The organism is Sphingomonas sp., from assembly GCF_965248875.1.
In the GTDB taxonomy this organism is placed as follows: domain Bacteria; phylum Pseudomonadota; class Alphaproteobacteria; order Sphingomonadales; family Sphingomonadaceae; genus Sphingomonas.
The window spans coordinates 1,004,526-1,060,100 of sequence record NZ_CBDFKR010000011.1 but is presented as its reverse complement, the minus strand read 5'-3'; the positions used below and the strand labels follow the sequence as shown (position 1 = coordinate 1,060,100).

Here is a 55,575-nt window from a genome sequence, read left to right as displayed (position 1 = left end):
GTGGACCTCTTCGACTGCACGGGCCCACCGCGCCAGCCGGTCCTGCGCGTCGCTCAATTCGACCACCTCGCCCACCACGAGCACCGCCGGGCTGCACACCTTCTCGCGCTCGACCATCGGGCCGAGATCGGCGAGCAGCGTCTTGAGCGCGCGGGCGCCCGGGCACGTCCCGCGTTCCAGGACCGCGACCGGCATATCAGGTGCGACGCCGTCGGCGATCAGCTTGTCGGCGATCTCGGTGGCGGTCGCGACGCCCATGTAGATGACCAGCGTCCGGCCCTGACCGGCAAGGCCAGACCAGTCCTGCTCGCTCAATCCCTTGCACTGGCCCGCGACGAAGCTGACCGCCGAGCTGTGGTCGCGGTGGGTGAGCGGCAGCATCGCCTCCGCGGCGGCGCCGAGCGCGGCGGAGATGCCGGGGATGACCTCGACTGGCAGCCCGGCGGCGCGCACCGCCTCCACCTCCTCGCCGCCGCGACCGAAGATGAACGGGTCGCCGCCCTTCAGCCGTACGACGATCGCGCCCGTCTTCACATGCGCGACGATCAGCGCGTTGATCGCGTCCTGGGGCAGGGTGTGGCGCGCGCGGCGTTTCGCGACGCTGATCCGCGGCGCGGTCGCCGGTGCCAGGTCGAGGACGCGGGGATCGATCAGTCCGTCATGGACGACGATGTCGGCCTGTCCCAGCGCCTTGACCGCGCGCACGGTGAGCAGTTCCGGGTCGCCCGGTCCCGCGCCGACCAGGATGACGCGGCCGCGGGCGGTGGGATCGAGCAGGGTAGCCATGACGACGCGATGCGCCTCGCCCGGGCCATGCACAACATCACCGCTGCTATGCCGGACGGAAGCGCAGCTTCGGGTCATGCGTCCTTCAACCCGATGCCGATGCTCGCGCGCGCCGCATCGGACTCGTTGCTGGTGACGGGGTAAGCGCAATAGTCGGCGGCGTAGAAGGCGGATGGGCGGTGGTTGCCCGACCAGCCGATGCCGCCGAACGGCGCGTTTGAGGGCGCGCCGTTGGTCGGCTTGTTCCAGTTGACCACGCCCGCGCGGACGCCGGACCAGAAACGATCGAACAGCTTGGGCGTCTGACTGATCAGCGATGCCGCCAGGCCATAACGGGTGCGATTTGCTTCGGCGATCGCCTCATCGAAATCACTCATCCGAATAACCTGCAGGATGGGGCCGAACAGCTCCACATCGGGCCGGTCGGCGACGGCGGTGACGTCGATCAGCGCGGGCGACAGGAAGGGCTTGTCCGGGTCCGGGCGTTCGAGATGCCGGATCGGGCGGCCGCCCCGCGTCAGCAGCGTCACGAACGCATTCTGCAGTGTGTCGGCGGCGCTGTTGTCGATCACCGGGCCCATGAAGGGCTGCGGTTCGTCGTGGGGGGCGCCGACGATCAGCCGGCCGGCCAGCGTCGTCAGCTCCGTCATCAACGCTTCATAGACGGTGTCCTGCACGATCAGTCGCCGCGCCGCGGTGCAGCGCTGCCCGGCCGAGGTAAAGGCGGACTGAGCGACGATGGCGGCGGCGGCGCTGAGATCGGGGGTGTCCCACACCACTATCGGGTTGTTACCGCCCATCTCCAGCGCGAGGATCTTCTCGGGCGTGCCTGCAAAGGCGCGGTTGAGCGCCAGACCGGTGCGCGCGGAGCCGGTGAAGAGCAGGCCGTCGATCCCCGGGTGCTCGGCCAGCGCCTTGCCCTCCGCCGGGCCGCCGATCACGAGCCTGACGCACGCCTCCGGAACGCCCGCCGCGTGGTAGCACTCGACCAGCATCGCGCCGCTCGCCGGGGTCTTCTCGCTGGGCTTGAACACCACCGCATTACCCGCGATCAGCGCCGGGACGATGTGACCGTTGGGCAGGTGTGCGGGGAAGTTATAGGGACCGAGCACCGCCAGCACGCCGTGCGGCTTGTGCCGGACAGCGACGCGGGCCCCCATCGGCTGTTCCATACGGCGCTGCGCGGTACGCTCGGCATAGGCGCTGACCGAGATGTCGACCTTGGCGACCACCGAGTCGACCTCGTTCTTCGCTTCCCAGAGTGGCTTGCCGGTCTCGCGTGCGATCGTGCCGGCGAGCGCGTCGGCGCGGCCGCGAACGGTATTGGCGAAGCGGCGCAGCGTCTCGACCCGATAGGTCAGCGGCTGCGCCGCCCAGGCGGCCCAGCCCGCGCGTGCGGCGGCGACCTCCACATCGACATCGCCGACCGCTTCTTCCCACAGCAATGCGCCAGTGGCAGGCTCGAACGACTGCAGGGTTGCTGGCATGCCGGTGCTATCGCCGGTGTGAAGAGCGGGGGCAAGCTTCTCATCCGCGCGGCGAGCGGCGGTTCAGGCCAGCGCCTCCCCCAGCGCGCGGATCTGCGCAATCTTCCCTTCCAGCATCGACCAGTCGTCGTGCTCCGCGATCGCCGCCCAGATCGTCTCCACCTCGTCGATCATCATGGCACAGGGCGCACCCGCCCGAACAACGTGATCGCGGGGCGTGCGACGCTGATAGCCGTCGAGCGCGCCGCGCAGCTCCTCCCAGCCGTCGGCATAGCCGGCGGGCAGGACGCCGCCGAACACGTCGAAGAAGAAGCGGTCGAGTGGCGCTTGCGTGGCCCGAAGCGCGCGTTCGGTGGCGCGGGCGAGGTCGCGGTCGCTGCGGTCGTCGCGCGGGCGGACTCCGAGCCGCCACAGGATCGCCTCGGTCAGTGCGGGCTGGAAGAGCCCGCCGAAGCGGTCGAGCGCCGCGATCAGCGGTTCGCTATCCGCGATCAGCCGCAAGCTCGATGCGAGCTGTGAGACATCCCAGCCGATCGCCTCGGGCTGGCGGCCGAAGGCATAAAGGCCCTGATGGTCGAAATAGGCCGCGGTGAACCCCGGGTCCCAGGTCGGCGCGAACCGCCATGGGCCATAGTCGAAGCTCTCGCCGGTGATGTTGATGTTGTCCGAATTGAGAACGCCGTGGACGAAGCCGGCCGCCATGTAGCGCGCCGCCAGCGTCGCGCTGCGCTCGACGACGAGATTGAGGAGGCGGACGGGATCGTCGCCTTGCACACCGTACAGGTGGCGCAGCACATAGGCGACGAGCCGCCGCATGTCCGCCTCCTCGCGGAAATAGGCGAGACGCTGAAAGGTGCCGATCCGGATATGGCCGTGGCTCAGCCGCACCAGCACTGCCGAGCGCGTGGGCGAGGGTTCGTCGCCACGGTCCAGCGCCTCGCCGGTCTCGATCAATGACAGCGTGCGGCTGGTGGGTACGTTGAGCGCGGCCAGCATCTCGGTTGCGAGGATCTCGCGCACCCCGCCCTTGAGCGTCAGGCGGCCGTCGCCGAAGCGGCTGTACGGGGTCTGCCCCGACCCCTTGGTGCCGAGGTCCATCAGTCGGCCGTCCCGGTCGTAGGCTTGCGCGAAGGTGAAGCCGCGGCCGTCGCCGATGTCGGGATTGTAGCTGCGAAACTGATGCCCGTGATAGCGTAGCGCCAGCGGCTGCGGCAGGGTACCGGGCATGGGCTCAAAGCGGCCGAAATGCTTGATCCACTCGTCATCGCCCAGCGTCTCGAGCCCGATCTCGGCCGCGGCGCGATCGTTGCGGAATCGCAGGCGCGTCTCGGGAAAGGCGGCCGGCGCGACGGCGTCCCAGAAGTTTGGGCCAAGAGCGAGCAGCGGGGCGGCGGGACGGTATGCTTGCGGCGAGACGGGCATCCCGCGATATGGGGCAGGGCAGGCGCATGGCGCAACGGTGGAGTGGCGGGTGGCGGACTATCAGGACCGTTTCGTCACCGCCGCGGACGGCGTGCGCCTTCATGCGCGCGATTATCCGGGCGATCGTGATCGGCCTGCCGTGCTTTGCCTCCCCGGCCTGACCCGCAATGCGCGCGATTATGCGGCGCTGGCGGCGCGGCTCGCGGGCGGGTGGCGGGTGTTATGCGTCGACTTTCGCGGGCGCGGGGAGAGTGGGCGCGCCGAGGATTGGGCAAGCTATACGCCCGCGGCCTATGCCGCGGACGTACAGGCGATGCTGGCCGCGCTGGAGATCGAGCGCTTCGTTGCGGTCGGCACGTCGCTGGGCGGGATCGTCACCATGATGCTGGCGGCGGCAGAGCCCCAACGGCTGGCGGGCGCGGTGCTGGTCGATATCGGCCCGACGATCGAGGCGGCGGGTCTGCAGCGCATCCGCGGCTATGTCGGCCGCGCGTCGTCACATGCGACCTGGCTCCACGCCGCCCGCGCGGTCGCCGCCGCCAATCGCGACGTCTATCCGGACTGGCGCCTCGCCGAGTGGATCGAGATGGCGAAACGGCTATACCGGCTGACCGACAAGGGCAAGATCGTGCTCGACTACGACCTGCGGATCGCCGAGCCGTTCAAGGTGCCGGGTGGCGAGGCGCCGCCTGACCTGTGGGCGGCGCTGGAAGCGCTGGCGGGCAAGCCGGTGCTGATCGTGCGCGGCGAGCGTTCCGATGTGCTGGCGGCGGCGACGGCGGCGGAGATGGCGGCGATGCTTCAAGGCGCCGAAGTGGTGACGGTGCCGCGCGTGGGTCATGCCCCGACGCTGCAGGAGCCGGTTGCGGTCGCGGCCATCGATCGGCTGCTGGCGTGGGTGACGGCTTGACCTTCGTCCTCGACCATCTCGTCTTCACGCCCGCCGACGTCGACCTCGCCCGCTCGCCCCTGGCCGGAAAGATCGACGCAGAGACCTTTGTCCTCGGCGCGTTCAATCCCGGTATGGCGCGGCTTCGGAACGGCAATCTGCTGCTGATGGTTCGTATCGCGGAGGCGCTGCGGCATCCGAAGCGAGACGGCCATATCCACTCGCTCCGGTGGAGCGACGGCGGCTATCGGCTCGACGCCTGGCCGCTGGCGCTGGTCGACACCGCCGATCCGCGTGCCTTCACGATGGCGGGCGGCAGGTGGAAGGCAGCGGCGCTGACCAGCCTGTCGTGGCTGCTGCCGGTCGAACTCGACCCGGAAGGGCGTCGTGTCGAGGCGGTGCATTACGACTGCGCGGTCGCGCCCGCCGCCTCCTATCAATGCTATGGCATCGAGGATGCGCGGATCAGCCGGGTAGGAGAGCGCTGGCTGATGACAACCTGTTCGGTCAGCCCGGAGCGGCAATGCACCACCCTCCATACCAGCGGCGACGCGCGCGACTGGCGGCTGGAGGGGATCGTCCTCGATCACCAGAACAAGGACATGCTGATCTTCGGCGGCCTGATCGATGGCGAATACTGGGCGCAGACGCGGCCGCTGGGCAATGACTGGTTCGCCTATCCGCCCGGCAGCGAATGGCGCGCGGGGCCGTCGATCAACCTTGCCCGCTCGCCGGACGCCCTACACTGGAAGCCGCACGACCAGCCGGGCATCCGCCCGCATGCTGCGACCACCTGGACCGCACGGATGGGAGGCGGCGCACCGCCGGTCCTTACCCCGGACGGCTGGCTGTCGCTGTGGCACGGGGTCGAGCCGTCGGGGGCCGTCGGCATCTACCGGACCTACTGGTCGCTCCTCGACCCGCACGCGCCCGATATCGTGTGCCGCACCGCGCACCAGCCGCTGATCGAGCCCGCGCCGCATCTGACCGAACCGCTCAAGGATCAAATGTACTTGGCTAATGTCGTCTTCACGACGGGGCTGGTCGACGGCGGCGACGTGTGGATCGTCGCCAGCGGCGAGGCAGACCTTGCGTGCCGGATCACGCACGTGCCCAAGTCCGCCATCGCCTGAGCGCCTTCAGCCTGACCTGGGTCAGAAAGTCAGTTTCACGTCTGCCGCGAAGGTGCGCTGCGGGAACGGGTGGAAGAGGAAGTACCGGTCGTTGTTGACGTTGTCGACGCCGAGCCCCAACTCCATCCGCGCTGCAACGCGGATCTGCGCGCGCAGATCGACGACGAAATAGCGGTAGAAGCCCTGATAGGTGTTGCCGACCACATCGCTGTTGTCGAGCGCGCCGTAATTGCGGCTGGCGTAGCGCGCGGCGGCGGTCAATGCGACGGGCGCGGCCGGGCGCCAGGTGACGACCGCCGTTCCCTTCCAGTGCGGGACGCTGGGGAGGAGCTTGCCGGCCGCGGCAGGGAAGGCGGTGTCCTGGCTGGTGATCGCATCGGCATAGGTGACGCTGCCCGACAGATCGACGCGGGGAACCACCGCGGTCCGTTGCACCGCCAGCTCGACACCGCGGGCGCGCGTCCGGTCGACATTCTGCACGAACGTGCCGAGCTGCACGGACGTCACCGGCAGGGGCCCGGTCTGCGAGATCAGCGCGTCGCGGATCACCTCGTCGAATAGCGACAGGCGGATCGTGCCGTGGCCGTCGAACCGCTCGAACGCCAGCTCCGCCGAGCGCGCGCGTTCCGGGCGCAGCGTCGGGTTGGGGACCGACGGCACGGGCGCCGTGACGATCTGATACAGCTCGCCGACGGTCGGGAAGCGCCACGCCTGGCCCAGTGACAGCCGCGCGGTGAGGTGAGGCGTGGCGACGAACGAGACCGCCGCCTTCGGCGAAAACGCCACGCGGGTCAGCGCCGGCTGTGAGACAGGGCCGATCAGTGGTGATTGCGCGTAATTTACCCCGTCATAAGCGCGCCACCATTCGTAACGCCCGCCCAGCGTGAGCGTCACCGGCGGGGTGAGCCGCCAGGCGTCCTGCGCCCAGACGGCATAGGTGCGCGTCCTGCCGCTGCCGGTCAGGTTGAGCGACCCCTCCGCGCCGTTGATCCAGTCGGCGGTGTTGTAGCGGTTGCTCGCCAGCGCGAACCGGTCGCCGTGCACCCCGGCGCTGACCGTATGGGTCGCCGACGCGCGCCAAGCTGCCTTGGCGTCGAAGGTGGTCCAGCCGGTGCCCCTAAGGTCCGTGATGAACCCCGCGCCGCCGGTCTCGCCCGCCGGCAGGGCGGTATTGGCGATCCGCTGCTGGTCCTTGGCGACGACGTACCGGGTGCCAATGACCTGCCAGTCGAACCCGCCGCCGCCGCCGGTCAGCGAGAGGTTGTGCGACCATTGCCGCTGGCTCGTTTGATAGACCTGACCCGCGAAGGCGCTCGCCGCGACCGTGTAGGCGCGGCCGTCATTGTTTAACGCTCCGGCATAGACCGGCAGTCCGCTGGCGACGCCGGTCAGGTAGGTCTCGACCGTCGAATTAGTGTCGTTGAGGAACAGGCTGCCGACATAGGTCAACCGCAATCCAGCACCGAGGTCCAGCGCCGCCTTGAGCTTGACGCGGTCCTGCCGCTGATGCTCGAACCCGGTTGCGCCGAGCACGCGGATTGGCGCGCCGGTGCGGTTCACGTCGTCATAGCCACCGATCGTCGGCGTGCCGGTGGCGCTCGTCGTGGCAGGCCGGGTCGCGGTGGCGAAGCCGAGCGGCTGGCCGCGGCTGTCGACGTGATCGGCGCTGGCGAACAGCGCGAGCGGCCCGAACCGGTCGCCGATCGTGCCGCCCAGCTGATAGGCGGGCAGCGTCGCGTGCGTGTCGTACAGGTCGAACTGCTGGACGCTCGTCCCGGCGTTCACCGTCGCCTCGAACCGGTCGGGCAGCCGCGTCGTGATGTTGACCACCGCGCCGATCGAGTTGCCCGGATAGGCGGCGGAGAAGGGACCGTAGAGGACGTCGACGCGCGCGATCTCCTCCGTACTGACCAGGTTCCAGCGTGGGCTGGCGGTGGTGTTGTTGTTGCCGACCAGCGCGGAGAGCAGCGCGCCGTCGGCGTAGATCAGGCTGCGCGCCGACGCGCCGAACCCGGACGTGCGGGTGGCGAGCGGAGCCTGGCTGTCGCCGATGTGCCGCTTCCGCACGACCAGGCTGGGCAGGTATTTGAGCGTATCCTCGACGTTGCGGGCGTTGATCGTGGCGGAGATCGTGTCGGCATCGACCGACGCCCGCGAGGCGGGGGCGTGCTCGATCGTATCGGTCTGCCGCTGCGCGGTAACGAGGATGTCGTGGTCTGGGGCGGCGGTTTGGGTTTGCGCCGCGGCTGGCGCGGACAGCGGGAGGAGGAGCGGGGCCGCGTACAGCGCGCGCCGCCTGGATAGACGAGACATGGGCAGGCTTCAGTCTGACGCGTGCGCTTGAAGCTGCGCACGCCGGGCAGGGGTCCGCCGGACGGCGGACGCGGGCGATCAGAGACGGAAGGGTGGTGGCGCGTGCGAGGGCGGTGGCGGCGCGGCCAGCCCGCGACCGGGCAGGAGCGGCAACGCGGCGATCGCCGTATGACGCATTGCTGCCAGCACCGGCGCGAGCGCCGGGGCTTCAAACGGTGCGGTCAGCGACGCCGCGCCGAGCCCGGCGAACGCGCAGGGATGCTCCGCTTTGTCGTGCGACGCCTTGCCGGGCCGGTCCTGGCCGTCCTGCGCCATCGTCATGCCCGGCATGTCGCCCTGACCCGAACAGAGCAGGATCGGCGCGGCTAGGCTGGCGCCGGGCATGTAGCCTGCCGGCACCATCATCTTCAGCGCGAGCGCAAGCGCCGCCAGCACGACGACCGCCCGCCGCACCGTCCCACGATGATCCGCAAAGCCCGTCACGCCAGCCGTCTAGGCGGGCGAGGCGGCGGTGTCACCAACCACGATCAGCGGTCATCCCAGGAAGTTGCTGAGCACATCGGGATGGAAGCCCCAGCCGGCGAAGCCGCATACGCCCATGAACACGCCGAACGCGCCGAACGCCCAGGCGAGCCACAGCACGCCCGCGCTCTCGACCAGCGCGGCGACCGCGGCAAGCGAAATGGCGGTGGAGATCAGCGCCTCGCTGGCGTCGAATTGATCGTCATGGATGTTGAGCGCGTCATATTGGGCAGCGAAGCCCTTCGCCTCGTGCGCGAGGCCAGGCGCTTCGGCGACGTAATGCGCCGATTCGGCGCGCATCGCAGCCAGCGCGGCGGTAATGGCGGGTGAGGGCGCGCGGCCCGCCGTGGCGGCGAGCTGTTGCGCGGCGGTGTCAACAATATGCCGCTTGGTGCGGCTCGCCTGATATTCGTTCCAGCGATCGACCGAATTCGACTGCGCCTGCGCCATCGCCTGAACGATGTTGCCGTCCTTGATGTTGCCCAGCCCCATGAACACCGACAGGAAAACGACCGTGATCGCGACGAGCCGGTTGAGGCGTTTGTCCTTGGCTTCAGCGGTGACCTCCACATCCATCGCGCGTATCATGGGCGGCTCGGCGCGCTTCACCAGTGAATTGCGCGTCATGCGCCGGTGAAGCTAAGCCCCGCGCTCATGTCCACGCCCGTCCGGATCCTGCACCTGCATTCGTCCTTCGACTTGGGTGGCAAGGAAGCGCGCGCCGTGCGGCTAATGTCGGCGTGGGGCGACCGGGCGCGGCACACGATCGTCTCAGGCGTTCCCGGCGCGCTGGGCGCGCGCGCCGCCATTGCGCCGGAAATAGCGTATGAGATCGCGCAGGACCCGCCGTCGCTGACCGGCACGCCGGGGCTCGCGCGATTCGAGGCGCTGGCGCGGTACATGCGGCGCTTCGACCTGGTGCTGACCTATAATTGGGGCGCGATCGACGGGGTGATGGCACGCCGCGCCTATCCCAGTGGGATGCCGCCGGTCGTCCACCATGAGGACGGATTCAATGCCGACGAGGCGGAGCGGTTGAAGGTCCAGCGCAACGTCTATCGCCGCATCGCGCTGTCCGCCGCGCATGCGCTGGCGGTGCCGTCATACCTGCTGGAGCGGATTGCGCTGCAGGTCTGGAAGCAGCCGCCGGCGCGGGTGCACCGGATCGCGAACGGCATCGCGACCGCAGCCTATGCGACACCGCCCGCCGCCGACGCTATCCCAGGGCTGGTCAAGCGTGACGGGGAGACGGTGATCGGCGCGCTGGCAGGGCTGCGCGCGGTCAAGAACCTGCCGATGCTCGTCCGCGCGGCTGGCGGCGTCGCCGGCCGCGTGCGCCTCGTGATCGTCGGCGAGGGGCCGGAGCGCGGCGCGATCGAGGCGGCGGCGCTGGCGATGGGACTGGCCGATCAGCTCGTCATGCCCGGCTTCCTGCCCGAGCCGCACCGCTATGTCGGGCTGTTCGATATCCTGGCGCTGTCGTCGCTGTCCGAACAGCAGCCGATCTCGGTGATGGAGGGGATGGCCGCGGGGCTGGCGATCGTCGCGACCGACGTCGGCGACGTCAAGGTGATGGTCGCGCCCGAAAACCGGCCCTACATTGCGCCCGCGGGCAATGAGGTGTTTCTTCGCGACGCGCTGCAACCGCTGGTGTCCCACCCCGATGGGCGGCGGCAGATCGGACAGCTCAACCGCGCCAGAGCGACGGGCGAATATGACGAGGCAGTGATGATCGCACGATATCGTGCCCTGTACGAAGCCGCGCTAGGCCGGCCCGGGGCGCTCGGCGCCTGATCCATGTTTCTCTCGCGCCGCGGCACGCTTGCGATATAGGTGCGTTCTGTTCCGGGAAAGGTAATCGCACACGTGTTCAAAGGCCTGAAGCCGATCAGCTATGCCGGGCGCGAAGTGTGGCCGCTCGTCGAGGGCGGCAAGGGTGTGGCCGCGACCAACCATGCGTCGGCGGGAGCATGGGCCGCGGCGGGCGGGATCGGCACCGTCTCTGCCGTCAACGCCGATAGTTACGATCCCGAGGGCAAGATCGTGCCGCAGGTCTACCGGGCGCTGACGAGGCGCGAGCGGCACGAGGAGCTGATCGAATACGCGATCGAGGGCGCGGTGCAGCAGGTGAAGCGCGCCCGTGAGATCGCCGGCAGTGCGGGGGCGATCAATATTAACGTGCTGTGGGAAATGGGCGGCGCGCAGCGCGTGCTCCACGGCGTGCTGGAGCGGACCAAGGGGCTGGTCTCGGGCGTCACCTGTGGCGCCGGGATGCCGTACAAGCTGTCCGAGATCGCGGCGTCGTACAATGTCAGCTACCTGCCGATCATCAGCTCCGCCCGCGCCTTCTCGGCCTTGTGGAAACGCGCCTATTCCAAAGCCGCGGACTGGCTGGCGGCGGTGGTGTACGAGGACCCGTGGCTGGCGGGCGGCCATAACGGGCTGTCGAACGCCGAGGACCCGCTGCAGCCGCAGGACCCCTATCCGCGCGTCAAGGCGCTGCGGGAGTCGATGCGCGCGGGCGGGATCGCGGACGACACGCCGATCGTGATGGCGGGCGGGGTCTGGTATCTGCGCGACTGGAACGACTGGGTCGACAATCCCGAACTGGGACAGATCGCGTTTCAATACGGCACCCGCCCGCTGCTGACGCGCGAAAGCCCGATTCCGCAGGACTGGAAGGATCATCTGACCCGCATCGACGAGGGCGAGGTGCTGCTTCACCGCTTCTCGCCGACCGGTTTCTATTCCAGCGCCGTCCGCAACCCCTTTCTGCGCGCGCTGGAGGCGCGATCGGAACGGCAGATCGCGTTCTCGACACAGGAGGCCGGCGATCACGTCTTCCAGCTCGACGTCGGGGTCAAGGGCAAGAACTTCTGGGTGACGCGCGGCGACCTTCTGCGCGCGCGCGAATGGTTCGGGCACGGCTTCACCGATGCGCTGAAGACGCCCGATAATACGCTGGTGTTCGTCAGCCCGATCGAGAAGGCGGAGATCAGGAAGGATCAGGCCGACTGCATGGGCTGCCTGTCGCAATGCCTGTTTTCTTCCTGGGCGGATACGGAAACTAACTCGACCGGGCGGCTGGCGGACCCGCGCAGCTTTTGCATCCAGAAGACGCTGCAGGATATCGCGCACGGCGGCGATATCGAGCAGAACCTGATGTTCGCAGGCCACGCCGCCTACAACTTCAAGCGCGACCCGTTCTATTCGAACGGCTTCGTGCCGACGGTGAAGCAGCTGGTCGAACGCATCCTGACGGGGGATTGAGGCTCAACCCGCGCCGATGGTGGGCATGGTGGACTCGGCCGCCCACGCGCCGAAGATCGGGTCCCACTCCTCGACCGTCATGTTGGCGATCAGCCCATGCACGGCAAACGGGTCGGTCGCGACGATCCGATCCAGCGCCGGCCGGTCCGGGGCCACCATGATGAGTTTTGCGGCGCGATCGGCGGCGCCGACGCACGGACCGGACGCGCGCACGCTGCCGTCCGCGACGCGCAGGCGCAGCCAGCTCAGATGCGCCCCCAACTGTGCCTGCCAGCCCTGCGCATCAGGGTGTTCAAACCCGACCACATAGAACGCCATCGCTGCTCCCCAAGAAAATCTTGACGCTGCACTAACCATCTTTGCCCTACGGTGCACGGCCATGAAGCGTGCGCTGGTCATCCGCCATGTCGCCCACGAAGGCATCGCCGGGTATCGGCGGCCGCTGGAGACGGCGGGGTATGCGATCGAGGGGGCAGCGGCGTGCGAGCCCTGCCTTGCCAGGATCGATCCGCTGGCGCCGGACCTGCTGATCGTGATGGGCGGCCCGATGGGCGTGTACGAACAGGTGGAGCATCCCTGGCTGCGGCGCGAGATCGCGCTGATCCGCGAACGGCTGGCGGCGGGGCTGCCGACGCTGGGCGTATGCCTGGGCGCGCAGCTGATTGCGGCCGCGCTGGGTGCAGCGGTGCACAGGGGACCGGCGCGGGAGATCGGCTTTGCGCCGCTGACGCTAACCGCAGCGGGGCGGACAGCGCCGCTCGCCGCACTGGCCGGGGTGCCGATGCTGCATTGGCATGGCGACACCTTCGACCTGCCCGCGGGCGCGCGGCTGCTGGCGCGGACGGCGTTGTATCATCAGGCGTTCGCGGTCGGCGACCATGTCCTGGCGCTCCAGTTCCATGCGGAGATGGGCGAAGACCCGCGCTTCGACCACTGGCTGGCGAACGACGCCGCGCAGATCGTTGAGGCCGGCCTCGACCCGGCGCAGCTGCGGCGCGACCATGACCGGCTCGGGCCGGCGGCGGTGGCGGCGGGGCAGACGATGCTCGGCGGCTGGCTGGCGGGGCTGGCGGCGCGGCGCGCGGCGGCCTAGCCGCCCCATCTCGCACGGAACCGGGCGGCGGCGTCGTGGAGCGGCTGACCGTGGCCGAAACAGGCGATCGTGAAGTCGAGCGCGGCGAGCTTGCGCTGGCTGGCGCGGCCGATGGCGCGGTCCTCGAACCCGATCGGATCGCCGAGGCCGAGGATGTTCATGCAGGTGTCGGCGGCGAAGAGGATGCCGGTCGCGGGCTGACCCAACGCGATCTGGCCGGCGCAATGGCCGGGCACATGGATGACCCGCAGCCCGCCCGCCAGCGGGATCGTCGCTCCCTCCTCGACCAGCTCGTCGATCTTCACGGGCGCGGTGGTGCGGCCAGGCTTGGCGAACAGGCGGAACATCAGGTGGCGGAGCAGGCCGGGCGCGGGTTTCATCGGGCGCGAGCCACGGCCGCTCTCCGCCAGCGGCGCATCGACCGGGTGCATCCAGGTGCGTGCGCCGGTCGCCGCGACCAGCGCCGCGGCGCTGCCGACATGATCATAGTGCGCGTGGGTAAGGATGATGTCGCCGAGGTCCGCGGACGCATGGCCGAGTGCCGCGATCGCGTCGAGCACCACGCCTTCGCTGCCCGGAAAGCCGGTATCGACCAGCACCAGCCGTCCGTCGTCGTCGAGCAGGTACATGTTGGCGCCGCGGTGCGATACCATGTGGACGCCGGGCGCGACGAGGTGGACCGCCACGCTAGCGTCCATCCCACGCCGCGGCAAAGCCGCGCCGTCGACCGGTTTCGCCGCCGGCCGGGCTGGCGCTAGTCCGCCGGGCGTTGTCGGCTCCCGCGCTGCGCCTCATGCCCACCCCTCGAGCACCTGATCGGGCGGGCGGTGGCCGTCGGCCCACATGCGGATGTTCTGGATGACGCGCTCGCCGGTCGCCACGCGGCCCTCATAGGTGGCGGAGCCCATGTGCGGGGTCATGACCACATTGGGCAGCGCGAGCAGGCGCGGGTCGATGACCGGTTCGTGCCGCCAGACGTCGAGCCCGGCCCCCGCCAGCCGCTCCGCCTCCAGCGCCTCGACCAGCGCGTCCTCGTCGAGTATGCCGCCGCGGCTGGTGTTGATGAGATAAACGTGCGGCCGCAACAGCCCCAGGCGGCGCGCGTCGATCAGGTTCTCGCTATCGGCATTGCGCGGCGTGTGAAGCGTCAGGATGTCGACGCTCGCCAGCATGTCGTCGAGGTTCGGGTGCCAGGCCGCGCCCAGCTCCGCCTCCAGCACCTTGGGAAGGCGGTGGCGGTTATGGTAGTGGATCGAGAGCCCAAAGGCGCGAGCGCGGCGCGCCACGGCCTGGCCGATGCGGCCCATGCCGACGATGCCCAGCGCCTTGCCGCCGATGCGGTGGCCCAGCATCCCGCCGGGGCTCCACCCCTTCCATTCGCCCGAGCGCACCAGCTTCTCGCCCTCCGCCAGCCGCCGCGGCACCGCCAGGATCAGCGCGGTCGTGAGGTCGGCGGTGTCCTCGGTCAGCACGCCCGGTGTGTTGGTGACGATGATGCCGCGGGCGCGTGCCGCCTTCAGGTCGATGTGGTTCACGCCCGCGCCAAAATTGGCGATCAGCTTCAGTTGCGGCCCGGCGGCGGCGATCAGCGCGGCGTCGACGCCGTCGGTGACGGTCGGCACCAGCACGTCGCAGTCCGTCACGCACGCCTGCAGCGCGGCCGCGTCGAGCGGGTGGTCGTCACGGTTGAGGTCCGCGTCGAAGAGCGCCGCCATGCGGTCCATGATCGCGTCCGGCAGCTCGCGCGTGACGGCGACCTTGGGATGCGGGCAGCGGCGCGTGTCGGTCATGCCGGGGGTTTGGTCCCCGTGACGGCACAGGTCAATCGCGGCTAAAGTTGTCGAAGTTGCGGCGATAAATTCGCGCGCCCAATGGCGTCAGCTGCCGGTCTGCGACGGTCAGGCGTGGTGAGGAGGCGGCGCATGCCGGCGGCCTTACGTCGGCTGACCGTCTGTAGGACAGGGCAATCCCCGGTATACGCCACCCCCGGTCCGCGATAGGAACACCGCGCCTGAGGAGAGATGTGATGCGCCTGCTCGCCGCCCTGCTGACGCTCGCGGTCCCTGCCACTGCTTCCGTGGCCGTGCTGGCGGCCGATACCGCGCCGCATCCGCCCTATTGGAACTCGATCCGCGCGGGCGAGGCCCGGATGCGGACAGGGCCGGGGCGGCAGTATCCGGCGAGCTGGGTCTATCGCCGCGCCGACCTGCCGGTCCGGGTGGTTGCCGAACATCGGGAGTGGCGCAAGGTCGAGGATCCCGACGGCACGCAGGGCTGGATGCAGACCAACCTGTTGAGCGGGGCGCGCACCGCGCTGATCCGCGGTGCCGAACCGGTGACGATGCTGGAGCGGCCGGTCACCGGCGCGCGGCTGCTGTTCCGCGCGGCACCGGGTGTGGTCGGGCGGATTAGCGCTTGTGGCAACGGCTGGTGCCGGCTCGACGTGAAGGGCAGGGCCGGATTCGTGCAGGTCGGGTCCCTGTGGGGCGTGGAGGCGGCGGAAACGCTGCCCTGAGGCGCGAGCCGACGGCGCAGCGTGACGCCGCCGCCAGGGCGTCACCGCCGGCCGCGTCGTTCAGCGCCGCGTAAAGGTGTAGGTCAGCGCCAGCCCGCCCGAGAACTGGTTGCGGGCGCCGTAGCGCTGGGTCAGCGGCGACCGCCCGGCGTCATCGACCAGCCGATCATATTTGCCGAAACCGTACAGCCCCCAGTGCGGGCTGAGTTGGCGGATCACGCTGGTGGTGGCGCCGACTGCTTCCAGCCCGCCGCGTGCGGTGAAACGCGGCAGTCCGGTCGCCGTCGCGGTCGCGGGCGTGATGCCGAAATAGGCGCCCGCGAACCGGTCGTCGATCAGCGTCACGCGCGGGCCGATCGAGAACAGCCAGCGGTCGCCGTCGCGCGCCACATAGTCAGCGCCGATCTCGCCGATCAGCCCCTTGTGCCCGCCGATTCCCTTGCGCAGCTCGCCCCGAAGGCGAAAGCCCGGCGCGACGCGATACTGGACGAAGCCGCCCGCCTCGACGGTGGTGCCGACCTTCGGCACCGCGATGCCGACATCGCTCGCACGGCGGCTGGCCTGGATGTTGAGCGCGGGTCCGGCGGAGAAGCCGTGCAGGTCGAAGAGCGGGATCGAGAAGCCCTGATCGGGCGCGGAGAAGGTGAACGGCTCATCGCCCCTCGCCCGCGACAGCGAGATCAGCGGCAGCAACTGCACCGTGTCGGTACCGGGATAGCGCGGCTTCGCCTGCGGGCCGATCGCGACGCGGTAGCGATGCCCGGGGGGCGCGTCCTGCGCCAGCGCGGGCGTCGCGAGGGCGGCCGTCAGAACGGTCGAGGCGATCAGGCGGCGCATACTCGTTTCCCTTGCTTGTCGTTGGTCATCAGCGGCCGGCGCGTGCCTTCCGGGCTGCGTAGCGGGCATCGCGGGCGGCCTTCAGCTCGGCTTCGGTCGGCAGCACCGGCACATAGGGCTTGCGCGCTTCGGCGGCCGCGGCGGCCTCCGCCTCCTCGCGCGCCTTCTGCTCGGCCCGGGCCTGATCGCGGGCTGCCTTTTCCTGATCGCGCATCGCCTTTTTGGCCGCACTTGCCTCCGCGCGCGCCTGATCCTTGGCGAGGGCGGCCGCGCGCCGTTCGGCGGCGACCGCCTCGTCGACCGGCGGCTTGGCGCGCAGCTTTTCGAGCGCTGCCTGCTTGGCTTGCGCGGCGAGCGCGGCGCGCTCCTGAAAGGTCTGCTGCTTGAACGATGCCACGATGGATGATCCGCTTGGAAGGGTGGGCGTTAATGGGGCAGTTAAAGGATCAGGAGGCGACGAGTTCCACCGCCACCGCCGTCGCCTCCCCGCCGCCGATGCACAGCGACGCGATGCCCCGCCTGCCGCCGGTCTCCTGCAGCGCGGCGATCAGCGTGGTCAAGATGCGCGCGCCCGATGCGCCGATCGGGTGGCCCAGCGCGGTGGCGCCGCCATGGATGTTGACCTTGTCATGGGGGACGCCGAGGTCCTTCATCCACGCCATCGGTACGCAGGCGAACGCCTCGTTAATCTCGTATAGGTCGACGTCGTTCGCGTTCCACCCGGTCCTGGCGAGGAGCTTGCGGACCGCGCCGACCGGGGCGGTGGTGAACTTCGCAGGCTCCTGCGCGTGGGCGGCGTGGCCGACGATGCGGGCGACGGGGGTCAGCCCCTGCGCCGCGGCGAGCGATGCGCGCGTCAGCACCAGCGCCGCGGCGCCGTCGGAAATGCTGGACGAGGAGGCGGCGGTGATCGTGCCTTCCTTGGCGAAGGCGGCCTTCAGCGCGCGGATCTTCTCCGGGTCGCCGCGGCCGGGCTGCTCGTCATGGGCGACGACGGTGTCGCCCTTGCGGCCCTTGACCTTCACGCCGACGATCTCGCGGTCGAACGCGCCCGACTTCTGCGCGGCGAGCGCGCGGGAGAGCGACTCGATCGCGTAATCGTCCTGCGCGTCGCGGGTGAACTGGTATTCGCGGCTGGTGTCCTCAGCGAAGGTGCCCATCGCGCGGCCAGCGTCATAGGCGTCCTCCAGCCCGTCGAGCATCATATGGTCGTAGACGGTATCGTGGCCGATCCGCGCCCCGCTGCGCATCTTCTTGAGGAGGTAGGGCGCGTTCGACATCGACTCCATGCCGCCCGCGACGACGATATCGGTCGACCCCGCCGCGATCATATCGTGCGCGAAGATCGCCGCCTGCATGCCGGAGCCGCAGACCTTGTTGACGGTGGTCGCCTCGACCGAAGGCGGCAGGCCCGCGCCGATCGCGGCCTGGCGCGCGGGGGCCTGGCCGAGGCCGGCGGGAAGGACGCAGCCCATGAAGATCTTGTCGATCCGGTCAGGCGCGACGCCCGCGCGCTCGACCGCGGCCTTGACCGCCGTCGCGCCCAGCTCCGTCGCCGACGCACCCGCCAGCGCGCCTTGGAACGACCCCATCGGCGTGCGAGCGTAGGAGAGGATGACGACGGGGTCGGCGGCCATGGCGGGCTTTCGGCAGGGTGAAATGCTGCGGTGCATCTAGGCGCGCGGGCCGGTCCCCGCAATCCTTCCCGCTTGCGGGGAATTGACGGGCCTGAGGCGCAAGGGGTGGGGAGCCCCGTCTATCAAGCCCCGATGCAACGCGTCCCCCTCCCCACGAGCGAGGAGGATCGCTAGGGCGGAACCGTGCTGCTCTGCTCCGTCCTTCTCGGCATGCTCGGCCTGATCCTAGGCAGCTTCATCGCGACACTGGTGATCCGCTGGCCGGCGGGGCGCTCGCTGGGCGGTCGGTCGGGGTGTGATGGGTGCGGGCGGGTGCTGGGTGCGGCCGAGCTGGTGCCGCTGGCGAGCGCGCTGGTGCTGCGCGGGCGGTGCCGGGCCTGCGGGGCGCGGATCGACCCGCGGCATTGGTGGACGGAGCTCGCGGCGGCGGCGATCGGGGCGCTGAGCGGCCGGCTCGCGCCTGGGTTTGAGGGCGTAGCGGGGGCGGTGTTCGGGTGGCTGCTGCTGACGCTCGCGCTGCTCGATCTCGCGGCGTGGTGGCTGCCCGATCGGCTGACGGGGCTGCTGGCGGTCACCGGGCTGGCGGGCGGGGCCGCGGGGATCGGGCCGCCGCTGGTCGACCGGTTGATCGGCGGGACGGCGGGGTTCGCGCTGCTGTTGCTGGTGTCGCTGGGTTACCGTCGGGTGCGCGGGCGGGCGGGGATGGGCGGCGGCGATCCCAAGCTGTTCGGCGCAATCGGCTTGTGGCTCGGCTGGGCGATGCTGCCGCCGGTGCTGCTGGTTGCGAGCCTGTTGGGACTGGGCGTCATGCTGGTCGCCGCGCTGACCGGGCGGCGGATGGCCGGCGACGCGCCGCTGCCGCTCGGCGCGCTGCTGGCGGCGGCGGCTTACCCGGCCTGGGCTTTGATGATAGGGCTTAGCCCGTGATCGCGCTTCTGTTACTCCAGGTGATGCTGGGCACGCTCCCGCGGCAGGCGGCGCCCGCGATGGGGTGTGCCGCTTATCTGTTCACCCGCGCGGACACGCCGCAGTTTGTGGCGATGGCCGGGCCGGGCGGGCTGCGGCTGAGCCTGGATGGGCACGAGGTGGCGCTGGCGCGCACGGGCGCCGAGGGATCGACCGCGCGCGGGCTGCCGGCGCTCGCGCATTATGCGGGCGGGGGCGTCGAGGCGACGCTGACGCTGGCGGCGAGCGATCGGGGGGACCTCGCCGATGGCGCGCTGGTGACGGAGGCGACGCTCACGGTCGCGCGGGCAGGCGCGGACACGATCGTTGCGCCGCTGGGTGGATTGATCGGCTGCGCGGCCGCTACGGCAGAGGGCGCCGCGGATGCAGGGAGACGACGGTAGATGGACATGCAAGCAACGCTAAAGGCGCAGCGCGCCGCCTTTCTAGGCGAGCTGCCGGTGCCGCTCGACATCAGGCGCGACCGGCTGAAGCGTGCCCGCGCGCTGGTGGCGGAGAACGCCGCGCGGTTCTGCGACGCGCTGGCGGAGGATTTCGGTCATCGTAGTCGCGAGCAGTCGATGCTGACCGACATCGCCGGTTCGACCGGGCCGATCGACCATGCGCTGAAGCACATGGCTGGCTGGGCCAAGCCGGAGAAGCGGCCGGTGCAGTTCCCGCTCGGGCTGCTCGGCGCGAAGGCGTGGGTGGAGTACCAGCCCAAGGGCGTGGTCGGCGTGATCGCGCCGTGGAACTTCCCGGTCAACCTGGTGATGGGCCCGGTCGCGGGGGCGTTCGCGGCGGGCAACCGGGCGATGGTGAAGACCAGCGAGTTTACCCCCGTTACCGCGGCGCTGTTCGAGGAGTTGTGCCCGAACTATTTCGCCGCCGAGGAGCTGGCGTTCTTTTCCGGCGGCCCGGATGCGGGGAAGGCGTTCGCGGAGCTGCCCTTCGACCATCTGCTGTTCACCGGCGCGACCGGGATCGGCCGACACATCCTCCACGCCGCCGCCGACAATCTGACGCCCGTCACACTGGAGCTGGGCGGCAAGTCGCCCGCGATCATCGGCGCGGGCGCGGACCTGAAACAGGCCGGCGAGCGGATCGCGCTGGGCAAGATGCTCAACGCCGGACAAATCTGCCTCGCCCCGGATTACGTCCTGACCCCTGCGGCGCAGGAAGCGGCGATCGTCGACAGCCTGAAGGCGGCGGCGACCGCAATGTACCCGACCGTGCTCGCCAACCCGGACTATACCAGCGTCGTCAACGACCGGCACCACCAGCGCCTGACCGACTGGCTGGACGATGCGCGGGCGAAGGGCGCGACGGTGGAGGTGGTCAACCCGGCCAACGAGGATTTCGGCCAGTCCAACAGCCGCAAGATGCCGCTTCACATCGTGCGCGACGTGACGGACGACATGACGCTGATGCAGGAGGAGATCTTCGGCCCCGTGCTGCCGATCGTTCGGTATGACGGAATCGACGACGCGATCGGGCAGGTGAACCGGCGCGACCGGCCGCTGGGGCTCTATTATTTCGGGCCGGATGCGGCGGAGCGGCGGCGCGTGCTGGATCGCACGATCGCGGGCGGCGTGACGCTGGACGATGTCGTGTTCCACGTCTCGATGGAGGAGCTGCCGTTCGGCGGCGTCGGGCCGTCCGGCATGGGCAGCTATCACGGCCGCGACGGCTTTCGCACCTTCAGCCACGCCAAGGCAGTGTACAAACAGTCGAAGCTGGATGTCGCCAAGCTGGCCGGACTGAAGCCGCCTTATGGCGACAAGCTGCGCAAGACCGTCGCGAAACAGATCGGCGTGCGGGAACCAAGCGCCTGAAAAAGCGTAGCAGTTAAGGGAGAAGACCGTATACGGCGCTTCCGGACAAAGGGGCCGTTGTTGCGCGTTTTCGTTTCCCGTCGGCATTACTGGCTGGGTCTGTCGCTGGCGCTGAGCCAGCCGGTATGGGCGCAGCTCGCCCATCCTGGCACCGCGCCCGCCCGCGGCCCCGACGCGCCGCGGCCGACGCCATCGGCGACCCCGACGCCCGGCAGCGTGGCGGGGGAGGCGCCGATCGTCCCCGACGCCGAGTTCAACGCTGCCCTGCCGCCGCTGTCTGGCGACATCAGCGCACCGCTGGAGCCGATGCCGGCGACGCCGTCGTCCCCTGCCACGCCGCTGCCGAGCGCACCGGCGACCGCAACCCCGGTCGCAGCCGGCGACGCACTGCCTCCGGTTGCGCCCGAAGATCCGCAGCTCGCCGCGCCGCTGACGCCGATAGCCGGGTTCGACACGACGCCGCTCGCGACCGTGGTCGACCAGCAGGACCGCAACGCGCCGCAGGTCCGCTATGACACCGAGATCGTCGGCCTGCGCGCGGTAGGCCTTGAGGCGCAGTGGAAGTCGCTGTCGGCGCTGCGCAGCGGCGGCGGCCGTGCCGGGAACGGCGTTCAGGTGCAGGCGCGTGCGACCGAGGACGAGGCGCTGGCGATCCGCCTGCTGAAAAGCCTGGGCTACTACGATGCGACCGCGGTGTCGGCGGTGGAGGCGAACCCGCCGGTGCCGGGCACACCCGTCCGCTACAAGGCGCGCGTGACCGCGACGCCGGGGCGGCTTTATACGCTGTCGTCGGTGACGCTGCAGGCCGGGCCGGTGACGCCCTCCGACCTGCTCACCAGCAATTTCGCGCTGCGCGTCGGCGACCCGATCGAGGCGGCGCGGGTACAAGGCGCAGAGGCGAACCTGTTGCTGGTCGCGCCGCAGAAGGGTTATCCCTTCCTGACCGTCGGCCAGCGCGACGTGCTGCTCGACGATCAGTCCGCCGCCAGCTCGGTTGGGGCTACCGGCGCCTACACGCTGCCGATTGAGACGGGGCCGCGCGCCCGTTTCGGGCGGCTGGTCACGGCGGGCGATCCGGTGTTCGGGCTCGACCACCTCAACGTCTTCCCGCGCTTTCACGAAGGGCAGCTGTACGACAGCCAGCTGACTGACGATCTGCGCGACGCGCTGGTCGCGACCGGGCTGTATTCCAGCCTGGCGGTCGAGCCGCAGCGGACGGGCCGCGTCAATCCGGACGGGACGGAGGCCGTCGACCTGCTGGTCCGGCAGAGCAAGGGGCCGGCGCGGTCGCTCAACGGCAATCTGGGCTATTCGACCGGCCAAGGGTTCCGCCTGGAAGGCAACTGGACGCACCGCAACCTGTTCCCGCCCGAGGGCGCGCTGATCGCCAGCGTCATCGCCGGCACGCAGGAACAGGGGATCAGCGGCACCTTCCGCCGGTCCAATGCCGGACGGCGCGACCGCACCTTCACGGCGATCGCGGCCATCGATCATTCGAGCTACGACGCCTTCAACGCCAACACCGGCACGCTGTCGGCGCGGTGGAGCTATGACTCGACCCCGATCTGGCAGAAGCGGATCACCTATTATTATGGCGGCGAGCTGACCGGCACCAACGAGAGCGTATACAGTTTCTCCGCGCGCGACCGGGTGCGGCGGACCTATGCGATCGTGGCGCTGCCCGGGCAGATCCAGTGGGATACGTCCGACAGCCTGCTCAATCCGACGCGGGGCCATCGCCTGCGGCTCAACGTCAGCCCCGAGACGAGCGTCCATGGCGGCGTCCATCCCTATGCGCGGACGATGATCGAGGGCACGATCTATCGCTCGGTCTCACCCAGCCTGGTGCTGGCGGGGCGGGCGCGGGCGGGCTCGATCCTGGGCATCGGCCGCGACGATCTGGCGCCGTCGCGCCGCTATTATGGGGGCGGCGGCGGGTCGGTGCGCGGCTATGGTTTTCAGCGGCTGGGGCCGTTCGACCCCAATGGCGATCCGATCGGCGGCCGCAGCCTGGTCGAGTTCGCGGGCGAGGCACGCTATCGCTTCGGCAATTTCGGGATCGTGCCGTTCGTCGATGCGGGCAACAGCTATGAGGGTGTGACACCCGGCTTGTCGGGGCTGCGGCTCGGCGCGGGCATCGGCGGGCGCTTCTACACCAATTTCGGGCCGTTCCGCATCGACGCCGCGACGCCGCTCAACCCGCGCAAGGGCGACAGCAAGCTGGCGCTGTACATCTCGATCGGTCAGGCGTTCTGATGGCCGGTGAGGCGGCGGCCCCCGCGCATCGCCCGCTGTGGCGGCGCATCTTGAAGTGGCTGGGCGTCGCGCTCGGCTCGATCCTCGTCCTGCTGCTGCTGATCGTGCTCGGCATCAACACCGATGTCGGACGGCGCTTCGTCGCCGATCAGCTGGGCGGCTATACCACCGCGTCGGGGCTGAACATCAAGGTCGGGCGGATCGACGGATCGCTGTACGGCCGCATGGTGCTGTCCGACGTGCGCGTGTCGGACCCGCGCGGTGTGTTCCTGACGTCCCCCCGGCTCTCTGTCGACTGGCGGCCGTTTGCGTTCATCCGCAACCATGTCGATGTCCGCGACCTGCAGACCGACCTGGTGACGCTGCAGCGCCGCCCCGCACTCAAGCCGTCGACCGAACCGGTCGATCCCAACGCGCCGACGCTGCCCGATCTCGACATCGACCTCAACCGGCTGCGGATCGGCCGCTTCGTGGTCGCCGCGCCGGTGACGGGGCAGACGCATATCGTGCGGATCGACGGCCAGACGCACATTGCCGACCGGCGCGCGCAGCTGACGGTGGACGCGGTGGCGGTCCGCGCGCGCGGCGTCGCCGGGGGCGATACGCTGCATCTGGTGCTCGACGCAGTGCCCGACGATGACAAGCTGGACCTCGACGCGAAGCTGAACGCGCCCGCGGGCGGCGTCGTCGCGACGATGGGCGGGCTGACCCAGCCGCTCCAGGTGACGGTCGACGGACGGGGCAGCTGGCGATCGTGGCGTGGCAGCGCGATCGCGACGCTTGGCGGCGGGCAGCTGGCAAACCTGGGCGTCACCTCGCGCGCCGGCCATATCGAGGTGCGCGGCTTCACAAAGCCGGGGCTGTATCTCGCCGGGCCGGTCGAGCGGCTGACCGCACCGCAGCTGGACGTCGCGATCGACGCGACGCTCGACCAGCGCAAGGCAGATACGCGGATCAAGCTGACGTCCAGCGCGCTGACGGTCGACGGCGGCGGTGTGCTCGATCTCGCGAACAGCCGCTTCGGCAATTTCGCGGTCGATGCGCGACTGCTGACGCCCGGCGCCATCCTGCCCAATCTGGCGGGGCGCGACGTGATGGCGCGGGTCGTGCTGGACGGCGCGTTCGCGACGCCGACGGTTGACTACAAGGTCAGCGCGGCGCGGCTGGCGTTCGGGACGATGGGGGTCGAACAGCTCTATGCCGAGGGGCTGGCGCGGGTGAACGCCGACCGCATCCTGGTGCCGCTGGCGGCGCGGGCGCGGCGGGTGACGGGGCTTAACGCCGCGGTCGGCGGGCTGGCGAACAATGTCCGCATTGACGGCGACCTGGCCGTGTCGATGCCGACGATCCTGTCGGACAACCTCAAGATCCGGTCCGACAACATCGACGCGACCGCGATCGTCGTCGCGAACCTGGCGACCGGACGGTATACCGGTGCGCTCAAGGGGCGGGTCAACAACTACCGCGTCGAAAGCATCGGGATCGTCGACCTGACCACCGACGCCAACCTGGTGCCGGGGCCGAACGGCGGCTTCGGCATCCGCGGCCGTGTCGTCGCCAAGACCGAGCGGCTGTTCAACAGCGGCGTCCGCAGCTTCCTGGGCGGCAACGCCGTGGTCCGCGCCGACATCGGCTATTCGCCCGAGGGTGTCGTGACCTTCAGCGGCGTCAGGATGAACGCGCCGCTGTTCCGCATCACCCGCGGCGAGGGCCGGTTCGATCCGGCGAGCGGGCGCGTTGCGGTCGTCGCGGACGCCTATTCGGCGCAATACGGTCCGGTGACGGCGCGTGTGGCCGGGACGGCGACTGCGCCGATCGTCGATCTCCGCGCGGCGCGGCCGGGGCTGGGCGTCGGCCTTGCCAATGTCCGGGCGCAAATTGTCGGCCGTGGCGACGCCTATCAGGTCAATGCCAGCGGCGCGTCGGACTACGGCCCGTTCACCGCCGACGTGCTGGTGCGCCCGGGCACGCAGCTGGCGGTCGACGTTCACCGGCTGGTGTTCGCGGGCGTGACCGCGTCCGGCCGGGTGGTGCAGACCGCGGCCGGACCGTTCGCAGGCGCGCTCCAATTCGCGGGGCAGGGGCTGGCCGGGCGTGTGCAGCTTGCGTCGGAGCGCGGGTATCAGCGCGCTGACCTGACCGCGCGCGCCATCAATGCCGTCGTCCCGGGCATCGCCGACTTCGCGATCGGCCGCGCGCTGATCGATGCGCATGTCGTCTTGTTCCCCAACGCGCCGCAGATCGTCGCCGACGCGCAGCTTGCGGACACGCGCTACGACACCTTGGTGGTCCAGGCGGCGCGGGTGAAGGTCAATTATACCGGTGGCCGGGGCACCGCGCAGGCGCTGCTGACCGGATCGTCGGGCGTCCCCTTCCGCGTCGCGGTCAACGCCCAGCTCGCGCCGAACAGATATCTGGTCGCGGTGCAGGGAAGCGCCAACAACGTGCCGTTCCGCACCGCCGGTCCCGCGCGCATCATCGGTGAGCATGGCGGCTATCGGCTGGAACCGGTACGGCTCGATTTCGGCGCGGCCGGGGGGGGCGCGGGCGGATCAGCGCGGGTCGCCGGGTCGTTTGGCGGCGGCGTCACCGCGGCGCAGGCGCGGCTGGACCGCCTCGATCTGTCGTTCCTCAGCGCTTTCGCACCGGGGCTGGGAATCACCGGCCAGGCGACCGGCAGCCTCGACTATCGGCAGCAGGGCAGCGCCGTACCTGTCGCCGACGCGCGGCTGACGGTGAGCAATTTCCAGCGCTCCGGGCTTGCGGCGGTGTCGGAGCCGGTCGATATCGTCTTTGCCGGGCATCTGGCGGGCGACGGCGCGGAGGCGCGCGCGCTGGTCCGCCGTGGGCCGACGGTGGTCGGGCGGCTGCTCGCGACGATGCGGCCGCTGGGAGGGGGCGCGAGCTGGGTCGAGCGGCTTCAGAACGCACCCCTGGCGGGAGGCATCCGCTACAATGGCCCGTCGGCGGTGCTGTTCAGCCTCGCCGCACTGCCCAACCAGTCGTTGCAGGGGCCGATCGCGGTCGCGGCGGACTTCTCCGGACGGCTGTCCGCCCCGCAGCTGAATGGCCTGATCCGCGCGGACAATCTGACCTACGACAATGAGACCTACGGCACGCGCCTGTCGCAGCTGCGGATCGCCGGACGCTTCACCAACGACAGGCTTGAGCTGACACAGCTGACCGCGCGCGCCGGGGCCGGGACGGTGCAGGCGCAGGGCAGCATCGGGCTGGCCGCGAATGCGGGTTTCCCCATCGACTTTCGCGCGCAGCTGAACAACGCGCAGCTGGCCCGCAGCGACGCGCTGGCGGCGACCACGACCGGGACCATCCATGTCACCAACGGCCGCAACGGCGGGCTGATCGAGGGCGAGCTGCAGGTGCCCAATGCGCGCTATGCGATCATCCGGCAGGGTGCGGCCGAGGTGCCCGAGCTGACCGGCGTCCGCCGCCGCAGCGACATCCGCACACCGCGCTTCACCGATCGCGCGGCGACCGCCCCGCCGGTAGGCAACTTCCGCCTCGACCTGCACATCACGGCGCCCAACCAGATCTTCGTGTCCGGCATGGGGCTGGACAGCGAGTGGCGGATGGACCTGCGCGTCGGCGGGACGTCGGCGGCGCCGGCGGTCACGGGCGGGCTCGACATCGTCAAGGGCAGCTATTCCTTCGCCGGCAAACGCTTCGATGTGACGCGCGGGCAGGTGCGGCTGCGCGGCGGCGCGCTGGCCGATCCGGCGATCGACATCCAGGCGACCACCTCCACCAACGGCATCACCGCGGTCATCGCCATTACCGGCACCGGCGAGCATCCGCAGATCGCCTTCACCTCAACCCCTGCGCTCCCGCAGGATGAGGTGCTGAGCCGGCTGCTGTTCGGGACCAACCCGTCCAACCTGTCGGCGACCGAAGCGATCCAATTGGCCGCCGCACTCAACTCGCTGCGCGGGTCGGGCGGCGGCGGGCTGAACCCGCTCGGGCGGCTGCGCTCGGCGACCGGGTTCGACCGGCTGCGCATCGTCTCGCCGAGCGAGACCGGCGGCCGCGGATCGGCGCTGGCTGCGGGCAAATACATCACCGACAATATCTATGTGGAGGTGGTGACCGACGCGCGCGGCTACACCGCGACGCAGCTGGAGATCGCGCTGACCAAGGCGCTGAGTCTGCTCACCTCCGCGGGCGGTTCGGGCGGGACCGACGTGCGGTTGCGGTATTCGCGAGATTATTGACACGGGCGCGCGCGCAAACCCGGGCGTGACGTCAAATCGAAGATCGGGTATGTCCTGCCTCGCAACCGAACACGGGCGACAAACGATGGCCGAGCATTTTGACGTGGTGGTGGTCGGGGCCGGGATTTCCGGGGTGGGTACGGGCTACCACCTCCAGACGCGCTGCCCAGATCGCAGCTACGTCATTCTCGAACGCCGCGACGCGATGGGGGGAACATGGGACCTGTTCCGCTATCCCGGCATCCGCTCCGACAGCGACATGCATACGCTGGGCTTCTCGTTTCACCCCTGGACGGCAGCCAAGGCGATCGCCGACGGCCCCTCCATCCGCAGCTATGTTCACGAGACCGCGCAGGCCTACGGTATCGACAAGCACATTCGCTATGGGATCAAGGTTATCGCCGCCACCTGGTCGACGCAGGATGCATTGTGGACGGTGGAGACCGAGAGCGGCGGCCAGCCGCGGGTGTTCACCTGTAACTTCCTGACGATGTGCTCGGGCTATTACAGCTATGATCGAGGCTACACGCCGGAGTTTGCGGGCGCGGCCGATTTCGAGGGCCGCATCGTCCATCCGCAGTTCTGGCCCGACGACCTGGATTATGCCGGCAAGCGCGTGGTCGTGATCGGCTCGGGCGCGACGGCGGTGACGCTGGTGCCGGAGATGGCCAAACACGCCGCGACGGTGACGATGCTCCAGCGGTCGCCGACCTATGTGGTGTCGCGTCCTGCCGAGGACGCTATCGCCAACCGGCTGCGCAAGGTCCTGCCGCGCAAGCTGGCTTATGGCGTCACACGGTGGAAGAATGTGCTGTTCGGGATGTTCTTCTACCGCATGACGCGCAAGCGGCCCGAACGGACCAAGGAGCGGCTGCTCGGCATGGTGCGCGAGCATCTCGGCCCGGACTATGATGTCGCGACTCATTTCACGCCGCGGTACAATCCGTGGGATCAGCGACTGTGCCTGGTTCCCGACGCCGACCTGTTCGAAGCGATCAAGACAGGCCGCGCCGCGGTCGCGACCGACACGATCGAGCGGTTCGAGGCGGACGGGATCCGGCTGACCTCGGGCGCGCTGCTGCCCGCCGACGTGATCGTCACCGCAACCGGGCTGGAACTGTCGCTGATGGGCGGGGTGCCGATGACCGTAGACGGCGAGGCGGTGAACCCCGCGACCAAGCTTCAGTACAAGGGGATGATGTTCTCTGACGTGCCGAACATGGCTTTCACCTTTGGCTACACCAACGCGTCGTGGACGCTGAAAGCCGATCTGGTGGCGAAATATGTCTGCCGCCTGCTCAACACGATGAAGAAGCGCGGCAAGACGATCGCGACCCCGCACAACGACGATCCAACGCTGGCGCAGGAGGATTTCGTCAACTTCTCGTCCGGGTATATCCAGCGGGCAAAGGATGCCTTGCCGAAACAGGGGTCAAAAAAGCCCTGGAAGCTGAACCAGAATTATGCGCTCGACGTCATGGCGCTGAAGTTCGGCTCGGTCGATGATGCGATGATCTATGCTAATCCGCCCCGCGCGGAGGATCGCGCCGCCGCCTGAGCAAGGCTATCGATTCGGGGCCGAGTTGGGCAGACGCGACAGCTTATAAAAAACCGCCGCCTATAAGGCGGCGGTTAGTCGGCCGGGCTCGGAAAAACCGTGTGCGGCCAGTCGTTTGGCCTACGCGGCCGACCCATCGGCCCTGTTACCAGGGCTTGGAAGTGTCGCCGTACAGCCGATCGAGGACAGAGTCCTTCATCGCTTTTCTCCCTTGCAGCATCCCAGTCGAGATGCGCGCCAGCATTAACAGACAGTTAGGGTTAACGCAATGTTGCGGAGCCGACATGACCGGGCGGGCTTAAAGGTATCTTCAAGGCTGATGCGTAGGTGCAACAGCTATGAGCGCCGACGGCATGCCGGACCTTTTGCGCATGGAGGCGGACGCTCCTTCCGCGATCGCATCCCTGCATCTGATCCTGGTCGCCTTGGCGGACTTTACGGGACTACGCCGCCTGGTCGGGGTACGGCGCGCTGACCTGCTGGTGATCGACCTGGCCGAGCGTGTCGCGGCGCTGGTGCCCGATGCCTGCGTCGCGACCGTCGGCCGCGATATCGTCGAGCTCAGCTTTGCCGGTGACGCCGATGCGCTGACCTCAGCGATCGCGACGATTGAGGCCGGGTTCGAGCAGCCGGTCAGCATCGACGGCGAACCGCACCGGCTGGACGTGCTGATCGGGGCCGCCAGCCTCAGCAATGCCGGCGCGGACGATATCCGGTTGATCGAGCAGGCCGAGCAGGCGCTCGCCGCGGCGCGGCGCACGCAGGCGCCGGCCGCGACCGGCGAGCCGATCGCCGCAAACGAGGCGGCGATCGGACGTGAGCTGCGCGCCGCCGTCGATGCGGACGAACTGTTCATCCAGTATCAGCCCAAGCTCCATGTCCGCCAGCAACGGATCGCCGGTGTCGAGGCGCTGATCCGCTGGCATCATCCGCAGCGCGGGCTGGTGCTTCCCAACGACTTCATCCCTCAGGCGGAGCGGACCGGCGACATCGCCGCCGTCACGCTCTGGACGCTGCAGCAGGTCATCGCCGACCAGAAGGCGCTGGTCCGAAACGGCTATGACCTGCCGATCTACGTCAACATGGCCGGCGCGCTGTTGTCGGACGACGGCTTCGTTACGCAGGTGATCGCCCTGATTAAGGACAGTGGCGCGCGGCTCGGCATCGAGATCACCGAAACCTCGGTCATTCAGAATCCAGACCGCGCCATCCAGCATCTGCAGCGCATCGCCGCGATCGGTGTCGCGGTGACGATCGACGATTATGGCGCCGGGCTATCGAGCCTTGCCTATCTGAAGCAGCTGCCCGCGACCGAACTCAAGATAGACAAGCTGTTCGTCACGCAGTTGACGAGCTCGCACCGCGATCCGCTGATCGTGCGGTCGACGATCGACCTGGCGCATGCGCTGGACATGGAAGTGGTCGCGGAAGGCGTGGAGACGCCGGCCAGCCTGGCGCTGCTGACGGTAATGGGCTGCGACATGGTGCAGGGGTTCCTGATCAGCCGTCCGCTGGCGTTCGAAGGGCTGCTCGCTTTTCTTCGCGACGACACGCATCTTGCGGTGGCGACGACCCCACGCTCGCCGCTGGAACGCCTGGCGGCGGTACGGGCGCGGGCCTGAGGTCATGCGCTGGCTATGGCCGATCCTCGTCGCGGTGACGCCTATTCCGGCGGCCGCAGCGACGTCGCAGGCACGCATCGACGCTGTGCTGGACGCGGCCAAGGGGGCGATGCTGACCGATCCACAGGCCGCCGCCGATGGCGCGCACCGAGCCGAACTGCTCGCGGCCGGGTTGTCAGCTTCCCCCGAACGCGATCGAGCCGAAGGCAGTGCACTGTGGCTTCAGGCCGAAGCGCTGTATCGCCTCGAAAGTCTGGCCCGAGCGGCGCCGCTGATCGAACGCGCGGCGACGCTGGCGCAACGATCGGCCGCGGGGAGCAAGCTTCAGGCCGACATCCTGCTCACGCGCGGCAGCATCAACGGCAAGCTGCTCCGTGTCGCCGAGGCGCTGACCGACTTCCAGAACGCGCACCGGCTGTTCCACGCCAATGGCGACCAGCGGCATGAGGCGATCTCGTTGATCTGCATGGCCGGGCTGTATTTCGACGCGAAGGATTACGATTCGGCGCTACGCTACCTCAACGAGGCGCTCGACTCGGTTGCGGTGGACCCTGGCCTCGCCCAGTCGATCTATAATACGCGCGCGCTGATCCTGCAGGACCAGGGCAAGTTCGCGGCGGCGGACGTCGCCTTTCGCCAGGCGCTAGGCTTCGCGCGCACGCTCCACAGCCCCGCCTTGGAGGCGATGTTCTCCCGCAATCTAGCCCGCAACCAGCTGTTGAGCGGCGCGGTTGCCCAAGCCGACGTGACGATCGCCCGCGTCGCGCGGCTTCCGGCCGGCGACCGCGACCGCACGGAAAACAATGCCTTGGCAGCGCAGGCCGCGATGCAGCGGGGGCGTCCGGCGGTTGCGGCGCAGCTGATCGATCGAGCCTTTGCCGGCGTCGACGTCGCCACCACGGACAGCCGGTATCGCTATGCGCATCAAACTGCGGTCGCCGCGTATCGCGCCACCGGACAGGCGAACAAGGCGCTGGCGCATCTCGCGGCGCTGAAGCGGCTGGATGACGAGGCGACCAAGCTTGCGACCCAGACCAGCAGCGCGCTGATGGCGGCGCGCTTCAACTCAGCCAATCAGGATGCGAAGATCGCGCGGCTGCGTGACGCCGAGCGGTTGCGGGTCGCGCGTGACGCCTTGCAGCGCGCCAGGACCGAGCGGACCATCCTCCTGCTCGCCGGCGGGGCGGCCGCGATCATCATGGTGCTGCTGGGGATCGGCATCGTCGTGCTGCGTCGCAGCCGCGATCAGGTGCGCGCGGTCAACGGCGATCTCGCCGTCACCAACTCGGCGCTGGGCAAGGCGCTCGCCGCGAAGACCGAATTCCTGGCGACGACCAGCCACGAAATCCGCACGCCGCTGAACGGCATTCTCGGCATGACGCAGGTGATGCTCGCCGACACCGGGCTGGCGGCGGCGACGCGCGAGCGGCTGACGGTGGTGCACGGCGCGGGCGTGACGATGCGCGCGCTGGTCGATGATATCCTGGACGTCGCCAAGATGGAGACCGGCAATCTCGGGCTCGAATGCGCGCCGTTCGAGCTGACGGCCTGCCTGCGAGAGGCGACCGCGATGTGGGCGGATCAGGCCAAGGCCAAGGAGCTGACGTTCCGCGTCGACCTCGACCGCTGTCCCCGTCACGTCGAGGGCGACTCAGCGCGGGTGCGGCAGATCGTCTTCAACCTTCTGTCCAACGCGCTCAAGTTCACGGCCAAGGGCGGCATCACCTTGCTGGCGGAGGCAGCCGACAACGGCGTGCGGATCGCCGTTACGGACACCGGCATCGGCATCGCCGCCGACCAGATCGATGCCGTATTCGAGTCGTTCCGCCAGGCCGACACCAGCACCACCCGGCGCTTCGGCGGCACCGGGCTGGGTCTGTCGATCTGCCGCAGCCTGGTTGAGGCGATGGGCGGCGAGATTACGCTGACAAGCACGCCGGCGGTCGGGTCCACCTTCACCGTCACCCTGCCGCTGGCCTGTGTCCAGGTCGAGGAGCAGGCGATGGCGGCGCCGCTCGGCGCGGCGCTGTTGATCGTCGATCGCAACCCGATCACCCGCGCCATGTTCCGTACGCTCTTCGCCCCCCACGCCGCGTCCGTCGCCTTTGCGGGCACGCTGGAGGAGGCGACCGCCGCCCTGGCCGCGGGCGAGATAGGTCAGGTGCTGGTCGACGACGCGACCGCGCGCGCCGGCGGCGACCCGCACGGCTTTATCGCCGCGGTTACTGCGTTCGAAGCGCCCGTGACGCTGCTGTGGCCGGTCGCCGCGGCCGACGAGCGCGACGAGTTGCTGGCGTTGGGCCTGGTGCGCGTGATCGCCAAGCCGGTTACCGGTGCGGCACTGGTCGGCGCGCTTTATCCTGTTCCCGTGGAAGAAGGCTCCGTTGCGGAGCTTGTTTCGCGCGCGGCATGAGCGGATAACAGCGCTGTAATGATCATCCGATCGCCCGGCCGATGAAAATCCTTTTTGTTGAGGATGATCGCATGAACCGCCGAGTCGTGCGCGACATGCTGGCCGTGGCCGGCGCATCGATGGAAGAGGCGGAGGATGGACCGGCCGGGCTCGCGATGGTCGAGACGGATGACTACGCCGTCGTGCTCCTCGACCTGCGCATGCCGGGCATGGACGGCTTCGAGGTGCTGGCGCGGATCCGCGGGCGGGGCGACGCCAAGGGGCAGGTGCCGATCATCGTCGTCACCGCCGACACCGCGCCGGATCTGCGCGAACGCTGCCTGACGCTGGGCGCGGACGAGATTCTGTTTAAGCCGGTGGCGATGGACGCGCTGTTCGATGCGATGGGCCGAATCCTCGCGCGCGACGAGGGCGGCGGGGTCATCCTGTAGTTTTGAGCGCGGCCGCAAGGCTGGCGGTAGCGCTGCCGCGTCGGGCGGCTTTCGGCTGCGACGCGTCGGGCGCCCAGCCGGTCAGATAGACGATCTGAAAGCGCTCGCTGGTCCGCCCATCGGGATCGGCAGCGGCGGCGAACGCCTGCGCCGCGCGGGTCAGCGCACCGCGCAAGGCCGGGGTGCGGGCGTGGAGCAGATTGCTCGCCGCCATGCCGCGCAGGTCGTCGAGCAGCGCGCCGAGGCTGCGGTAGCGCACGGTCAGCGCCTCTACGTCGGCGACCGGCAGCGCGAACCCGGCCCGTACCAAGAGGTCGCCCGCCGCGCGAACGTCGATCTGCGGGTGCAGCCGCGCTGCCGGCCGCTCGCCGTCGGCCGTGCGCCAGGCGGCGCGCAGTGCGGGCAGCGAGCCGGCGCCGGCAAATGCGCCGAGGAACAACCCGTCGGGGCGCAGTATGCGACGGATCAGCTGCAGCGCGCCGGGCAGGTCATCGACTTGATCGAGCACGCCCGCGCTGACCACCAGGTCGAAGCTGGCATCCGCGAAGGGCAGCCTGTCTTCTTCCGCCTGTACGCCACCCGCGGCGCGTGCCCAGCGGTAGCCCGGATCGACGCGGACGATGCGTGCGTCACCCGGTGGCGAGAACGCGCCGTCGAAACAGCCGAGGTCGAGGACGTCGGTAAAGGACCGCGTCACGGCGTCGAGCCGTTCGCCGATGCCGCCGAGCATGACGGCGCGCAGGAAATCGTGGGCCGCATAGCCGCCGGCCGCCCGGTCGCGGCGGCGGCGGCGGGCGGCGCGATCGAAGATGGGCGGGGGCGGCTCCACGCGCCGGCTTGTGTGCGGCCAAGCGCTGCATGACAACCCACGGGTGCAGACGATCATGCGAACCATCATCGACTATGCCCTGCCGCCGCGCTGTGGCGGCTGCGGCGCGCCGGTCGAGGCCGATGGCCGCTTCTGCGGCGCTTGCTGGGGCAGCCTGCATTTCATCGGTCCGCCCTGGTGCGAGGCATGCCGCCGCCCGCTCGACACCGCGGCGGCCGGCGCCCGGTGCACACCGTGTCTGCACCGGCCCCCGCGACATGCGGGCGTCAGCGCCGCCGTCGCCTATGGACCGGTCGCACGCGGGCTGGCTCTCAAGCTAAAATATGGCGGACGGATCGGGGCAGCAAAGACGATGGCGGCGCTGATGCGGCGGCACCTCGCTGCGGACGCCGAGCTGTTGGTACCGGTGCCGCTGCACCGCTGGCGGCTTTGGCGGCGCGGGTACAATCAGGCGGGGCTGATCGCGCAGGCGCTGGCGGGGGAGGGCAGGACGGTCCTCCCCGATGCGCTGATCCGGACGCGATCAACCCCGCCATTGCGCGGCATGAACGGGGCGGCGCGGGCGGCCGTGGTGCGGCAGGCGTTCGCGATGACGACGGCTGGCGCGAGGCAGGTCGCGGGACGGCACGTGGTGCTGGTCGACGACGTCCACACCAGCGGCGCGACCGCGGCGGCGTGTGCCGACACGTTGCTCGATGCGGGCGCGGCGCAGGTGTCGGTGCTGTGCTGGGCGCGGGTCCTCCACGACGGCGCAAGCGATTGACTTTGCGCGGGCGCGATCACATTTCCCAGATCATGGCGACGGTCGAGATCTATACCAAGGCGTTCTGCCCCTATTGCGCGCGGGCGATGTCGCTGCTCGGCGGCAAAGGTGTCGAGCCGACCGAATACGACATCACTTATGGCGGCGCGCAGCGTCAGGAGATGGTCGAGCGCGCGGGCGGACGCACCACTGTGCCGCAGATCTTTATAGGCGGCCGGCATATCGGCGGATCCGACGAGCTGGCGGCGCTCGATCGGCAGGGAGACCTCGACCCGCTGCTGGCGGCATGAGGGCTGCGCTGCTGCAGATGACGAGCGGCGTCGATCCGGCTTCCAACGCCGCCGTCCTGGTCGACGCAGTGGTGCATGCCGCCGCCGACGGGGCAGCGATGCTGTTCACCCCCGAGATGAGTGGGCTGCTCGATCGCGACCGGGCGCGGGCAGCGGCGTCGATCGTCGTCGAGGAAGAGGATCGCGTACTGGCCGCGGTTCGTGACGCGGCGGCGCGGACCGGCCTGTGGGTACATCTGGGTTCGCTCGCGGTGCGCAACGGCGATCGCTACGCCAATCGCGGCTTCGTCATCGATGGCGGCGGTGCGATCCGGGCGCGCTATGACAAGCTCCACCTGTTTGATGTCGACCTTCCGAGCGGCGAGAGCTGGCGTGAGTCGGCGGCCTATCGCGCCGGTGACACAGCGGTTGTCGTCGCTACGCCGATGGGCCGGCTTGGAATGTCGATCTGTTACGACCTGCGCTTTTCCTACCTTTACCGCGCGCTGAGCGATGCTGGTGCCGAACTGCTCGCGGTGCCCGCGGCGTTCACCCGCCCGACCGGCGCTGCACATTGGCACACGCTGCTCCGCGCCCGCGCGATCGAAGCGGGATGCTTTGTTCTCGCGGCGGGGCAGACCGGCGAGCATGCGGACGGGCGCGCGACATTTGGGCATGCGCTGGCGGTCGATCCGTGGGGCGCGGTACTGCTCGACATGGGCGAGGAGGCGGGGCTTGGCTTCGTCGAGTTGGCCCCCGACCGGCTCGCCGAGGTACGAGCGCAGATCCCGGCGTTGCAGCATCGGCGCACGATCCCGCCGGTCACCGTCGCATGATCGTCTTCGACCTGCGCTGCGGCGCCGGCCATGTCTTCGAGGCGTGGTTCGCCGGTGGCGCCGCCTATGACGATCAGCGTGCGCGGGGGCTGGTCGTGTGTCCACTATGCGGCGACACCGCCGTTGAAAAGGCGGCGATGGCGCCTGCCGTGCCGGCCAAGGGCAACAGCCGGACGCCACCGCCGCCCGCGGCCGTCAAGGCGATGATCGCGAAGCTGGCCGCTGAGCAGGCCAAGGCGCTCGAGACGTCGACCTGGGTCGGCGCCGCTTTCCCCGACCGGGCGCGCGCGATGCACGCCGGCGAGGAGGCGCATGCCGTGATCCACGGCCAGGCGACGTTCGCGGAGGCGAAGGCGCTGGCCGATGAGGGCGTACCAGTGGCACCGCTCCCACTGCCGGTGGTGCCGCCTGAGGCCAAGAACTAGGTCGGAACGCTCAGGGCCGTTCTGCAGCACGCGGGTGCGGCTCGGCCGTCTCGCCGCTGATGTCCAACAAAAGCCTGTCTGACCGGGGCCACTGCCGAAGCGGCGGCGAGACATCGAACTGCGGTCGGCAGGACCAACTAGCGTATTTCGGCCGCAACGGCGGGTCTGTGGTGACCCCGGCGCGATTCGAACGCGCGGCCCCCGGATTAGGAATCCGATGCTCTATCCTGCTGAGCTACGGGGTCACTCGGCTAGGCATCTACAAGCCGCGCAGACGGCCGGTCAATCGCGGACGGGGCGAGATGCCGCCGCTCGTCGCGATCGACCGGCCGGACTCGTCAGGCTTTTACGTGCGCCGCGATGTACTTGTTCATCTCGAACATGGTCACACGGTCCTTGCCGAAGACCTTGCGCAGCTTGTCGTCGGCCACGATCTCGCGCTTGTTCTCCGGGTTCTGCAGCTTGTGGGCCTTGATATAGTCCCACACCTTGCTGATCACTTGGCTGCGCGGCAGCTTGTCGTTACCGACCACCGCGCCGAGTTCCGCCGACGGCTGGACGGGGGCGTGAATACCGGTGCCGCTGTTGGTCTGCTTGGTGGCGGCCTTTTTGGCGCCGGCTTCCTGCTTGGCAGTGGCCATGAGGTTCTCCTGTTCAGCCCCGGGCCGCTTGCCTCACGACGCCGGGAATCACGCCTTCTTGAGCGCAGCAGCCTTGTGCGCTGCTTCGCCGCCATTGTCACTCTTCACGATGTATTGCGGGTCTTCCGGTGTGGCGCGGACCTGGTGGCTCTTGATCTTCGTGTCGCTGGTCTGTTTCTTTTCGACAACACCGTGCGCGGTGCCGCCATGGGACTTCCACGTGACGTGGTCGCCCTTCTTCAGACTGTCGGTCATTTTTGCGTGCTCCTCAATCGGGAATCACTGAATCGCGTACGCACGAAAAAGGCTCCCGGCGGATCGCCGGGAGCCTGTGATGCAGATTGCCTGTGCGGCCTTAAAAACGCAGGCCGGCGGCGATGCCATAGCGACGCGGCTCCAACGTGAAGGCGTTGGTGAACAGGCCCGAGCTCTGGTCCGTGACGTACAGGCCGGTGATCGCGTTGTTGTTCGTCAAATTCTGGACGAAGCCGCGGACGAAGAAGCGATCCTGCGGCGCATTGAACTGGATTTGGGCATTGATGACGGTGAAGCCCTGGATGCGGTTGATCTGACGGTTGAAGATCGAGCCGAAGTAATTGCCCGTATAGGTCAGGTCGACACGCGGCACGATCGTCGCACCGCCCAGGTCCGCGGTGTATTGCGCGCCCGCGCCGAACTTGACGTTGGGCGACTGCGGCAATGAGTTGCCGCGGATGTTGACCGGCACGCCGCTGGCGTAGACGGTCACCGGGATGGTCGTCGAACCGGTCAGGCCCAGCGCGGCGAGCAGCGCGGCGGGCGGAGCGGCCGCCGTCGATTGCAGCGCCGAGCAGACGGAGAAAGCACCCGTGGTGTTGGTGCCCGGAATAGCGACCGGCGCCTGAAGACCGATGCCTGCATTCAGCGCCGCGACATAGCCGTTCGACAGCGCCGCGGAGCCGTTGTTCGCCCCGACGGCGCAGTTCGACGCGTTGGTGATGTCCTTGATGATAACCGCATCGGCGCGGCCGCCCGACGGATCTTGCGGATTGCCCAGGAACTTGTCGCTCGATACCCGCGTGTGCAGATAGCTGAAGTTGAGGTTGACCAGCACCTCACGCGACGGCCGGATGATCGCCTCCGCCTCGGCGCCGTAGATGTTGGCGTCCACATTGTCGTTGACCGAAGTACGGGCGACGATGCGGCTCAGCTGCAGCTGCTTGTACTGGTAGTAGAAGGCGGTGAGGTTGAGGCGCAGCGTGCCGTCGAGGAAGGTGTTCTTCGATCCGATCTCGAAGGCGTTAACCGTCTCCGGCCCGAACGTCGTCGGCACCGTGAAAATCGGGGACAGCGGCGGGTTGATCCCCCCCGATTTGTAACCGCGCGAATACGACGCGTAGATCAGATTGCGGTCGGTGACCTGCCAGTCGAGCACGGCGCGGCCGGTGAGCCGGCCGAAATTGACCGACGCCACCTCATAAAGCTGGTTGCCCGTCAGCGTCGTGTCATAGTCGAGCGAGCTATAGTTCAGCGCCTGCGTGAAATTGGTCGAGCCATAGGGCACCAGCGCGCCGGTCCCGTTGCCATCGTTGAACAAGGTGGTGCGGGCACGCACCGTCTTGTCGTCATGGTTGTAACGCAGGCCCAGCGTCAGCTTCACGCTGTCGGAGAACTTGCCGTATACCTCGCCGAAGATGCCGTAGGATTTCAGCCGGTAACGGGCGGAGTCGCTGTCATAAAAGGGCGTACCACGATAAACGTTCGGGATCGTGCCGCCCGCGGCACGGGTGCCGATCGCGCTCGCCGCACCGAGCAGGCCGGCGGCATAATCGAGCGAGAAGGAGTTGACGTAATATTCGTTGCTGCGAACGACGTTGTTCAGATAGCCCGCGCCGACCAGGAAATTGATTGGGCCGTCAAACTTGGTCGAGACAATCGCCTCGCCATGATACTGGTAACCGTTGGCACTGGAGCGGTCGAAATCGAGGCTCGTGCCGGCGCAGACCGAGTGGCCGCCGTAGACACCGGTGCCGGTCGGTTCTGCAAGCGACTGGCAGAACGGACCCGCCGCCCCGCTCGGGATCAGGGTCGCGGCAAGCTGCGTGAACGGATTGACGCCACCGGGGAACGCCGCCCCGGGCGCGGCGGCGTTCGCCTGCAGCGCGACCAGCCCGGCATTGTTCGCCAGGCTGCGCTCGACGCCGATATTATAGTCGACGCTCGAGTCGGTCGAACCCTCCGTGTAGCCGCCGTCGATCTTCAGGCTGGCGCCGCCGAAATCGTGGTTGATGTTGATCAGCACCTGCTTCTCGTTGGTGCGGAAGGTCGGTTCGTAGTCGATGTTGACATCGCGAAGACCAGGCGGGTTGGTGAAGCCTGTATAAACGTCGCCGTCGCCCGAATAGACGCTGCCCAGTTCCAGCGGACGGAAGATCGGTGCCAGCGCGCCAAGCGCCACCGTCGCGAACTCGCGCGAGGTAAGGATCGCGGCGAGCGTCGAATCTCCGTTGAGCTGCTCGGTCGCGAGACGATCGGGCAGACAGCCGAGCACGCCGGTCGGGTCGCGGTGGCAGAGCTGCTTCTGCACGCGGCTGCGGTTGTCGTTCTCGCGGAAATAATGGCCGACGATGTCGATCGTTGTCGAGGGCGTCGGCTCGAAGCGGATCGAACCGCGGATGTCGTACTGGTCGCGGCCGTCAATGCGGTGGCCGGTGTAGAGGTTGCGGGTGAAGCCGTCGCGCCGCAGGTAATAGCCCGCGACCCGGATACCCAGCGTGTCGGTCAGCGGCAGGTTGATCATGCCGCGACCGCGGAAGCTGTTGAAGTTGCCGTATTCGATATCCGCCGCGGCGTGAATGCCGCTGAGGTCCGGCTTGGCGGTGATGAAGTTGATCACGCCCGCGGTCGCGTTGCGGCCGAACAGCGTGCCCTGGGGCCCGCGCAGCACCTCGATGCGCTCGACGTCGAAATACTCGTTCTGGAAGATCGGCGAACCGAGCACGGGCACGTCGTTGACGTGGATGGCGGTCGCCGCGTCGCAGGTTACGCCGACGCAAAGATCGCCGATGCCGCGGATCGTGAACGACGAGGACGAGGTGAAATTGCCTTTCGAGAAGACGATGTTCGGCAGGGTAAGCTGAAGGTCGGAAGTGGTGTTGATCTGCTGCGCCTGCAGCGCCTGGGCGTTGAATGCGGTGACGGCGATCGGCACCTGCTGCAGTGTCTCGGCCTGGCGCTGGGCGGTGACGACGATGTCCTGGATGCCGTCGTTCGCGTTCGTGACCTGGGCGGCGACGCCGGGGGGCTGGGTTGCGGCGGGCGCGGTCGATACGGGCGTACCGCCGCCCTGCTGCGCCGGGGTGGGCGTCGCATCCTGCGCCCAGGCGGTGGCGGGCACGAGCGTCAGTGCGGTCGCGGCAAGCAGCTGGAACTTCGTCATGGACATCCTCTCCTCCGTGCGCCTGAACGGTCGATCGCCGGGCTGGGCAGCATGTGAACCTTGGGTATGGGGCGTAGCGCTCATGCGAATCAACCGTCAACCCGCCTTTTGCCTCCTTTTCCTCTGGGCAAAGCACAGTCCTTCCGCGATGTTGCCGGAATGAAACAGTTGCAGATTCGAACCTTTGTCATGGCGGCAGCTTGCCGTGGCGGCATGGGACGCGGCCGATGAGCGATCTGGTCGAGGCGGCGCCGGAAAACAGCGTGCCGGCGGACGTGGCGGAGGCGATCCGCACGCTGATCCGCTGGGCGGGCGACGACCCGACACGCGAAGGGCTGATCGACACGCCACGCCGGGTGGCGAAGGCGTGGCGCGAATATTGCGCCGGCTATGACGACGATCCCGCCCAGCATCTGGCCCGCGTGTTTGAGGAAGTCGGCGGCTATGACGAGATCGTGCTGCTGAAGGACATCCCGTTCCAGTCGCATTGCGAGCACCACATGGCGCCGATCATCGGCCGCGCGCACATCGCGTATCTGCCGCGCGATCATGTTGTCGGCATCTCCAAACTGGCGCGCGTGTTGCACGGCTTCGCCCGGCGGCTGCAGGTGCAGGAACGGCTGACCGCGGAGGTAGCGGACTGCATTTGGAACAATCTGAGGCCGATCGGCGTAGCGGTGGTGATCGAAGCGACCCATGCCTGCATGACCGCGCGCGGGGTGCGTACGCCGGGCGTCGTGATGAAGACCAGCCGGATGATGGGGGTGTTCCGCGACGACGAGCGCAGCCGCAAGGAGGTGCTGGCGCTGATGGGCCTGGAGCGGTGACGCGAACCGTTCTGGTCACGGGCGGAGCGAAGCGGCTGGGTGCGGCGATCGTCCGGCGGCTGGCGGCCGACGGCGATCGGATCGTGATCCATTATGGTACGTCGGGCGATACCGCGGCGGTGCTGGCGGACGAGACCGGCGCGGCCGGAACGGTGGGGGGCGACCTGGCGCTTCTGGACCAGATTGGTGATCTATGGGCGCGCGCGTGCGACGTTGCGGGTGCACCGATCGACGTGCTGGTCAATTCCGCATCGCAGTTCATGTTCGACCGGCCGGAGGCGGTCGACCAGGTGCTGGCGGCGCAGTTGTACGCGGTCAATTGTACCGCGCCGGTGATGCTGGCAGGTGCGCTCGCGGGGCAGGGGCGCGGCGGGGTGGTCATCAACCTGCTCGATCAGAAGGTCGCCAACCCGAACCCCGATTTCTTCTCCTACACGCTCGCCAAACAGGCGCTGGCTGCCGCGACGACGCTGATGGCGCAGGCCTTTGCGCCCGCGGTGCGCGTCAACGCGGTGTCGCCGGGCCTGACGCTGGCGAGCGGCGATCAGAGCGCGGCGGAGTTCGATCGGGCGGGGCGGGCCAACCTTCTGCAGCGTCCGGTCGGCGCCGCGGCGGTGGCGGACGCGGTCGCCTATCTGATCGGCGCGGAGAGCGTGACGGGTCAGAACCTGTTCGTCGACTGCGGCCAGCGATTCCTGAAACGTGACGGCGACGTGATGTTCGAGGGGCGGGATCGTGGCTGAATACACCACGCATCTCGACGATCTCGACGTGATGATCCGCCTCGGCATCCATCCGCATGAGGCGGTGCCGCAGCGGGTGCGGCTATCGGTGGCGATGACGGTTCGGTACGGTCGGGCGCCGTCCGCCGACCGGATCGATGAAGTGCTCGACTATGATTTCGTGCGCGAGGGCGTTCACGCGCTGGCGGCGGGCGAGGGGTTCGCATTGCAGGAAACGCTGGTCGATGCGGTGGCGGCGCTGTGCCTGGCGGACGAGCGCGTCATTGCGGTGCGGGTGCGGTCGACCAAACTCGACGTCTATGCCGACGCGACCGTCGGCTGTGAGGTGACCCGCACCCGCGCGTGATCGGCGAGCAGCCAGGCGATCGCCTCGCGCCGGCCGGTGAAGCCGCGGATGTTCGGTTTGGCCGCGCAGACCCGCTCCATCTGCAGCTGCACCAGCGGCGATGTGCTGACCAGAGCGACCCGGCAGGCCCAGAGCGGTGCGAATGATGGGTCACTGAAATAGTGGGCGAACTTGGCGAGGACGGCGGTCGGCGCGACCTTGAGCGCTGCCAAGTCGTACAGCGTGACATGCCGGCCGGCGCGGTCGCCGAGCGAGCGGATCGCCGCGTGGAGATCGGCTGCGGCCGCCTCAACGTCGGCCTCACCGAAGAAGCCGTCTGCGGTCATGCACACCAGCGCGTGGGTGCGATCGACGACGACCTTGTGCATGCGCCGCAGGGTAACGTCCGAAGGTTAACGAGCCGCTTCGCTCAGGCGCGATTGGCCGCGCTGAGCATCGCCCGCACACTGGCGGTCGCGACGTCCGGGTCGATGCCGACGCCCCAGACGACGCGTCCGTCCACCGTCCGGCATTCCAGATAGGTTGCCGCCTGTGCGTCCGCGCCGTGACCGATCGCATGCTCGGAATAGTCGATCACGTCGAGCGACACGCCTGCTTCACCGAGCGCCGCGACCACACCCGAGATGAGGCCGTTGCCGCGACCGCTGATCGACCGCTCCACCCCGTCCACGGCGACGTGGCCGACGAACAGCCGGTCGCCGGGCGCGCCGGTCTCCTCATAATTCCGCAACGCGAAGCGATCGCCGGGACGTGGGAGATAGGTCGCCTGGAACCGGCCCCAGATGTCGGTGGCGTTGAGTTCGCGGCTGGTTTCGTCCGCCAGCGCCTGGATGTGCCGGGAGAAATCGGCCTGCAGCCGCTTGGGCAGCCTGAGCCCGCGGTCCTGCTCCAGCACCCAGGCGACACCGCCCTTGCCCGACTGGGAATTGACCCGGATCACCGCCTCATAGGAGCGGCCGAGATCGGCGGGGTCGATCGGCAGATACGGCACCTCCCACAGCTCGTCGTTGCGTTGCGCCTGGGCCGCAAAGCCCTTCTTGATCGCGTCCTGATGCGAGCCGCTGAACGCCGTGAACACCAGGTCGCCCGCATAGGGCGTGCGCGGGTGGACGGGGAGCTGGGTGCAATATTGCACCGTCTGCACCACTGCGTCGATGTCGCCCAGATCGAGCCCCGGCGCGACCCCCTGTGTGTAGAGGTTGAGCGCGACCGTCACCAGGTCGCAATTCCCGGTCCGCTCGCCATTGCCGAGCAGGCAGCCCTCGACCCGGTCGGCGCCCGCCATCAACCCCAGCTCCGCCGCGGCGACGCCGGTGCCGCGGTCATTGTGCGGGTGCAGGCTGATAACGACGCTATCCCGATTGCGGATATGGCGGCCGAACCATTCGATCTGGTCGGCGTAGATGTTTGGAGTGGCGGCCTCGACCGTCGCGGGCAGGTTGAGGATCAGCGGCCGCTCGGGGGTCGGCGCGAGCACCTCCATCACCGCCTCGCAGACCTCGACCGAGAAGTCGAGTTCGGCGGTGGAGAAGGTCTCGGGTGAATATTCGAAACGCCAGTCCGTGTCCGGCCGCTTCGCTGCCTCGTCGCGCAGCACCTTGGCGCCGGCGGCGGCGATGTCCTTCACTTCCGCGCGGCTCATGCCGAAAACAATCCGCCGCCAGGCGGGGCTGACCGCGTTGTAGAGGTGGACGATCGCCCGCCTGACGCCCGCCAGCGAGGCGAAGCTGGTTTCGATCAGGTCGCGGCGCGACTGGGTCAGGACCTGCACCGTCACGTCGTCGGGGATGCGCCCGGAGCGGACGAGGCCGCTAATGAAGTCGAACTCGGTTGCGCCGGCGCTGGGGAAGCCGACCTCGATCTCCTTGAGGCCGATGCGGACGAGGAGGTCGAAGAAGCGCGCCTTCTTCTCCGCGTCCATTGGATCGATCAGCGCCTGGTTGCCGTCGCGCAGGTCGGTCGACAGCCAGCGCGGCGCGTGGGTGATCGTACGGGCGGGCCATTGCCGGTCGGGCAGGTCGACCTGCGGAAATGGACGGTATTTGACGGACGGGTCGCGCAGCATTGGCTCGGCTCTCGGATGCGAGGAGGGTCGGTCCTTAGGCGCGGGAAGCGGAGCGAGCGCGCCTAAGGCCGCGTAAGTCGTGAGCCGGGCCGCAGCATGGGCTCGATCTAGCCGCCCTGCCGCGGGCGGGCAAGCGCGCGGTCGATGCCGCTAGACGGCAGGAACCACAGGATCGCGACCGCGCCGGCGCACGCGATGCCGAGCCAGGGCGAAAGCGCGGTCAGCGCGAGCCCGGCGACATACAGGCCAAGCGCGATGTGCCCCTTGCGCACCGTGCCGAGATGATAGGCGAGCGCCGCCGCATCCTGTCGTCCGGTGCGCCGGATGATGCCCTGCAGCCAGGGATAGACGATCCCCGGCAGCAGCACCGCGCCCAGGTACAGCCACGTCGCCTCGCGACTGAAATGATGCTCGCCGAGATAGGCGGTGGCGAACGGCACCAGGCTGAGCGTGAAGAGGAGCAGGATGTTGGCCCAGAGCAGCGCGTTGGTCACGCGCCGCGCGTAGGAGAACAGCCGGTGGTGATTGACCCAGTAAATCGCAACGAAGGCGTAGGAGAGGATGTAGGCGAGGAAGACCGGCCAGAGCGACCACAGGATGTCGAAGCGTTCGGCGACGGGCGGGTGCAGCTCCAGCACCATGATGGTGACGATGATCGCCACCACACCGTCGGAGAACGCCTCGATCCGGCCGATGCCGGCCCGGCCCTCCTGATCCGGATCGTCGCCGGCTGCCGTCACTTCTGGAAAGCGGCGGCGATGTCGAGCCTGACCTCATCCGAAACGAGCGGGACACCGAAGCCGAGGCCGAATTCGCTGCGCCGGATCGTAGCGGTCGCGTTGAAGCCGACATTGTCCTTGCCGCCCATCTGCGGCGGGGTGCGGCCGGCGCCGTGGAACTGGGCAGCGAGCGTCACCGGACGGGTGACGCCGTTGAGAGTCAGGTTGCCGCTGACCGTGGCGCGCCGACCAGCGACGACGACGCGGGTCGAAACGAAATGTGCGGGCGCCATGTCGGGGCCGAAGAAGTCCGGATGACCGCCGTTCGCGGCGGGTCGCGTCAGGTGCGCGGTCAGCCCGGCATTGGCGGTGGTGACCTTTGACACGGGAATGGTGATGTCGACCGTTGTTGCCGCAAGATTGCGGGGATCGAGCGTCAAGGTGCCGGACACGTCGCCGAAGATGCCGGTATAGGTCGACAACCCCATGTGATCGACTGACCAGGTGACCAGCGTGTGGTTGGGATCGGCGGTATAGGTGCCCGCGACGACCGCGGCCGGGTTGGGGCTGCCGGGCGGCGTGGTCGGCATCTGCGCGTCCAGGAAGGAGGTTGGCGCGGCGACGGCAAGGAAGAGGGCGATGGCGGGAAGAGCGCGCATGAGGGAACTCCTGTTGGGGTCCGATATGCTGGCGCGAGGCGGTGCGAAGGTCAAACCGCTTCGGCTTGTCCGCCCGAAAGGAGGATTGCGAGCGCGGCCTCCGCATCTGTCCCGCGGCCGCTGCCGTCGAGCAGGAACAGCCCGTCGAGCGTCGCCAGTAACAGCGCGGCGCGCGCTTGCGGCGCGCCCTGGGCGGGGTCGAGCCGGGCGGCCGTCCAGTCGATGAAGCTCGCGGCGATGCGCGACGCCGCCGTCCGGTGCGGCTCCTCACCCCGCCCGGCGGCGGTGGCCAGATCCAGGAACAGCTGGAGATACGGCCGCATCGCGGCCCCGCGCGCCTGATCCCAGAGCAGTTGCAACAGCGCGGTCCACGGCTGCGGCGTCAGGGGCACTGTGGCAAGCAGGGCGTGCAGCCGCGTCGCGACGTGATCGAGCAGCACGCCCAGAAGCTCGTCGCGATCGGCGAAGTAATAGAGCAGCATCCGGTCGCTCGTCCCTGCAGCCGCAGCCAGCGCGCGTAACGGCGACCCGGCTAGGCCGTGCGCCAGCAGATGATCGCCCATCGCATCCAGCAGCGCAGCACGGCGTTGAAGTCGGAAGGATGCGGAGAGAGCCACCGGCGCTGTCCTACGCACAATTACACTTGTAGCAATCGTTACACTAAGTCATGTAGCTGGCGCTACATGGGAGTCGGGCAATGCGGTGGTGGTGCTGGCTGGTGATCGTGTTTGGCGCGGTGCTCGTTGGAGCGGCGTGTGACCTGACGGACGGACCCGCGGTCGCGCTGATGCGGTGGATGGGTCGGGCGCCGATCGACGCGACGCCGCCGCTGCGCTTTGCGGTCGGCCTCATGGGAGCGGTGACGCTCGGATGGGGCGCTTCGCTGCTGGCTGTCGCGGCAACATCGGACGCGCTGGCGCCCGACCTGCGCGTGATTCTGTGGCGCCGGATCGGATGGGCCGTGCTGGCATGGTTCACGATCGACAGCATCGTGTCGATCGCGACCGGATTCTGGCCCAATGCGGTGAGCAATACGGTGCTGCTGGCGGCCTTTTTCGCGGCGGCGCGCCGGGTGTAGATAGCGCCGCGGTTCCTCCCCCTGGTCTGCAAGGGCAGGCCGCCCGCCGCTAATTCTTCGCCTTGTCGACCAGCTTGTTCGTGCCGATCCACGGCATCATTGCGCGCAGCCGCTCGCCGACCTGCTCGATCGGATGCGCCGCCGCCAGCTTGCGCGCCGCCTTCAGCTCGGGCTGGCCGGCGCGGTTGTCGAGGACGAAGTTCTTGACGAAACGGCCGCCCTGGATGTCGGCGAGCACACGCTTCATCTCCGCCTTGGTCTCCGCCGTGATGATGCGCGGGCCGGTGGTGATGTCGCCATATTCGGCGGTGTTGCTGATCGAGTAGCGCATGTTGGCGATGCCGCCCTCGTACATCAGGTCGACGATCAGCTTCACCTCGTGCAGGCACTCGAAATACGCCATCTCGGGCGCGTAGCCCGCCTCGGTCAGCGTCTCGAATCCCGCCTGGATCAGGTGGGTGAGGCCGCCGCACAGCACCGCCTGCTCGCCGAACAGGTCGGTCTCGCACTCCTCACGGAAGTTTGTCTCGATGATCCCGCTGCGTCCGCCGCCGACGCCGCTGGCATAGGCGAGCGCCAGGTCGTGCGCGTTGCCGCTCGCGTCCTGGTGCACCGCCATTAGGCACGGCACGCCGCCGCCGCGGACGTACTCGCTACGGACGGTGTGGCCCGGCCCCTTGGGGGCGATCATGATGACATCGAGGTCGGCGCGCGGCTCGATAAGCCCGAAATGGATGTTGAGGCCATGCGCGAAGGCGAGCGCTGCGCCGGGCTTGAGGTTGGCGGCGATGTCGTTGGCGTAGATCGCCGCCTGATGCTCGTCGGGGGCGAGGATCATCACGACGTCGGCCCATTTGGCGGCGTCGGCGTTGGACAGCACCTGAAAGCCGGCGTCGCCCGCCTTCTTCGCGGTGGCGGAGCCGGAGCGCAGTGCGACCGCGACGTCCTTGACGCCGGCATCGCGCAGGTTCTGGGCGTGGGCGTGGCCCTGGCTGCCATAGCCGACGATGGCGATCTTCTTGCCCGTCAGCAGATTCAGGTCGGCATCGGCGTCGTAATACACTCGCATGTCATTCCTTTCGTCATCCCCACGCACGCGGGGATTACGGGTGGTTGCTTCCTGGGTGACTTAAGCCGCGGTCTTCCCCCGTGCGATGGCGACGATGCCGGTGCGGGCGACCTCGACCAGCCCCACCTCCGCCATCAGCGCCACAAAGGTATCAATCTTGTCGCGGCCGCCCGTCACCTCAAAGACGAAGCTGCCGGTGGTCGCGTCGAGGACGCGGGCGCGGTAGATGTCGGCAAGGCGCAGCGCCTCGATCCGGTGGTCGCCGGTCCCCGCCACCTTGACTAGCGCCAGTTCGCGCTCGACGTGGGGCCCCAGCGCGGTGAGGTCGGTCACCGAGTGTACGGGTACCAGCCGGTCGAGCTGGGCGATGATCTGCTCCATCGTCGCGGCGCTCGCCGCGGTGACGATGGTGAGGCGGCTGACCGCCTTGTCGGCGGTGACGTCGCTGACCGTCAGGCTCTCGATATTGTAGCCGCGCGCGGTGAACAGCCCCGCGATCCGCGCGAGGATGCCGGGCTCGTTGTCGACGAGGACGGCGAGCGTGTGGCGCTCGGCGGGGTCGGCGTGGATGTGCAATTCAAATCCTCCCCGGCACGGGGAGGGGGACCGCGACGCGGAGCGGCGTGGTGGAGGGGGCCCGTGGCAGGCGGCGCGCTCGCGGCGGGCCCCCTCCACCAGCCTGCGGCTGGTCCCCCTCCCCGTGCCGGGGAGGATTGAGAATAGCCATCACACCAGCGCCTTCGCCGCGTCGTCCATGTCGCCCTCGATCTCGCTGACGTGCAGGATCATGTCGGTGTGGGCCGCGCCCGACGGGATCATCGGGAAGCAGTTGGCGAGCTTCGCCACGCGGCAGTCGACCATCACTGGGCCGTCATGCGCCAGCATCGCGGCGATGCCGTCGTCCAGTTCGCCCCGCTCCTCGATCCGGATGCCCTTCCAGCCATAAGCTTGGGCCAGCTTCACGAAGTCGGGCAGACTGTCGCTGTAGCTCTCGGCATAGCGTGATTGATAGGTCAGCTCCTGCCACTGGCGCACCATCCCCATATATTCGTTGTTGAGGATGAAGACCTTGACCGGCAGCCGGTACTGCGTCGCGGTCGCCAGCTCCTGGATGTTCATCTGGATCGACGCCTCGCCGGCGATGTCGATCACCAGCGCCCTGGGGTTGCCGAGCTGCGCGCCGATCGCGGCCGGCAGACCATAGCCCATCGTGCCGAGCCCGCCGCTGGTCAGCCACTTGTTGGGCAGCTCGAAGCCGAAATGCTGCGCGGCCCACATCTGGTGCTGGCCGACCTCGGTGGTGATGATCGGGCTGCGCGCGTGCGTCGCCTCCCACAGCGCACGGACCGCACGCTGCGGCATGATCGCCGCCCCGTCCTCCGGAAAGCCGAGACTGTCCTTCGCGCGCCAGCCGGCGATGCGCTGCCACCAGTCGGCGGTATCAGGCTTTGGATGCTGGCGCGCCTTCCACACCCGGACCATGTCCTCCAGCGCATGGCCCGCATCGGCGATGATCGCCAGGTCGACGCGGACGTTCTTGTTCACGCTCGACCGGTCGATGTCGATGTGAACCTTGCGGCTATGCGGGCTGAACGCGTCGAGCCGTCCCGTCACGCGGTCGTCGAAGCGCGCGCCGATCGCGACGATCAGGTCGGCCTGGTTCATCGCCATATTGGCTTCAAAGGTGCCGTGCATGCCGAGCATGCCCAAGAATGCGTCGTGGCTCGCCGGGAAGCAGCCGAGCCCCATCAGTGTCGAGGTGACGGGCGCGCCGCTGACCCGCTGCAACTCGCCCAGAAGCTGCGACGCGCCCGGGCCCGCGTTGATGATGCCGCCGCCGGTATAGAGGATCGGGCGCTCGGCGGCGGCGAGCATGTCGACCGCGGCCTCGATCGCCTTGGGCTCGGCCTTGAGCGCGGGACGATAGCTCTTGTGCTGGACCGCGCCCGGCTTGCGATAGCGCGCGGTGGCGACCTGCACATCCTTGGGGATGTCGACGACAACCGGGCCGGGGCGGCCGCTGGTGGCGATATGGAACGCCTCGTGGATCACGTCGCCGAGCCGGGCAGGGTCCTTCACGAGGTAATTGTGCTTGGTGCAGTGGCGCGTGATGCCGACGGTGTCCGCCTCCTGAAAGGCATCGGTGCCGATCAGCGCGGTTGGCACCTGACCGGTGATGACGACCATCGGGATCGAATCCATCAGCGCGTCGGTGATGCCCGTGACCGCGTTGGTCGCGCCGGGCCCCGAGGTGACGAGCACCACGCCGGGCTTGCCGGTCGAGCGGGCGTAGCCCTCCGCGGCATGAGTCGCCGCCTGTTCGTGGCGGACCAGAATATGCTTGATCCGCTTCTGCTGAAACAGGGCGTCGTAGATCGGCAGCACCGCCCCACCGGGATAGCCGAAGACATGCTCCACACCTAGGTCGACGAGAGCCTGGATCAGTATTTCGGCGCCGGATGAATCGGACACGGGAACGGCTTCCTTGCTGCGCTGCAGCGACGTACGCAGAACAACGTTGCGCGTCAACCTAGTATCTGCGCAAGAAAGTTTCAATATCTCCCGCGAGACTGGCCGTGTTGGTGACATCCGTTCTGACCCAGTCTGCGGGAGGCTGATGCGTGAACCACGTCTCCTGACGCTTGGCGTAGCGCCGCGTCGCCAGCGCGAGTGCGGCCACCGCGGTCGCGCGGTCCGACCGTCCTTCGTCTTGCCTGGCGAGCTCCGGCACCCCGATTGCGCGGCGGATCGGTGCGGCGGCGGGAAGATCGGGACGGGCAAGCAGCGCCGCCACTTCCGCAGCACCTTCGTCGACAATCGTCCCCGCCCGTGCGGCAATGCGGTCCGCCAGCCACGCGCGCGGCGGCAGCAGGATCGTGGCGATCAGCCTCACCGTATCGCCGATTCCGCCCGCGTGCGCCGCCTGCCATTCGGCGAGCGGCCGGCCGGTCGCGCGGACCACCTCCAGCGCGCGATGCACCCGCGTCGTGTCGTTGGCATGGAGGCGGGCGGCCGCGTCCGGGTCGGCCTCCGCCAGCAGCGCGTGCGCGTCGGCGGCCGACAGCACCCGCACCGCGACGCGCACCGCGGGGTCGATCGGCGGCACCGGCGCGATGCCGTCAAGCAGCGTGCGCAGGTAGAGGCCGGTGCCCCCGACCAAGATCGGCAGCTTGCCCGCCATGTGCGTTTCCGCGACCGCGGCGCGCGCCTCGACCGCCCAGCGCGCGGCGGAACAGCCGGTGTCGGCGGCGTCGACATGGCCGAACAGCCGGTGCGGTGCCCGCGCCTCGTCCTCGACCGACGGCCGCGCGGTGACGATGCGCAGGTCGCGATAGACCTGCGCGCTGTCGGCGTTGATGACGACGCCGTCGTTGCGCTCGGCCAAGGCGAGCGCCAGCGCCGACTTGCCGCTCGCGGTCGGGCCTGCGATGACGACCAGGGCGGGCAGGGGGAGGGGAGGGCGCGTGCTGTTCACCGCAACACTCATAGCAGCCGGGCGCCTGCGCGCGGGCGACATTTCGGCCGCCGCCGACGCGCTCGACCAGGCTGGCTGTGCGCCCGCGGGCTGGAGCTGGCTCGACGAGGGCGCCGCGGCCGACATCCCGTTCGGGCTCGACCCTGCCGCCGCGCGTGCTGCCTTGGAGGGCGGCGCGTTAGACGTCGTCGTCCAGCAGCTGGAGGGCCGCGAGAAGCGCCTCCTCGTCGCGGACATGGATTCGACCATGATCCAGTGCGAGTGCATCGACGAACTCGCGGACTATGCCGGGCTGAAGCCCCAGATCGCCGCGATCACCGAAGCGGCGATGCGCGGCGAGCTGGACTTCGCCGCCGCGCTCGATGCGCGGGTGGCGTTGCTGAAGGGGCTGGATGCAGGGGTGATCGACCGCTGCCTGGCGGAGCGGGTCAGGCTGATGCCAGGTGCGCGGACGCTGGTCAGAACGATGCGCTCGCACGGCACACGGTGTGTGCTGGTGTCGGGCGGGTTCACGCGCTTCGCCGCGCCGGTAGCGGCCGAAATCGGGTTCGACCGGGCCTTAGCCAACGAGTTGCTGGTCGCCAACGGTCTGCTGACGGGCGCGGTGACAAAGCCGATCGTCGACGCCGACACGAAGCTGGCGACGCTGCGCGCGGAGGCGGCAGCGCTCGGCCTCGACCTGCGCGAGACGCTGGCGGTCGGCGACGGAGCGAACGACCTGCCGATGATCGAGGCAGCCAAAAACGCTGGGGGTCTGGGCGTCGCCTACCACGCCAAGCCTGTCGCCGCCGCCGCCGCAGGCGCCCGGATCGAGCATGGCGACCTCACCGCGCTGCTCTGGGCGCAGGGCATCTCGCGGCGGGAGTGGGCGACGGAACGCTAGGCGCGCCTAGGGCGCCACGACGATACAGCCGCCGCCGGCGCGGGTGCAGGCGGCCTGCGCCGCGGCGCGGGTGGAAAAGCCGGTCACCTGAAGCCGGGTGACGCCGCCGCCGGCGACATAGCTGGGCTGCCCGCCCGCGAGCTTGCCGTGCAGGCGGGTCCACAGCGCCTCGGCATTGCCGCGGTCGCGGAAGGCGCCGAGCTGGATGCGGTAGCCGCCGGTGGCTGGCGCGGGGCGCGGGGGTGATGCCGCCTGAACCGGCGGCGGAACGGGCGCGGAATGCGCCAGCGCCGGACGCGGCGGTGCCGGTGCCGGGCCGGGATTGGCATGCGCGGCCGCGGGCGTGCGCGTGCCGAGCGGGGCGGGTGTGACATGCGGCGCGGGCTGTTCGACCTGCGACGGCGGCAGGGACATCGGCTCGATCGGCACGGGCGTTCCCGGATAGCGGACGCCGAGTGACTGATCGACGACCTGGTTGCGGCCAGGCGCCGCGCCGGGGCGGGCCTGCGCGCCCAGTGCGATCTGTTGCGCCAGCGCCACGCCGCGCTCGCGATCGGCGGGCGACACATAGCCGTCCATCTGGGCCAGCGTCTCCCGCGCGGACTGCAGCCCGTTGGTGGCTGGACCGGCGGCCGTCGCGGGCCGTGGCGCCGCCGCGCGCGTCATCAGCGCATAGGCGCGCGGATAGTCGCGCGGGACCCCGTCGCCGTTGAACAGCATCGTGCCGTAGACCAGCTCGGTGCGCGCCTCGTCGCGCGCGACCGAGCGCTCCAGCCACGGGACCGCCTCCTGTTTGCGGCCCGACTGGAACAGCGCCAGCCCGTAATTGTCCTGCGCCTGCTCATGCCCCTGCAGCGCCGCCTTGCGGAACCAGCTCTCCGCCATCTGCGGGTCGACAGGGACGCCGCGGCCCAGCTTGTACGCCTGGCCGAGGTTGAACTGCGCGTCCGCGTCGCCGGCAACTGCGGGGCCGCGCCACTGCTCGATCGCCTGGCGATAATCGCCGCGCTGCCACGCCTCGACGCCCGCGCGCACGTCGGCGAACGCGGGGGCGGCGATGAGGAGGGCGGCGGCGGACAGAAGGAGGGGGCGCATGCTGATGGTCCTCTGGGCGTATGCGGCAACATGCCGTCATTGCTGGCCGCTAGGCAATCCCTCCGCCGAACGGGGGCGGGTGCGCAGCCGAAACCCTTCACCGGCAGCGGCGACGGGAACAGGCGACCGCGCCGTTAACCGGTCCTTAGCTCCACCCGTGCGACCTGCACCGTCGAACCACGGGGGATTTCACGAGCACATGCGCGTTCTCGCGATGGCATCGCAAAAGGGCGGATCGGGCAAGACGACCTTGTCCGGGCACCTTGCCGTGCAGGCGCACCTGGCAGGGCAAGGCCCGGTGGTGCTGATCGACATCGACCCGCAGGGGTCGCTCGCCGACTGGTGGAACGAGCGCGAGGCCGACCAGCCCGCCTTCGCGCAGACGACAGTGGCGCGGCTCGCCGCCGATCTGGAGGCGCTGCGGCAGCAGGGCTTCAAGCTGGCGATGATCGACACGCCGCCCGCGATCACGATGGCGATCCAGAGCGTGATCCAGGTCGCCGAGCTGATCGTCGTGCCGACGCGGCCGTCGCCGCATGATCTGCGTGCGGTCGGCGCGACCGTCGACTTGTGCGACCGTGCCGGCAAGCCGCTGATCTTCGTCGTCAATGCCGCGACGCCCAAGGCGCGGATCACGTCGGAGGCCGCGGTCGCGCTGTCGCAGCACGGCACCGTCGCGCCCGTCACGCTGCACCAGCGTACCGATTACGCCGCGTCGATGATCGACGGGCGCACGGTGATGGAGGTCGATCCGGGCGGCAAGTCCGCCGCCGAGGTCCAGGCGCTGTGGGCGTATATCGCCGACCGGCTGGAGAAGAACTTCCGCCGCACCGTCTTTTCCGTGCCGCAGAGCGCGTCCGGCTTTGGCCAGCGGACGTTGGGCGGCGGCCCCGGGGCGGGCGGCTTTGGCCGGCGGGTGGTCGGCTGATGCTCGGTCAGCCCAAGCCGTTCGCGTCGCTGTCGGGCGGGCTGCTCGCGCGCAAGGGTGCGGCGCGCCCCGCCATGCGCCCGCAAAGCTATGCCAGCCTGACGCCGACGGCGCAGCAGCTGGAGGATCTCGGCTGGGACGACATGGGCGGCGATCACGCCGTGGCCGAGCCGGTCAAGCCGCCGGTGCTGGTGGTACGCGAGGCCTTGGCCGAGGCGGTCGCCGCGCCGGTCGATGATGCCGAAGCGGTCGAGACGCCGGTCGAGATGGCCGTCGAAGCGCCGCCGGTCGTGAGGTCCGTTTCCGTCGCGACCGCCACGCGGCTGAGCCGCGAGACGGCGCATGCCGGCCGCGCTGCCTTCACCCTGCGGCTGGATGCCGAGCGTCACCTGAGGCTCCGGCTTGCCAGCGCGCTCGCCAATCAGTCCGCGCAACAGCTGGTCGCGCACGCGCTGGATCGGCTGCTCGTCACCATGCCGGAGGTCGATGCGCTCGCCGCGCAATGCCCGCCGCAAGCTCTCGTCACCAAGTCTCTCGCCCGCAACAAGGGGAAGCGCTCGTGAAGCCTTCAAAGCTCGCCTCCGTCGGCCTGTTCGCGCTCGCTTATGGCGGCATCTTCGCGATGACCGCGGCCGACGGCCCGCGCGACCGCATCACGCCCGAACAGCGTGCCGCGCAGCACCAGGCCGATGAAGGCGCCCGCGCACTGACCCGGCACGACGCCGCGAGCGCGATCGTGGCGGCCGAACAGGCGGTGACGCTGGCTCCGCGCGAGGCAGCGTATCGCCTGCTGCTCGGGCAGAGCTATCTCCAGGCTGGCCGTTTCGCTTCGGCCGCCCAGGCCTTCACCGACACGCTGGCGCTGGACGGCGGCAGCGGCGCCATCAACGGCAAGGCGGCGCTGAACCTCGCGCTGATGCAGGTCGCGAGCGGCGACTGGCAGGCGGCGCGCCGCACGCTGGGCTCGCATCGCGACACGGTGCCGGTCAGCGATCGCGGCCTCGCGCTGGCGCTTGCTGGCGATACGGAGGGTGCGGTCGCGTTGCTGACCGAAGTGGTCCGCTCACCGCAGGCGACGCCGAAGGCGCGCCAGAACCTTGCCCTCGCCTATGCGCTGGGCGGACAGTGGCAGGCGGCGCGGGTCGTCGCGGCGGTGGACATGAGCCCGGCCGATGTCGATGCCCGTATGCTCGAATGGGCTGCGTTCGCGCAGCCGCAGGCGGCGTCCGATCAAGTCGCCGGCCTGCTCGGCGTTCACCCCGTGGCCGACAACGGCCTGCCGGCGACGCTCGCCCTCAACACGCCCGCACCGGT

Annotated in this window: 53 protein-coding genes and 1 tRNA gene (2 of these 54 running past the window's edge); 27 read left to right on the top strand and 27 right to left on the bottom strand. The window is 69.1% G+C overall.

All coding sequences use genetic code 11. From position 1 onward, the window contains the following. The 3 genes from cobA to ACP2AD_RS12290 all read right to left on the bottom strand — a co-directional run. Window positions 1-786, bottom strand: partial view of a uroporphyrinogen-III C-methyltransferase gene (gene cobA / locus ACP2AD_RS12300; RefSeq protein WP_425230339.1) — the 5' portion only. Its footprint begins 6 nt before the window's first position; only the first 786 of its 792 coding nucleotides appear in the window; it begins with the start codon at window positions 784-786; its stop codon lies beyond the left edge, outside the window. A gap of 74 nt (window positions 787-860) precedes the next feature. Next, window positions 861-2,273, bottom strand: a complete 1,413-nt coding sequence (gene astD, locus ACP2AD_RS12295; protein ID WP_425230338.1) for a succinylglutamate-semialdehyde dehydrogenase — start codon at window positions 2,271-2,273, stop codon at window positions 861-863. Window positions 2,274-2,336: 63 nt separating this feature from the next. Beyond that, window positions 2,337-3,695, bottom strand: a complete 1,359-nt coding sequence (locus ACP2AD_RS12290; RefSeq protein ID WP_425230337.1) for a protein adenylyltransferase SelO family protein — start codon at window positions 3,693-3,695, stop codon at window positions 2,337-2,339. 49 nt (window positions 3,696-3,744) lie between these two features. Between ACP2AD_RS12290 and ACP2AD_RS12285 the strand changes: the two genes are divergently transcribed. Together ACP2AD_RS12285 and ACP2AD_RS12280 are read left to right on the top strand one after the other, a co-directional pair. After that, window positions 3,745-4,605 (top strand): alpha/beta fold hydrolase, encoded by an 861-nt coding sequence (locus ACP2AD_RS12285; protein WP_425230336.1) that lies wholly within the window; start codon window positions 3,745-3,747, stop codon window positions 4,603-4,605. After that, entirely contained in the window at window positions 4,602-5,717 is a 1,116-nt protein-coding gene (locus tag ACP2AD_RS12280) for a glycosidase (protein ID WP_425231167.1), read from the top strand. The genes ACP2AD_RS12285 and ACP2AD_RS12280 overlap by 4 nt, the downstream gene beginning before the upstream one ends. Before the next feature lie 21 nt (window positions 5,718-5,738). Here ACP2AD_RS12280 and ACP2AD_RS12275 read toward each other — a convergent pair whose 3' ends face one another. From ACP2AD_RS12275 to ACP2AD_RS12265, 3 genes are all read right to left on the bottom strand, one after another. Then, window positions 5,739-8,030 carry a TonB-dependent receptor gene (locus tag ACP2AD_RS12275; RefSeq protein ID WP_425230335.1) on the bottom strand — a complete coding sequence of 764 codons (2,292 nt, stop codon included), beginning with the start codon at window positions 8,028-8,030 and terminating at the stop codon, window positions 5,739-5,741. Between the two features lie 78 nt (window positions 8,031-8,108). Beyond that, complete coding sequence (locus tag ACP2AD_RS12270) at window positions 8,109-8,513, bottom strand: hypothetical protein (RefSeq protein ID WP_425230334.1); 405 nt, start codon at window positions 8,511-8,513, stop codon at window positions 8,109-8,111. A 51-nt stretch (window positions 8,514-8,564) separates the two neighbouring features. Then, entirely contained in the window at window positions 8,565-9,179 is a 615-nt protein-coding gene (locus ACP2AD_RS12265) for a DUF4337 domain-containing protein (protein WP_425230333.1), read from the bottom strand. A 27-nt stretch (window positions 9,180-9,206) separates the two neighbouring features. Here ACP2AD_RS12265 and ACP2AD_RS12260 point away from each other — a divergent pair, with 27 nt between their 5' ends. Beyond that, window positions 9,207-10,346 (top strand): glycosyltransferase family 4 protein, encoded by a 1,140-nt coding sequence (locus ACP2AD_RS12260; protein WP_425230332.1) that lies wholly within the window; start codon window positions 9,207-9,209, stop codon window positions 10,344-10,346. A 72-nt stretch (window positions 10,347-10,418) separates the two neighbouring features. After that, complete coding sequence (locus tag ACP2AD_RS12255) at window positions 10,419-11,822, top strand: NAD(P)H-dependent flavin oxidoreductase (protein WP_425230331.1); 1,404 nt, start codon at window positions 10,419-10,421, stop codon at window positions 11,820-11,822. Window positions 11,823-11,825: 3 nt separating this feature from the next. On the opposite strand, the gene ACP2AD_RS12250 is transcribed toward ACP2AD_RS12255, so the two are convergent. Further along, window positions 11,826-12,140, bottom strand: coding sequence for a YciI family protein (locus tag ACP2AD_RS12250; protein ID WP_425230330.1), 315 nt, complete (start codon window positions 12,138-12,140; stop codon window positions 11,826-11,828). A 61-nt stretch (window positions 12,141-12,201) separates the two neighbouring features. On the opposite strand from ACP2AD_RS12250, the gene ACP2AD_RS12245 reads away from it, so the two are divergent. Then, complete coding sequence (locus tag ACP2AD_RS12245) at window positions 12,202-12,915, top strand: glutamine amidotransferase (protein WP_425230329.1); 714 nt, start codon at window positions 12,202-12,204, stop codon at window positions 12,913-12,915. Here the strand turns inward: ACP2AD_RS12245 and ACP2AD_RS12240 are convergent. Both ACP2AD_RS12240 and ACP2AD_RS12235 read right to left on the bottom strand, forming a co-directional pair. Beyond that, window positions 12,912-13,601: an MBL fold metallo-hydrolase gene (locus tag ACP2AD_RS12240; RefSeq protein ID WP_425230328.1), complete on the bottom strand. Its 690-nt coding sequence runs from the start codon at window positions 13,599-13,601 to the stop codon at window positions 12,912-12,914. The two genes, ACP2AD_RS12245 and ACP2AD_RS12240, sit on opposite strands and share 4 nt — an antisense overlap. Before the next feature lie 105 nt (window positions 13,602-13,706). Continuing rightward, complete coding sequence (locus tag ACP2AD_RS12235) at window positions 13,707-14,705, bottom strand: 2-hydroxyacid dehydrogenase (RefSeq protein ID WP_425230327.1); 999 nt, start codon at window positions 14,703-14,705, stop codon at window positions 13,707-13,709. Between the two features lie 236 nt (window positions 14,706-14,941). Here ACP2AD_RS12235 and ACP2AD_RS12230 point away from each other — a divergent pair, with 236 nt between their 5' ends. Further along, window positions 14,942-15,430, top strand: a complete 489-nt coding sequence (locus ACP2AD_RS12230; RefSeq protein ID WP_425230326.1) for an SH3 domain-containing protein — start codon at window positions 14,942-14,944, stop codon at window positions 15,428-15,430. Between the two features lie 60 nt (window positions 15,431-15,490). Here the strand turns inward: ACP2AD_RS12230 and ACP2AD_RS12225 are convergent, their stop codons facing one another. From ACP2AD_RS12225 to ACP2AD_RS12215, 3 genes are read right to left on the bottom strand one after another with little or no spacing between them, the layout of a single operon-like run. Beyond that, window positions 15,491-16,267 (bottom strand): MipA/OmpV family protein, encoded by a 777-nt coding sequence (locus ACP2AD_RS12225; protein WP_425230325.1) that lies wholly within the window; start codon window positions 16,265-16,267, stop codon window positions 15,491-15,493. Between the two features lie 28 nt (window positions 16,268-16,295). Next, window positions 16,296-16,664 (bottom strand): DUF6481 family protein, encoded by a 369-nt coding sequence (locus tag ACP2AD_RS12220; protein WP_425230324.1) that lies wholly within the window; start codon window positions 16,662-16,664, stop codon window positions 16,296-16,298. Window positions 16,665-16,713: 49 nt separating this feature from the next. Further along, window positions 16,714-17,904: an acetyl-CoA C-acyltransferase gene (locus ACP2AD_RS12215; RefSeq protein ID WP_425230323.1), complete on the bottom strand. Its 1,191-nt coding sequence runs from the start codon at window positions 17,902-17,904 to the stop codon at window positions 16,714-16,716. A 210-nt stretch (window positions 17,905-18,114) separates the two neighbouring features. On the opposite strand from ACP2AD_RS12215, the gene ACP2AD_RS12210 reads away from it, so the two are divergent. The 9 genes from ACP2AD_RS12210 to ACP2AD_RS12170 all read left to right on the top strand — a co-directional run bounded on the left by ACP2AD_RS12210 (window position 18,115) and on the right by ACP2AD_RS12170 (window position 33,193). Continuing rightward, a complete protein-coding gene (locus ACP2AD_RS12210; protein WP_425231166.1) occupies window positions 18,115-18,831 on the top strand; it encodes a prepilin peptidase in 717 nt (238 codons plus the stop codon). Further along, on the top strand, window positions 18,828-19,253 hold the full coding sequence (locus tag ACP2AD_RS12205) for a hypothetical protein (RefSeq protein WP_425230322.1): 426 nt from the start codon (window positions 18,828-18,830) through the stop codon (window positions 19,251-19,253). The genes ACP2AD_RS12210 and ACP2AD_RS12205 overlap by 4 nt, the downstream gene beginning before the upstream one ends. Further along, the gene (locus ACP2AD_RS12200; RefSeq protein ID WP_425230321.1) at window positions 19,254-20,684 is read left to right on the top strand and encodes a coniferyl aldehyde dehydrogenase; all 1,431 of its coding nucleotides are present in this window, start codon (window positions 19,254-19,256) and stop codon (window positions 20,682-20,684) included. Between the two features lie 60 nt (window positions 20,685-20,744). Further along, window positions 20,745-22,940 (top strand): BamA/TamA family outer membrane protein, encoded by a 2,196-nt coding sequence (locus ACP2AD_RS12195; protein WP_425230320.1) that lies wholly within the window; start codon window positions 20,745-20,747, stop codon window positions 22,938-22,940. Beyond that, complete coding sequence (locus ACP2AD_RS12190; protein ID WP_425230319.1) at window positions 22,940-27,169, top strand: translocation/assembly module TamB domain-containing protein; 4,230 nt, start codon at window positions 22,940-22,942, stop codon at window positions 27,167-27,169. The genes ACP2AD_RS12195 and ACP2AD_RS12190 overlap by 1 nt, the downstream gene beginning before the upstream one ends. 85 nt (window positions 27,170-27,254) lie before the next feature. Further along, window positions 27,255-28,727, top strand: a complete 1,473-nt coding sequence (locus tag ACP2AD_RS12185) for a flavin-containing monooxygenase (RefSeq protein ID WP_425230318.1) — start codon at window positions 27,255-27,257, stop codon at window positions 28,725-28,727. A gap of 353 nt (window positions 28,728-29,080) precedes the next feature. Beyond that, entirely contained in the window at window positions 29,081-30,349 is a 1,269-nt protein-coding gene (locus ACP2AD_RS12180) for an EAL domain-containing protein (protein ID WP_425230317.1), read from the top strand. Window positions 30,350-30,353: 4 nt separating this feature from the next. Further along, a complete protein-coding gene (locus tag ACP2AD_RS12175) occupies window positions 30,354-32,762 on the top strand; it encodes an ATP-binding protein (protein WP_425230316.1) in 2,409 nt (802 codons plus the stop codon). A gap of 41 nt (window positions 32,763-32,803) precedes the next feature. Beyond that, entirely contained in the window at window positions 32,804-33,193 is a 390-nt protein-coding gene (locus ACP2AD_RS12170; RefSeq protein WP_425230315.1) for a response regulator, read from the top strand. On the opposite strand, the gene ACP2AD_RS12165 is transcribed toward ACP2AD_RS12170, so the two are convergent. Continuing rightward, entirely contained in the window at window positions 33,183-34,022 is an 840-nt protein-coding gene (locus tag ACP2AD_RS12165) for a methyltransferase domain-containing protein (protein ID WP_425230314.1), read from the bottom strand. The two genes, ACP2AD_RS12170 and ACP2AD_RS12165, sit on opposite strands and share 11 nt — an antisense overlap. 55 nt (window positions 34,023-34,077) lie before the next feature. Between ACP2AD_RS12165 and ACP2AD_RS12160 the strand changes: the two genes are divergently transcribed. The 4 genes from ACP2AD_RS12160 to ACP2AD_RS12145 are packed head-to-tail and all read left to right on the top strand — an operon-like array spanning window position 34,078 to window position 36,315. Then, window positions 34,078-34,785: a ComF family protein gene (locus ACP2AD_RS12160; RefSeq protein WP_425230313.1), complete on the top strand. Its 708-nt coding sequence runs from the start codon at window positions 34,078-34,080 to the stop codon at window positions 34,783-34,785. A 32-nt stretch (window positions 34,786-34,817) separates the two neighbouring features. Beyond that, entirely contained in the window at window positions 34,818-35,075 is a 258-nt protein-coding gene (grxC, locus tag ACP2AD_RS12155; protein ID WP_425230312.1) for a glutaredoxin 3, read from the top strand. Beyond that, on the top strand, window positions 35,072-35,890 hold the full coding sequence (locus ACP2AD_RS12150; RefSeq protein ID WP_425230311.1) for a carbon-nitrogen hydrolase family protein: 819 nt from the start codon (window positions 35,072-35,074) through the stop codon (window positions 35,888-35,890). Before grxC ends, ACP2AD_RS12150 begins: the two co-directional genes overlap by 4 nt. Further along, window positions 35,887-36,315, top strand: coding sequence for a DUF1178 family protein (locus tag ACP2AD_RS12145; protein WP_425230310.1), 429 nt, complete (start codon window positions 35,887-35,889; stop codon window positions 36,313-36,315). Before ACP2AD_RS12150 ends, ACP2AD_RS12145 begins: the two co-directional genes overlap by 4 nt. A 168-nt stretch (window positions 36,316-36,483) precedes the next feature. Here the strand turns inward: ACP2AD_RS12145 and ACP2AD_RS12140 are convergent. From ACP2AD_RS12140 to ACP2AD_RS12125, 4 genes are all read right to left on the bottom strand, one after another. Further along, a tRNA-Arg gene (locus ACP2AD_RS12140) sits at window positions 36,484-36,560 on the bottom strand. Window positions 36,561-36,653: 93 nt separating this feature from the next. After that, window positions 36,654-36,956, bottom strand: a complete 303-nt coding sequence (locus ACP2AD_RS12135; protein ID WP_425230309.1) for an SWIB/MDM2 domain-containing protein — start codon at window positions 36,954-36,956, stop codon at window positions 36,654-36,656. A 48-nt stretch (window positions 36,957-37,004) separates the two neighbouring features. Further along, the gene (locus ACP2AD_RS12130) at window positions 37,005-37,211 is read right to left on the bottom strand and encodes a DUF2945 domain-containing protein (RefSeq protein WP_425230308.1); all 207 of its coding nucleotides are present in this window, start codon (window positions 37,209-37,211) and stop codon (window positions 37,005-37,007) included. Between the two features lie 100 nt (window positions 37,212-37,311). Beyond that, entirely contained in the window at window positions 37,312-40,374 is a 3,063-nt protein-coding gene (locus ACP2AD_RS12125) for a TonB-dependent receptor (RefSeq protein WP_425230307.1), read from the bottom strand. A gap of 227 nt (window positions 40,375-40,601) precedes the next feature. Between ACP2AD_RS12125 and folE the strand changes: the two genes are divergently transcribed. The 3 genes from folE to ACP2AD_RS12110 are packed head-to-tail and all read left to right on the top strand — an operon-like array spanning window position 40,602 to window position 42,290. Next, entirely contained in the window at window positions 40,602-41,201 is a 600-nt protein-coding gene (gene folE, locus ACP2AD_RS12120) for a GTP cyclohydrolase I FolE (RefSeq protein ID WP_425230306.1), read from the top strand. Then, the gene (locus tag ACP2AD_RS12115; protein WP_425230305.1) at window positions 41,198-41,944 is read left to right on the top strand and encodes an SDR family NAD(P)-dependent oxidoreductase; all 747 of its coding nucleotides are present in this window, start codon (window positions 41,198-41,200) and stop codon (window positions 41,942-41,944) included. The genes folE and ACP2AD_RS12115 overlap by 4 nt, the downstream gene beginning before the upstream one ends. After that, window positions 41,937-42,290, top strand: a complete 354-nt coding sequence (locus tag ACP2AD_RS12110; RefSeq protein ID WP_425230304.1) for a dihydroneopterin aldolase — start codon at window positions 41,937-41,939, stop codon at window positions 42,288-42,290. Before ACP2AD_RS12115 ends, ACP2AD_RS12110 begins: the two co-directional genes overlap by 8 nt. Here ACP2AD_RS12110 and ACP2AD_RS12105 read toward each other — a convergent pair. The 5 genes from ACP2AD_RS12105 to ACP2AD_RS12085 form a co-directional block, all read right to left on the bottom strand. After that, complete coding sequence (locus ACP2AD_RS12105) at window positions 42,242-42,658, bottom strand: hypothetical protein (protein WP_425230303.1); 417 nt, start codon at window positions 42,656-42,658, stop codon at window positions 42,242-42,244. The genes ACP2AD_RS12110 and ACP2AD_RS12105 overlap by 49 nt on opposite strands. Window positions 42,659-42,699: 41 nt before the next feature. Continuing rightward, window positions 42,700-44,355, bottom strand: a complete 1,656-nt coding sequence (gene leuA, locus ACP2AD_RS12100) for a 2-isopropylmalate synthase (RefSeq protein ID WP_425230302.1) — start codon at window positions 44,353-44,355, stop codon at window positions 42,700-42,702. Window positions 44,356-44,462: 107 nt separating this feature from the next. Continuing rightward, on the bottom strand, window positions 44,463-45,095 hold the full coding sequence (locus tag ACP2AD_RS12095; RefSeq protein WP_425230301.1) for a TMEM175 family protein: 633 nt from the start codon (window positions 45,093-45,095) through the stop codon (window positions 44,463-44,465). Beyond that, window positions 45,092-45,733 carry a YceI family protein gene (locus ACP2AD_RS12090; RefSeq protein ID WP_425230300.1) on the bottom strand — a complete coding sequence of 214 codons (642 nt, stop codon included), beginning with the start codon at window positions 45,731-45,733 and terminating at the stop codon, window positions 45,092-45,094. The genes ACP2AD_RS12095 and ACP2AD_RS12090 overlap by 4 nt, the downstream gene beginning before the upstream one ends. 50 nt (window positions 45,734-45,783) lie before the next feature. Continuing rightward, window positions 45,784-46,296 (bottom strand): TetR/AcrR family transcriptional regulator, encoded by a 513-nt coding sequence (locus ACP2AD_RS12085; protein ID WP_425230299.1) that lies wholly within the window; start codon window positions 46,294-46,296, stop codon window positions 45,784-45,786. A 134-nt stretch (window positions 46,297-46,430) separates the two neighbouring features. Between ACP2AD_RS12085 and ACP2AD_RS12080 the strand changes: the two genes are divergently transcribed. Beyond that, window positions 46,431-46,811 carry a hypothetical protein gene (locus ACP2AD_RS12080; protein ID WP_425230298.1) on the top strand — a complete coding sequence of 127 codons (381 nt, stop codon included), beginning with the start codon at window positions 46,431-46,433 and terminating at the stop codon, window positions 46,809-46,811. A 49-nt stretch (window positions 46,812-46,860) separates the two neighbouring features. Here the strand turns inward: ACP2AD_RS12080 and ilvC are convergent, their stop codons facing one another. The 4 genes from ilvC to miaA form a co-directional block, all read right to left on the bottom strand. After that, complete coding sequence (ilvC, locus tag ACP2AD_RS12075; protein ID WP_425230297.1) at window positions 46,861-47,880, bottom strand: ketol-acid reductoisomerase; 1,020 nt, start codon at window positions 47,878-47,880, stop codon at window positions 46,861-46,863. A 60-nt stretch (window positions 47,881-47,940) separates the two neighbouring features. Continuing rightward, window positions 47,941-48,456: an acetolactate synthase small subunit gene (gene ilvN, locus ACP2AD_RS12070; protein WP_425230296.1), complete on the bottom strand. Its 516-nt coding sequence runs from the start codon at window positions 48,454-48,456 to the stop codon at window positions 47,941-47,943. Between the two features lie 150 nt (window positions 48,457-48,606). Beyond that, entirely contained in the window at window positions 48,607-50,352 is a 1,746-nt protein-coding gene (locus ACP2AD_RS12065) for an acetolactate synthase 3 large subunit (protein ID WP_425230295.1), read from the bottom strand. 58 nt (window positions 50,353-50,410) lie between these two features. Then, complete coding sequence (gene miaA, locus ACP2AD_RS12060) at window positions 50,411-51,367, bottom strand: tRNA (adenosine(37)-N6)-dimethylallyltransferase MiaA (protein WP_425230294.1); 957 nt, start codon at window positions 51,365-51,367, stop codon at window positions 50,411-50,413. Between miaA and serB the strand changes: the two genes are divergently transcribed. After that, window positions 51,348-52,238 carry a phosphoserine phosphatase SerB gene (gene serB / locus ACP2AD_RS12055; RefSeq protein ID WP_425231165.1) on the top strand — a complete coding sequence of 297 codons (891 nt, stop codon included), beginning with the start codon at window positions 51,348-51,350 and terminating at the stop codon, window positions 52,236-52,238. The two genes, miaA and serB, sit on opposite strands and share 20 nt — an antisense overlap. A gap of 6 nt (window positions 52,239-52,244) precedes the next feature. On the opposite strand, the gene ACP2AD_RS12050 is transcribed toward serB, so the two are convergent. Continuing rightward, window positions 52,245-53,333: an SPOR domain-containing protein gene (locus ACP2AD_RS12050; RefSeq protein WP_425230293.1), complete on the bottom strand. Its 1,089-nt coding sequence runs from the start codon at window positions 53,331-53,333 to the stop codon at window positions 52,245-52,247. Between the two features lie 199 nt (window positions 53,334-53,532). On the opposite strand from ACP2AD_RS12050, the gene ACP2AD_RS12045 reads away from it, so the two are divergent. The 3 genes in view from ACP2AD_RS12045 to ACP2AD_RS12035 are tightly spaced (each overlapping or abutting the next) and all read left to right on the top strand, a layout consistent with a single transcriptional unit that may run on beyond the window. After that, window positions 53,533-54,261: an AAA family ATPase gene (locus ACP2AD_RS12045; RefSeq protein ID WP_425230292.1), complete on the top strand. Its 729-nt coding sequence runs from the start codon at window positions 53,533-53,535 to the stop codon at window positions 54,259-54,261. After that, complete coding sequence (locus ACP2AD_RS12040; RefSeq protein ID WP_425230291.1) at window positions 54,261-54,824, top strand: hypothetical protein; 564 nt, start codon at window positions 54,261-54,263, stop codon at window positions 54,822-54,824. The genes ACP2AD_RS12045 and ACP2AD_RS12040 overlap by 1 nt, the downstream gene beginning before the upstream one ends. Beyond that, window positions 54,821-55,575, top strand: partial view of an SPOR domain-containing protein gene (locus ACP2AD_RS12035; RefSeq protein ID WP_425230290.1) — the 5' portion only. Its footprint extends 556 nt past the window's final position; 755 of the gene's 1,311 nt are visible here — the first part of the coding sequence; its start codon is at window positions 54,821-54,823; its stop codon lies beyond the right edge, outside the window. Before ACP2AD_RS12040 ends, ACP2AD_RS12035 begins: the two co-directional genes overlap by 4 nt.

What these genes read in the sequence shown, in the direction of transcription:
- astD (WP_425230338.1), bottom strand. Translation starts at nt 2,273, where the DNA reads ATGCCAGCAACCCTGCAGTCGTTCGAGCCTGCCACTGGCGCATTGCTG.
- ACP2AD_RS12290 (WP_425230337.1), bottom strand. Translation starts at nt 3,695, where the DNA reads ATGCCCGTCTCGCCGCAAGCATACCGTCCCGCCGCCCCGCTGCTCGCT.
- ACP2AD_RS12275 (WP_425230335.1), bottom strand. Translation starts at nt 8,030, where the DNA reads ATGTCTCGTCTATCCAGGCGGCGCGCGCTGTACGCGGCCCCGCTCCTC.
- ACP2AD_RS12265 (WP_425230333.1), bottom strand. Translation starts at nt 9,179, where the DNA reads ATGACGCGCAATTCACTGGTGAAGCGCGCCGAGCCGCCCATGATACGC.
- ACP2AD_RS12260 (WP_425230332.1), top strand. Translation starts at nt 9,207, where the DNA reads ATGTCCACGCCCGTCCGGATCCTGCACCTGCATTCGTCCTTCGACTTG.
- ACP2AD_RS12250 (WP_425230330.1), bottom strand. Translation starts at nt 12,140, where the DNA reads ATGGCGTTCTATGTGGTCGGGTTTGAACACCCTGATGCGCAGGGCTGG.
- ACP2AD_RS12245 (WP_425230329.1), top strand. Translation starts at nt 12,202, where the DNA reads ATGAAGCGTGCGCTGGTCATCCGCCATGTCGCCCACGAAGGCATCGCC.
- ACP2AD_RS12235 (WP_425230327.1), bottom strand. Translation starts at nt 14,705, where the DNA reads ATGACCGACACGCGCCGCTGCCCGCATCCCAAGGTCGCCGTCACGCGC.
- ACP2AD_RS12230 (WP_425230326.1), top strand. Translation starts at nt 14,942, where the DNA reads ATGCGCCTGCTCGCCGCCCTGCTGACGCTCGCGGTCCCTGCCACTGCT.
- ACP2AD_RS12225 (WP_425230325.1), bottom strand. Translation starts at nt 16,267, where the DNA reads ATGCGCCGCCTGATCGCCTCGACCGTTCTGACGGCCGCCCTCGCGACG.
- ACP2AD_RS12215 (WP_425230323.1), bottom strand. Translation starts at nt 17,904, where the DNA reads ATGGCCGCCGACCCCGTCGTCATCCTCTCCTACGCTCGCACGCCGATG.
- ACP2AD_RS12210 (WP_425231166.1), top strand. Translation starts at nt 18,115, where the DNA reads ATGCTCGGCCTGATCCTAGGCAGCTTCATCGCGACACTGGTGATCCGC.
- ACP2AD_RS12200 (WP_425230321.1), top strand. Translation starts at nt 19,254, where the DNA reads ATGGACATGCAAGCAACGCTAAAGGCGCAGCGCGCCGCCTTTCTAGGC.
- ACP2AD_RS12190 (WP_425230319.1), top strand. Translation starts at nt 22,940, where the DNA reads ATGGCCGGTGAGGCGGCGGCCCCCGCGCATCGCCCGCTGTGGCGGCGC.
- ACP2AD_RS12185 (WP_425230318.1), top strand. Translation starts at nt 27,255, where the DNA reads ATGGCCGAGCATTTTGACGTGGTGGTGGTCGGGGCCGGGATTTCCGGG.
- ACP2AD_RS12180 (WP_425230317.1), top strand. Translation starts at nt 29,081, where the DNA reads ATGCCGGACCTTTTGCGCATGGAGGCGGACGCTCCTTCCGCGATCGCA.
- ACP2AD_RS12175 (WP_425230316.1), top strand. Translation starts at nt 30,354, where the DNA reads ATGCGCTGGCTATGGCCGATCCTCGTCGCGGTGACGCCTATTCCGGCG.
- ACP2AD_RS12170 (WP_425230315.1), top strand. Translation starts at nt 32,804, where the DNA reads ATGAAAATCCTTTTTGTTGAGGATGATCGCATGAACCGCCGAGTCGTG.
- ACP2AD_RS12160 (WP_425230313.1), top strand. Translation starts at nt 34,078, where the DNA reads ATGCGAACCATCATCGACTATGCCCTGCCGCCGCGCTGTGGCGGCTGC.
- grxC (WP_425230312.1), top strand. Translation starts at nt 34,818, where the DNA reads ATGGCGACGGTCGAGATCTATACCAAGGCGTTCTGCCCCTATTGCGCG.
- ACP2AD_RS12150 (WP_425230311.1), top strand. Translation starts at nt 35,072, where the DNA reads ATGAGGGCTGCGCTGCTGCAGATGACGAGCGGCGTCGATCCGGCTTCC.
- ACP2AD_RS12145 (WP_425230310.1), top strand. Translation starts at nt 35,887, where the DNA reads ATGATCGTCTTCGACCTGCGCTGCGGCGCCGGCCATGTCTTCGAGGCG.
- ACP2AD_RS12135 (WP_425230309.1), bottom strand. Translation starts at nt 36,956, where the DNA reads ATGGCCACTGCCAAGCAGGAAGCCGGCGCCAAAAAGGCCGCCACCAAG.
- ACP2AD_RS12130 (WP_425230308.1), bottom strand. Translation starts at nt 37,211, where the DNA reads ATGACCGACAGTCTGAAGAAGGGCGACCACGTCACGTGGAAGTCCCAT.
- ACP2AD_RS12125 (WP_425230307.1), bottom strand. Translation starts at nt 40,374, where the DNA reads ATGACGAAGTTCCAGCTGCTTGCCGCGACCGCACTGACGCTCGTGCCC.
- folE (WP_425230306.1), top strand. Translation starts at nt 40,602, where the DNA reads ATGAGCGATCTGGTCGAGGCGGCGCCGGAAAACAGCGTGCCGGCGGAC.
- ACP2AD_RS12105 (WP_425230303.1), bottom strand. Translation starts at nt 42,658, where the DNA reads ATGCACAAGGTCGTCGTCGATCGCACCCACGCGCTGGTGTGCATGACC.
- leuA (WP_425230302.1), bottom strand. Translation starts at nt 44,355, where the DNA reads ATGCTGCGCGACCCGTCCGTCAAATACCGTCCATTTCCGCAGGTCGAC.
- ACP2AD_RS12090 (WP_425230300.1), bottom strand. Translation starts at nt 45,733, where the DNA reads ATGCGCGCTCTTCCCGCCATCGCCCTCTTCCTTGCCGTCGCCGCGCCA.
- ACP2AD_RS12085 (WP_425230299.1), bottom strand. Translation starts at nt 46,296, where the DNA reads ATGGGCGATCATCTGCTGGCGCACGGCCTAGCCGGGTCGCCGTTACGC.
- ACP2AD_RS12080 (WP_425230298.1), top strand. Translation starts at nt 46,431, where the DNA reads ATGCGGTGGTGGTGCTGGCTGGTGATCGTGTTTGGCGCGGTGCTCGTT.
- ilvC (WP_425230297.1), bottom strand. Translation starts at nt 47,880, where the DNA reads ATGCGAGTGTATTACGACGCCGATGCCGACCTGAATCTGCTGACGGGC.
- miaA (WP_425230294.1), bottom strand. Translation starts at nt 51,367, where the DNA reads ATGAGTGTTGCGGTGAACAGCACGCGCCCTCCCCTCCCCCTGCCCGCC.
- ACP2AD_RS12050 (WP_425230293.1), bottom strand. Translation starts at nt 53,333, where the DNA reads ATGCGCCCCCTCCTTCTGTCCGCCGCCGCCCTCCTCATCGCCGCCCCC.
- ACP2AD_RS12045 (WP_425230292.1), top strand. Translation starts at nt 53,533, where the DNA reads ATGCGCGTTCTCGCGATGGCATCGCAAAAGGGCGGATCGGGCAAGACG.
- ACP2AD_RS12040 (WP_425230291.1), top strand. Translation starts at nt 54,261, where the DNA reads ATGCTCGGTCAGCCCAAGCCGTTCGCGTCGCTGTCGGGCGGGCTGCTC.